Raw genomic sequence first — 55,007 nt, forward strand, 5'->3', positions numbered from 1 at the left:
CCCCGGGGCCCGCCGCCCGCCCCGCCGCGCCCCCGGGCGGGTATTTGACCCCCCCCCGGGGGCCGGGCGGGGGGGGGGGGGGCCCCCCCCCCCCCCCGGGGGGCGGGGCCGATCCACACCCGGATGGCGGCACGAGCGGTTACTTGCGGGTGAACTCCTCGTACGCCTTCATCACTTCCTCGGTCGGGCCGTCCATGCGCAGCTCGCCGCTCTCCAGCCACAGCACCCGGTCGCAGGTGTCCCGGATGGACTTGTTGTTGTGGCTGACCAGGAAGACCGTCCCGGCCTCCTTGCGCAGCTCGCGGATGCGGGCCTCCGAGCGCTTCTGGAACTTCTTGTCGCCCGTCGCCAGCGCCTCGTCGATCATCAGCACGTCGTGGTCCTTGGCGGCGGCGATGGAGAACCGCAGCCGGGCCGCCATGCCGGAGGAGTAGGTCCGCATCGGCAGGCTGATGAAGTCGCCCTTGTCGTTGATTCCGGAGAAGTCGACGATGTCCTGGTAGCGCTCCTGGATCTGGGCCTTGGACATACCCATCGCCAGTCCGCCCAGTATGACGTTGCGCTCACCGGTCAGGTCGTTCATCAGAGCGGCGTTGACGCCCAGCAGGGAGGGCTGGCCGTCGGTGTAGACCCTGCCGCGCTCGGCCGGCAGCAGGCCCGCGATGGCGCGCAGCAGCGTGGACTTGCCCGAGCCGTTGGAGCCGATCAGGCCGATGGCCTCGCCGCGGTAGGCGGTGAAGCTGACGCCCTTGACCGCGTGCACCTCGCGCACGTTCCCACCCGGCCTGCGGCGGATGATCCGGTTGAGGGCCGCCGTGGCACTGCCCCTTCCCCGGGCGCCACCGTTGACGCGGTAGACGATGTGCAGGCCGTCGGCGATGACGGTCGGCCGGCGTTCGGCGGCGGCCTCCGCGCCCTCCGTCTCCTTGTCCGCCGACGCGGCGGTCGCGCTCTTCTCAGCCACGGCCATAACGCTCCTCCGCCTTCCAGAAGTACACGAATCCGCCGAGGCCGATCACCACGGCCCACCCCGCGGCCAGTGCCCAGGCGTACGGCGGGAGGTCGGCGGGGGTGTAGCCGTCGATGAGCGCGAAGCGCATGAGGTCCATGTAGACGGCCGCGGGGTTGGCCTGGATGGCGAAGACCAGCCACTCCGGAGCGCTGGTGCGCTCCCTGAGCATGTACTCCAGGGAGTACATCACGCCCGACGCGTACATCCAGGTGCGCATCACGAAGGGCATCAGCTGGGCGAGGTCCGGGGTCTTGCTCCCCAGCCGGGCCATGATCATCGCCAGGCCGGTGTTGAAGACCAGCTGAAGGGCCAGGATCGGCACCACCAGCAGCCAGGTCCACCGCGGGTAGTGGCCGAAGCCGAGGAGGATGGCCCCCAGGACGATCATCGAGTAGAGCAGTTGCTGGAGCTGCTGCAGGGAGAAGGAGATGGGCAGCGAGGCCCTCGGGAAGTGCAGGGCCCGCACCAGGCCCAGGTTGCCGGAGATGGAGCGGACGCCCGACATCACCGAGGTCTGTGTGAAGGTGAAGACGAAGACGCCCGTGACCAGGAAGGGGACGTAGTTCCCGTTGCCGCCCGGCACTCCCTCGCGTCCGCCCAGCAGGATGCCGAAGACGAAGAAGTACACCGCGGCGTTCAGCAGCGGGGTCGCCACCTGCCACAGCTGGCCCAGCTTGGCCTGGCTGTACTGGGCCATGAGTTTCGCCCGGGAGAAGGCGAGGATGAAGTGCCGCCGCGCCCACAACTGCCGGACGTACTCCGTCAGGGAGGGCCGGGCACCGCTCACCGTCAACCCGTACTTGGCGGCGAGTTCGGCCGGGGACAGGCCGTCGTCTGGTGAACGCGGGGGCTCGCCCGTCGCGATCGCACCACCGTGCGTTGTCTCGCTCACGTTGAAACTTTCGTCCTCACAGTGCGCAGCCGGGATGGAATGAGCGCAGCGGGCCCCGGCTCCTGTCACCGGACCCGATGCTCTCAGACAGAGCTTGTCAGATGACGGGAGGGCGGCCCAGCCGGGTCAGACGCCACACCGTACGCCACTTCATGGGACGGCGAGGACCGCACGGGGTCGTCCAGCCCTCCCGGAAACCGCCCAGCCAGGCGCGCAGCGCGGGGCGCGAGGGGCGCCGGGCGAGGGTCAGCAGCAGCCATACGCCCAGGTAGAGGGGGATCAGCGGCAGCGGCAGGTTGCGCCGGGCCAGCCACACGCGGTTGCGGGCGACCATGCGGTGGTAGACCGCGTGGCGGCTGGGGAGGGTGGTGGGGTGGTGGAGCACCATGTCCGCGCGGTAGTCGATCATCCACCCCGCGTCCAGCGCCCGCCAGGCCAGGTCGGTCTCCTCGTGCGCGTAGAAGAACTCGTCCGGCAGCCCGCCGACCTCCTGGAAGACCGCCGTGCGCACGGCGTTGGCGCCGCCGAGGAAGGTCGTCACGCGCGAGGAGCGCATCGGGTCCGAGGCGCGCAGCCGCGGCACGTGGCGGCGCTGGGTGGCCCCGGTGTCCGGGTCGGCGATACGGAAGCTGATGATGCCCAGCTCCGGATCGGCGGTGAACGCCTGCCGGACCAGCTCGGCGGTGTCGGTGTTCGGCAGCAGCCCGTCGTCGTCGAGGAAGAGCAGGGCGTCCACCCCGCTCCCACCGGGCCCGAACGCCTCGATGCCGACGTTGCGGCCGCCGGGGATGCCCAGGTTCTCCGGCAGCTCCACCGTCCGCACCCCCTGCGGGAGCTCCGGCAGCGGGGCGCCGTTGCCGACGACCACCACCTGGACCGGGTCGCCGTCCTGCTTGGCGACCGAGTCCAGCAGGGCGCGCAGCTCCTCGGGGCGGTTGCCCATGGTGAGGACGACCGCGCCCAGTGTCAGGGGCCTGCCGGAGGAGGGCCGCGCGCCCTCGGTCATGTCGTTCACCGCCTTCACCGCAGCCGGCTCGAAGCCAGGATGGACACCAGGTGCAGCAGCGTCTGCAGGACCGCGATGGCCGCCAGGACGGCGACGCCCAGCCGGGTGAAGAACAGACCGCCGTGCACCGCGTCGGCGACCGCCACCGCCAGGATCACCAGGGATGCCTCGACGCCGCCGACCAGCCGGTGGAACTTCAGCGCCGCGGCCGCCCGGCGGGCCAGCGCCAGCCCCGAGGAGCGGGGCACGGCCGCCTCGTCCTTCACCGCGGGCAGACCGCTGCGGGAGCGGGCGACGTCCACCAGATCGGTCTCGGCCTTGATCAGGATCGCGCCCAGCGCGGCCACGGTGCCCAGGAAGGCCCACAGCCAGTTCGCGGAGGCTCCCTCGGTGCGGAAGACGTCCGCGGCCCGCACCCCGAAGCCGACCAGCAGCGCCGCCTCGGCCAGGTAGTGGCCCACCCGGTCGAGGTAGACGCCGGTGATGGAGGTCTGCTTGCGCCAGCGGGCGACCTCGCCGTCCACGCAGTCCAGCAGCAGGTAGAACTGGATCAGCAGGGCGGCCAGGACGGCCCCGGCCGGGCCGGGCACCAGCAGTACGGCGCCGGCCGCCACACCGGCGACCACCATCAGATAGGTGAGCTGGTTGGGCGTTATCCGGGTGTTCACCAGATGCCGGGTCCAGCGCAGCGAGATCTCCCGCATGTACAGGCGCCCGGCCCAGTGCTCACCGCTGCGCCGGTCCTTCACCCCGGCGGGGTGGACGACCGGGCGGAGTTCAGCTACTGACGGCTTTGACATAGTCGGCGTACGCGTCCCTGATCTGGTCGGTGGACAGGTCCAGGTGCTCGATGATCGTGTAGCGCCCGGGCCGGGTCTGCGGCGCGTACTCCACCGCGCGCACGAACTCGTCCTCGTCGAAGCCGATCTCGCCGGGCAGTACGGGCAGGCCGTGGCGGCGCAGCACGTCGACGATCAGCGCCGTCTGCTCCTCGGCCCCGCGCAGGTGCATCGCGAAGGCGGCGCCGAGCCCGCACTGCTCGCCGTGGGCGGCGGCGCGCTTGGGGTAGAGCAGGTCGAAGGCGTGGTTGATCTCGTGGCAGGCACCGGAGGCGGGGCGGCTGTCGCCGGCGACCGACATGGAGATGCCGGTGAGCACCAGCCCCTCGGCCAGCACCGTGAGGAACTCGTCGTCGCCGCAGCCGCCCGGGTGGCGCAGCACCGCCTCGCCGGCCTGGCGGGCCATGGCGGCGGCCAGGCCGTCGATCGACTCGCCGGTGACCTTGTGGGAGAGCTCCCAGTCGGCGACGGCGGAGATGTTGGAGATCACGTCGCCCACACCCGAGCGCACGAAGCGGATCGGGGCCTCGCGGATGACGTCGAGGTCGATCACGATCGCGATCGGGTTCGGCACGCCGTACGAGCCGCGGCCGGCGTCGTTGTCGAGCGTGGCCACCGGCGAGCACAGGCCGTCGTGGCTGAGGTTGGTGGCGACGGCGACCAGCGGCAGGCCGATGCGCGCGGCGGCGAACTTGGCGCAGTCGATGATCTTGCCGCCGCCCATGCCGACGACCGCGTCGTAGTGGCCGGACTTCATCGCGTCGGCCAGCTTGATCGCGTTGTCCAGTGTCCCGCCGCCGACCTCGTACCAGTCGGCGCCCGGCAGGGCGGGCGCGAACCGCTCGCGCAGGGCCGCGCCCGAGCCGCCGCTGATGGCGATGGCGAGCTTGCCGGAGGCCGAGATGCGCTGGTCGACCAGGAGGGTCGCCAGGTCGTCCAGCGCACCGGGCCTGATGTCGACGACGACCGGCGAGGGGATGAGCCGGGTCAGTACTGGCACGCGATCTCCCGCGCCTTGTTCAGGTCGTCGTGGTTGTCGATCTCGACCCACTTCACGTCGCCGATGGCGGCGGTGTCGATGGTCAGGCCGCGGTCGACCATCTCCTGGTAGCCGTCCTCGTAGTACAGCTGCGGGTCGCGCTCGAAGGTGGCCTTCAGCGCGTCGGCCAGGTCGGCGGCGGCGTCGCCCTCGATGAGGGTCACGCCGATGTACTCGCCGGTGGCGTCGGCCGGGTCCATCAGCTTGGTGATGCGGCGCACGCCCCTGCCGGGCTCGGTGACGACCTTCATCTCCTCGTCGGCCAGCTTCTTGACCGTGTCGAGGGCGAGGATGATCCGCTGCCCCTTGCCGCGGGCCTGGAGCAGCGTCTGCTCGACGGAGACGGGGTGGACGGTGTCGCCGTTGGCCAGGATCACGCCCTCCTTGATGACGTCCCGGGCGCACCACAGGGAGTAGGCGTTGTTCCACTCCTCGGCCTTGTCGTTGTCCACCAGGTGGAGCTTGACGCCGTACTTCTTCTCCAGGGCCGCCCTGCGCTCGTAGACGGCCTCCTTGCGGTAGCCCACGACCACGGCGGCGTCGGTGAGGCCGACCTCGCGGAAGTTGCCGAGGGTGAGGTCCAGCACGGTGGTGGTGCCCTCGCCCGCCGGGTCCACCGGCACCAGGGCCTTGGGAAGGGTGTCGGTGTAGGGGCGCAGACGCCGTCCGGCGCCGGCGGCCAGCACGAGGCCGATCATGCGGGTTCTCCTGTTTCGTCGTGTACGGCGGGTGCGTGTGAGGACACCCAGAAACGGACGCTCTCGGTGAGCACCGTGAGCGCCAGGGCCCCGGCCAGGGCCGTGAGCGCGATCGTGAAACCCTGCCCGGCGGCCCAGAGGGCGGCGGCGGCCGTGACCGCCACAGCGCGTCCCTCGTGCCCGCCGATCGCCCGCACCAGCCGGTGCGGCGGGGCGCCGGTGCCGCCGCGAATGCGGTACACCGTGTCGTAGTGATGGTAGGCGACCGCCGCGACCAGCCCGAACGCGGCGGGCAGGGCCCCCTCCGCGTCCGACCGGGCGGCGAGTACCAGGACCGTGGTGTACTCCGCCGCGCGGAAGAGGGGCGGCACCAGCCAGTCCAGCGGGCCCGTCAGCGGGCGGGCGACGGCCAGCCCGGACAGGACCGCGTAGCCGAGCGCGGCGGCCGGCAGCCAGGGGCCGACCGGGGCCCACAGCGCGGCGGCCACCAGGGCCGCCGCGCCGAGCAGGGCCAGGGCCGGGGCGGCGAAAGCGGACGGCCGCGCCCCGCGCGTCCGGGACACGGCGGCCCGGGCCACGCCCTCGGCCAGCGGTCCGGAGTCGGCCAGCTCGGCCAGGGCCCGCGCGGCGCGGTCGGTGCGCACGCCCTTTCGGGCCAGGGAGCGCAGCACCCGCCCGGCGGTGGTGTAGCAGGCGGCGAACGCGCAGCCGACCAGCAGCACGGTGAAGGTGGTGCGGGGGGTGGTGAAGGCGGTGAGGACGGCGATCAGCGCCCAGCGTTCGCCGATCGGCAGCACGATCATGCGGCGGGCCCACACCGTCCAGCCGACCCGGTCGAGCTTCCCCGACAGGGCGGCGGCGGGATCGGCGCTCCCGGTGGCGGGCTCCCCCTCGCGCTCCCGGGCGCCGTCCCTCCTGTAGTGGTCGGCCTCGTTGAAGGAGAAGTCCACCACGTGCCGGCAGGTCTGGAGCACCATCGCGCCCAGCGCCAGGGCCCACACGTCGTCGCCGCCGCGGGCCGCGCCGAGGGCCAGGCCCGCGTAGTAGGCGTACTCCTTGGCCCGGTCGAAGGTGGCGTCCAGCCAGGCTCCGAGCGTGGAGTACTTCAGCGCGTAACGGGCGAGCTGGCCGTCGGTGCAGTCCAGCACGAACGAGGCGATCAGCAGCACCCCGGCCGCGGCGAAGCCGCCGCGGGTGCCGGTGGCCGCGCAGGCGGCGGCGACCAGCGCGGTGAGCAGCGAGGCGGTGGTCACCTGGTTGGGGGTGAGTCCGCGCCGGGCGCACCAGCGGGCGAGGTAGCGGGAGTAGGGGCTGACGAGGAAGGTGGTGAAGAAGCCGTCGCGGGACTTCACCGCCGAGCGCAGCCGCACCCGCTCCTCGTCGACGGCCGCCACGGCCCGCTCGGCATCGGCCCGCTGCGCGCCGTCGGCGGGCACGGCGGCGACGAGGACGCCCAGCTCGGGGCGGTGCACGGCCGGAGCACGGTCGTCCGCCTCCAGGGCGGCGGCCGCCCGGTCGGGCAGTCCGGCCGGCTCGGGGGCGGCGGTGCGTGCCGCGCCTCCCGCCGCGGAGGACGCGGACGGCGCCGCGGCCGTGGAAGCGGCGGACACGGCGCGGGCCAGGGCGGCGCGCGCCCCGGGCCGGACGGCCAGCGCGCCGGGGATCGCGGCGGCGGGGAAGCGCGGGTCGGTCAGGGCCAGCCGCAGGCTGTGCGTGTGCCCGACGAAGCGGGGGTCGACGAGGGCGACGCGCTCACCGGCCGGGACGGCCGCCAGCGCCGTCTCCACCCCGGCGGCGTCCTGCGCCACCCGCACGTCGAAACCCAGCGACCGCAGACCGCCCTCCAGGGGCGCCCCCGCGACCGGCGGACCGGTGAGAATGGCGGTCGACAAGAACGAACTCACTCCTTGGAAGCCGTACCGTCCGCGGCGCGGTCCGTAAGCGAGCGGCATCCGGGCAGCGGTCACAGTGCGCCATCGCCCGTTCGGGGCAGGCAGCACGTGGCCAGAGGTTATCGGATAGGTGGAAGCGCCCGTTCACCCCGCATTCACCGGGCGGAAGCGCCCCCGCGTCACGAAAGGTGACAGAACACCACGGACCGCGTTCCAGGATCCTCGATCCCGCCGACTCGCACAAGGAGCGCGTCCGCGACGGCCCGCGACCGGTGGTTAGGCTGCGGGACATGACGTGGCTGGTGACCGGAGGGATCGGATACGTCGGCGCCCATGTGGCGCGGGCGATGGCGGAGGCCGGGGAGAGGGTCGTCGTGCTCGACGACGTCTCCAGCGGCCTGCCCGAGCGGCTGCCGCCCGGCGTGCCCCTGGTACGCGGCTCGGTCGCCGACCGCGCCCTGCTCGACCGCACGATCGCCGGGCACGAGGTCGCCGGCGTGGTGCATCTGGCGGCGAAGAAGCAGGTGGGCGAGTCGGTGGAGCATCCGCTGACGTACTACCGGGAGAACCTGTACGGGCTCACGGTGCTGCTGGAGGCCGTGGCCGCCGCCGGGGTGCGGCGCTTCGTGTTCTCCTCCTCCGCCGCCGTCTACGGCATGCCGGACGTGGACCCGGTCACCGAGGACACACCTTGCGTCCCGATGAGCCCCTACGGCGAGACGAAGCTGGCGGGCGAGTGGCTGGTGCGAGCCGCGGGGCGGGCGCACGGGCTGTCCACCGCCTGCCTGCGCTACTTCAACGTGGCGGGGGCCGCGCGGCCGGAACTGTCCGACGTCGGCGTGTCCAATGTCATCCCGATGTTCTTCGACGCCCTCACGCGCGGCGAGGCCCCGCGGATCTTCGGCGACGACTACCCCACCCCCGACGGCACCTGCGTGCGCGACTACATCCACGTCGCCGATCTGGCCGAGGCCCATCTGTCCGCCGCCCGCCGTCTGGCCGGGCTCCCGGCCGGCGGGGACCTGACGGTGAACGTGGGCACCGGCGAGGGCGTGTCGGTGCGGGAGCTGGCCGACCTCGTCGCCGAGGTCACCGGTATCCGCGAGCCCGCCCCGGTGGTCGTCCCGCGCCGCCCCGGGGATCCCGCGCGGGTGGTGGCCTCGGCCGAGCGGATCGGCGTGGAGCTGGGCTGGACGCCCCGGTACGGGGTGCGCGAGATGGTGGCCTCGGCCTGGGAGGGCCGGCGCCTGCGCGGCGCCGGCGGTCTCCAGCGGGGGGCGGCCGCGCTCCCCGAGTGATCCGGGCCGGTCCCCCGAACGAGCGGACCCCGTCCGCCAGGTGACTGGAAAGCGCAGGTCAGAGGGGATGACAACGGTGTTCAGTGCCGCGTTGCCCCATACCCCCCGCCCGTAGTTCACTGGGATCGTCCGCACCGGTTCGCAAGCGGCACCGGCCGCCGTACGGGAGGCATCGTTCATGGGCGCAGGGCACAACCACGGCGGGCCGCGGCCGGCCGGGCCGGGTACGGCGGGAGCCGCGTACCGGGGTCGGCTGCGCGCGGCACTGGCCATCGCGGTCGTCCTGCTGCTCGCCGAGCTCGCGGGCGCCGCGCTGACCGGTTCACTGGCGCTGCTGGCGGACGCCGGGCATGTGGCCACCGACGCGGTCGGCATCGGGATGGCGCTGCTGGCGATCCACGTCGCCAACCGGCCCGGCAGCGAGCGGCGCACCTTCGGCCTCGCCCGGGCCGAGATCCTCGCCGCGCTGCTCAACGCCCTGCTGCTGCTGGGGGTGGGCGGCTACATCCTGGTGGAGGCCGTCGAGCGGCTGCGCCATCCCGAGGAGGTGCCCGGCGGGCTGACGGTCCTGTTCGGCGTCGTCGGCCTGGCCCTCAACGGCCTGTCCCTGGCCCTGCTGATGCGCGGGCAGCGGGAGAGCCTGAACGTGCGGGGCGCCTTCCTGGAGGTGGCGGCGGACGCCCTGGGCTCGGTGGCGGTGATCGCCGCCGCGCTGGTGATCATGTTCACCGGCTGGCGGCAGGCCGACCCCGTCGCCTCGCTGCTGATCGCGGTGCTGATCGTGCCGCGGACGGTGCGGCTGGCGCGCGAGGCGATCGATGTCCTGCTGGAGGCCGCGCCCCGGAACGTGGACATGGCCGGGGTGCGGGCGCACATCCTGGGCGTGCCCGGCGTGGAGGACCTGCACGACCTGCACGTGTGGACCATCACCTCCGGCATGCCGGTGCTCTCCGCGCACGTGGTGGTCGGCCGGGAGGCGCTGGAGGCCGAGGGGGGCCACGACAGGATCCTGCGGGACCTCCACGGCTGCCTGGGCCGGCACTTCGACGTCGAGCACTGCACCTTCCAGCTGGAACCGCACGGGCACGCGGCGCGCGAAGGGCGGCTGTGCCACTGACGCCGCGCGCGGCGCCCCCGGCCGGCGCCGGCGGGGTTCCGTACCGACCGCCCGGCGAGCGGCCCCCGTCCGTGTACGGCACACTGGAGCGGACAGTCGGAACATAGGAGAAATGCCGTTCCGGCACATGCGCGGTGAAGGGCGGACATGACCAACGGCACGGCGGACCCGATCATGCTCGAGCTGGTCGACGAGGACGGCAGGACGATCGGGACCGCGGAGAAGCTCTCCGCCCACCAGGCCCCGGGCCGGCTGCACCGGGCCTTCTCCGTCTTCCTCTTCGACGAGATGGGCCGGCTGCTGCTCCAGCGCAGGGCGCTGGGCAAGTACCACTCCCCCGGCGTGTGGTCCAACACCTGCTGCGGCCACCCCTATCCCGGCGAGCGGCCCTTCGCCGCCGCCGCGCGGCGGGTCGGCGAGGAGCTGGGCGTGGCGCCCCAGCTGATGCGGGAGGCGGGGACGGTGCGCTACAACCACCCGGACCCGGCGTCCGGCCTGGTCGAGCAGGAGTACAACCACCTCTTCGCGGGGCTGGTGCGGGACATGCCCCGGCCGGACCCGGAGGAGATCGCCGAGACCGCGTTCGTGACGCCCGAGGAGCTGCTCAAGCGGCACGAGGCGGAGCCGTTCTCGGCCTGGTTCATGACGGTGCTGGACGCGGCGCGCGGCGGCATCCGCGAGGTGACCGGGGCCTCGGCCGGCTGGTGAAGCACCCGGGGCGGCGGGCCGGCGGCCGTGCCCGCGCCGGTGGCCGTGCTCACGGCGACGACGGCTCTCACGGCGCCGGCGGCAGGGGGGTCAGCGGCAGCGTGACCCGGACCACCTTGCCGCCGGACGCGGTCCGCTCGGTCTCGCGGAAGCCGCCGGCCTCGGCGACGACGGCCTCGACCAGGAGCAGCCCCCGCCCTCCGGTGTGCTCCCGCTCCGGGACGGCGGCCGGCGCCGCGGGGCGGTAGGGGTGGCCGTCCTCGACGCCCAGGCGCACCCGGCCGGCGTCGAGGCGGACCTCGACGCCGATCTCCGTGGAGAGCAGGGCCGCGTGCCGCACGGCGTTGGTGACCAGCTCGGAGAGGATCAGCAGCAGGCCGTCCATCAGCTCGTCGGCGAGTGGGGCCCCTCTGCGGCCGAGGAGGTCCCGCACGGCATGGCGCGCCCGGGGCACGGAGGACTCGTGCACCGGGACGGCGAAGCGCCATGCGCCCTCGTACGGCCGGGGGCGATTGCGGGGCGGGGGCTCGGGCCGGGCGTACGGCTGCGGCTGCGGCTGCTCCCGTGGCCGTTCCCGCGGCTGCTCCTGCGGGTGGGGGCGGAGTCGTGGTCGCGGCGGCGCGGCGGGACGGCCGGGCGCCGCCACCGGCGCCCGGCCGTCCCGGTCAGGGATGAAGTCCCCGCGGATGTCCATCTGCCGCACCCCGATCTCGGCTCCCGCCGGCCGCTTCTGTCCGGCTCCGTTCCGGGCCGGTCCCGGACCGGTTCTCCGAAGAGTGTCGGCCCGCGGTGCGTACGGCCCGCTCCCGTGACTGCAAGTCGGCACTTATCGATGGCAATTGACAGAAAGACTTACGCGCCGTTCGCGGCCGTGACCGGCCTTGCGCGATCGTTTCTGCCGCCCCCGTCGCGGCCCCCGCGCCTCCTGCCGTTACGATCCGGCCCATGTCCGCGCACACCCCGCCGGCCGGCGGCCCGGCCCTGCCGGTCTCCGTCCAGGACGGCGTCGCCACCCTCACCATCGACAATCCGGCCAAGCGCAACGCGATGACGCCGGACATGTGGCGGCGGATGCCCGCCGTGCTGGAGCGGCTCGCCGCCGACCCCGCCGTACGGGCCCTGGTCCTCACCGGCGAGGGCGGCACCTTCTGCGCGGGCGCCGACATCTCCGCCCTGCGCGAGGGCGACGAGGAGTCCCGCCGTCTGGCGGTGGCCGCCGAGGAGGCGCTGGCGGCCTTCCCCCGGCCCACGCTCGCGGCTGTGCGCGGGCACTGCGTGGGCGGTGGCTGCCAGCTCGCCGTCGCCTGCGACCTGCGCTTCGCCGCCGAGGGAGCCCTGTTCGGCATCACCCCGGCCAGGCTCGGCATCGTCTACGGCGCCTCCTCCACCCGGCGCCTGGTCTCCCTGGTCGGCCCGGCCACCGCCAAGTACCTGCTGTTCTCGGGTGAGTTGATCGGCACCGAGCGGGCCCTGCGCACCGGGCTGGTCGACGAGGTGCACCCGGAGGGCGAACTGGAGGAGCGGGTCGCGGCGTTCGCGCGGCTGCTCGTCTCGCGCTCGCAGCTCACCCAGGCCGCCGCCAAGGAGTTCGCCTGCGGCGCCGGGGCCGGCCCCGTGCCGCCGGAGCGGATCGCGTACTGGGAGGAGCGCGCCCGGGAGAGCGGTGAGCGCGCCGAGGGCGTGGCCGCCTTCCTGGAACGGCGCTCTCCGGTCTTCACCTGGCCACTTACCGACGGGTAGCGTGCGGGTATGACGTCCCTCCCCGCCAAAGCCGGACGGCGCTGCCACAACGTCGTCAACCCGCTGCACTCGGCTCTCTACTTCGCCCCCGACCTGGCCCGCGAGCTGGCCCCCTACGGCATCGAGGACCCCTCCGCGGTCTACTTCGCCGGCCGTGCCGCGGCGCTGGGCCGGGTCGGTCCCGGGGTCGTCACCGCGACCTTCCACAACTTCCACCACGCCCTCGTCGCCCGCCATGTGCCGGCCGTGTGGGAGCAGGCCGCCCCCGAGACCGTGCTCGCCGCCCGGCTGCGCGCCGCCGACTCCATGCTGCGGCGCCTGCTGGGCGAGGAGGCGGTGGCGTCCAAGGAGATGGCCGAGGCCGCCGAACTGGCGCTGCGCGCCGCCGAGGGGTGCGTCCGCCCGGGCCGCCCGCTGTACGCGGCGCTCGCCGACCTTCCCGTGCCCGAGGCGCCGCACCTGGCGCTGTGGCACGGCGCCTCGCTGCTGCGCGAGCACCGCGGCGACGCTCACGTAGCCGTCCTCCAGCACGCCGGGCTGGACCCGGTGGAGGCGCTGGTCAGCCACACCGCCAGCGGCCGCGGCATGAGCCCCAGGTGGGCACTGGCCACCCGCGGCTGGGACCGCCGGGACTGGGAGGAGGCCCAGGAGCGGCTGCGCGGGCGCGGACTGCTGGACGGCGAGGACGGGTTGACCGAGGCCGGCACCGCCCTGCGCAAGGAGCTGGAGGCGGAGACCGACCGGCTGGACGCCGCGCCGTACGAGCACCTGGGCGCGGCGGGCACCGAGCGGCTGACCGAGCTGTGCGGTGCCTTCACCGGCGCGGCCCTCGCCTCGGGCGCCTTCCCCGCCGACCTGTTCGGCAAGGGCTGAGCCCGGCTCGGGGGCTCTCCCGGAAGGGCCCGGCAGGGGTTCCGGGGAGAGCCCCCGGGCGGGGAACCGGGGAGGCGGAAACCGGCCGGAGCGGACAGAAGGTTGTTTGTCCGGCGTGTGAGCGGTCACGTGTACGGCATGTTCAAAGCCATTGCAGACGCACTCCGTACCGTGGGCGGCGCCATCGCGACCGTGGTGACCCTGCCCTTCCGTCTACTGGCCCGCCTCTTCGGCGGGGCTTCGCACGCCGGACGCCGCGTCTGACCGTCCGCCTGTCGGTGCGGCCTGTAACAATGCGGGCTACCGGGGGAGCACCCAGCACCGAGTAAGGCGGAACGGATCGTGACACAGTCCATCGGAGAGACGCCCGTCGAGGGCGCGGCACCGGCCGGCACGTCCGGCGCGGCGTCCGTCGAGGGCAGGATCGCCGAGGAACTCGGCGTACGGGAACGGCAGGTCAGGGCCGCCGTCGAACTGCTCGACGGCGGCTCGACCGTGCCGTTCGTCGCGCGCTACCGCAAGGAGGCCACCGGCGGCCTGGACGACGCGCAGCTGCGCGACCTGGAGGAGCGGCTGCGCTACCTGCGGGAGCTGGAGGAGCGGCGGGCGGCGATCCTGGAGTCCGTGCGCTCCCAGGGCAAGCTCGACGCCGAGCTGGAGGCCCGTATCCGAGCCGCCGACTCCAAGGCCCGCCTGGAGGACGTCTACCTGCCCTACAAGCCCAAGCGGCGCACCAAGGCGCAGATCGCCCGTGAGGCGGGCCTGGAGCCGCTGGCCGACGGCCTGCTGGCCGACCCTTCCGTGGAACCGGCCGCCGCCGCGGCGGCGTTCGTCGACCCGGACAAGGGGGTGGCCGACGCCTCCGCCGCGCTGGAGGGCGCCCGCGCGATCCTGACCGAGCGCTTCGGCGAGGACGCCGACCTGATCGGCGAGCTGCGCGAGACGATGTGGCGGCGCGGCCGGCTGGTGGCGAAGGTGCGCGAGGGCAGGCAGGAGCAGGGCGCCAAGTTCGCCGACTACTTCGACTTCTCCGAGCCCTTCACCGAACTGCCCTCGCACCGGGTGCTGGCGATGCTGCGCGGCGAGAAGGAGGAGGTCCTCGACCTCACCCTGGAACCGGAGCCGGAGCCCGCCGGGGAGGCCGCCGAGGGCGGAGCCCTGCGCGAGACCACCGGCCCCTCCGACTACGAACGCGCGATCGCCCGCCGGTTCGGCGTCGAGGACCACGGCCGCCCGGCCGACCGCTGGCTGGCCGACACCGTGCGCTGGGCCTGGCGCACCCGCATCCTGGTGCACCTGGGCATCGACCTGCGGCTGCGGCTGCGCACCGCCGCCGAGGACGAGGCGGTCGCGGTGTTCGCGGCCAACCTGCGCGACCTGCTGCTGGCCGCCCCCGCCGGCACCCGCGCCACCATGGGGCTGGACCCGGGCTTCCGCACGGGTGTGAAGGTCGCCGTCGTCGACGCCACCGGCAAGGTCGCCGCCACCGAGACGATCTACCCGCACGTCCCGCAGAACCGCTGGAAGGAGTCGCTGGCCACGCTGGCGCGGCTGGCGCGGGAGCACCGGGTGGAGCTGATCGCCGTCGGCAACGGCACCGCCTCCCGGGAGACGGACCGGCTGGCCGCCGAACTGTGCGCGGCGCGGCCGGAGCTGGAGCTGACGAAGGTGATGGTCTCGGAGGCGGGCGCGTCGGTGTACTCCGCCTCCGCCTTCGCCTCCCGCGAACTGCCGGACCTGGACGTCTCGCTGCGCGGCGCGGTCTCCATCGCCCGGCGCCTGCAGGACCCGCTGGCCGAGCTGGTCAAGATCGACCCCAAGTCGATCGGGGTGGGCCAGTACCAGCACGACGTCTCCGAGGTGAAGCTGTCGCGCTCGCTGGACGCGGTGGTGGAGGACTGCGTCAACGGCGTCGGCGTGGACGTCAACACCGCCTCGGCGCCACTGCTGTCGCGGGTGTCGGGCATCGGCGCGGGCCTGGCGGAGAACATCGTCGCCCACCGCGACGCCAACGGCCCCTTCCGCAGCCGCAAGAGCCTCAAGGACGTCCCCCGGCTCGGCCCCAAGGCGTACGAGCAGTGCGCGGGCTTCCTGCGCATCCGCGGCGGGGACGATCCGCTGGACGCCTCCGCCGTCCACCCCGAGGCGTACCCGGTGGTGCGCCGGATGGTGAAGGCGACGGGCAGCGACGTCGCGGCGCTGATCGGCAACACCGAGGTGCTGCGCGGTCTGCGGCCGCAGGAGTTCGTGGACGACACCTTCGGCCTGCCGACGGTGACCGACATCATCAAGGAGCTGGAGAAGCCCGGCCGCGACCCGCGTCCGGCGTTCCGGACGGCCACCTTCAGGGAGGGCGTGGAGAAGATCGGCGACCTGGAGCCGGGCATGGTCCTGGAGGGCGTGGTCACCAACGTCGCCGCGTTCGGCGCCTTCGTGGACGTCGGCGTCCACCAGGACGGCCTGGTCCACGTCTCGGCCATGTCGAAGGCGTTCGTGAAGGACCCGCGCGAGGTGGTGAAGTCCGGCGACGTGGTGAAGGTCAAGGTGCTGGACGTGGACGTGCCGCGCAAGCGGATCTCGCTGACGCTGCGGCTGGACGACGAGACCGGCCCCGGCGCGGGCGACGGCGGCCGCCCGGCACGCGGGCAGCGCGGAGGCGGACAGCGTGAGGGCGGCCGGCGCTCCTCCGCTCCGCGCCCGCGCCAGGGCGACCGTCAGGGCGACCGGCGGGGCGGGGGCGGGCGGGGCCGTGACGCGGCTCCGGCCAACAGCGAGATGGCCGAGGCCCTGCGCCGCGCGGGCCTGCTCTGACACCTGGACGACCCGGCCGGAGGCGGGGCGGCGCACAGCGCCGCCCCGCCTTCCGTTGTTCTTCGCCCCGTCCCCCGGCTCCCGGGGTCCCGCGGCGTGCCCGCCCCCGGGCACGCACGGTCCGTGCCTGCTCACAGAACCGATATTGCCTTTTGCGGACCCATCAACCTACGGTTTCGTAACCTACGGTGTCGTAGGTGCAGTCTCCCCCGTTCCCGCCCCCGTGGAGCTTCTATGACCCTCACCACCCCGCACGCCCCCGGCTCGGAGCAGTGGACGGACGCCCGTCTGCTCTACGCCCTGGAAGAGGTGGTGGAGAAGGAACTCAACCGTCATCTGAAGGTCGCCAAGGACTGGATGCCGCACGAGTACGTCCCCTGGAGCGACGGCCGCAACTTCGACGGCCCGCTCGGCGGCGACCCCTGGGAACCTGAGCAGTCCAAGGTCACCGACATCGGCCGCACCGCCCTGGTGGTCAACCTGCTCACCGAGGACAACCTCCCCAGCTACCACCACGAGATCGCCACCCTCTTCGGCCGCGACGGCGCCTGGGGCACCTGGGTGCACCGCTGGACCGCCGAGGAGGGGCGGCACGGCATCGTGATGCGCGACTACCTGCTGACCTCCCGCGCCGTGGACCCGGTGAAGCTGGAGGAGTTCCGGATGGCGCACATGTCGGAGGGCTTCGAGTCCGACAACCGGCACTCGATGCTCCACTCCGTGGCCTACGTCGCCTTCCAGGAGCTGGCCACCCGCATCTCCCACCGCAACACCGGTCACCAGTCCGGCGATCCGGTCTGCGACCGGATGCTCGCCCGTATCGCCACCGACGAGAACCTGCACATGGTCTTCTACCGCAACCTGCTGCGGGCGTCCTTCGAACTGGCCCCGGACCAGACGATGTCGGCGGTGCGCGACGTGGTGGTGAACTTCCGGATGCCCGGCCACGGCATGCCCGGGTTCGAGCGGGCCGCCGCGCAGATGGCGATCGGCGGGATCTACAACCTGCGGATCCACCACGACGACGTGCTCCAGCCGGTGCTGCGCCATCTGAAGGTCATGGAGATCGGCGGGCTCGGCCCGGAGGGCCTGAAGGCCCAGGAGGAGCTGGGCCTTTACCTGGACGGCCTGGACGACGAGGCCCGCAGACTCGACGAGCGCCTGGCCGCCCGCCGCGCCCGCATCGAGGCCCGCAAGGCGGCCGCCGCCTCCTGAGCGGTTCCCTCCCCGTGACGAGCGAATGGCCTGGACGCGTCCCCGCGCGGGTGCGTCCGGGCCGTTCCCGGTCCGGCCGGATCAGAACTCGACGGCGCCGACCTGCCGCAGCAGTCCGAGGTCGTCCCAGTTCCACCAGCTCTCCGCGATCTTCCCGTCCTCGAAGCGGAAGGTGGCGTGGCCGGTCCCGTTGATCTTCTTGCCGGTGGGCTCCAGTCCCTGGTACGGCCCCGAGTGGCGGCCGGTGTAGGACAGCCGCGCGCAGACCCTGTCGCCCTCGGCGAACAGGTCCTCGATGACCATCACCGGCTGGAACGCCTCCAGGATCTCCTGGTTCTCCTCCTTGGCCTGCGCGAGCCTGACCTCGTAGGAGGAGAGCGAGGGGTCGTGCTCGCGGTAGTCGTCGGTGCACAGCCCGTCGGCCACGTCCAGGTTCCGCCCGTTGATCACCTCCTCGACGAAGGTGCGGGCCACACCGGTGTTGAGCTGCTCGTCCCGGGAGACCTCCAGGTCGGTGAAGGTCGGCTCCTGGTCGCAGGCCTCCACCAGCCGGTGGAAGATCCGGTCGGTCTCGGGCAGGCGGGAGTTGCGCATCGCCTCCTCGTAGGAGGGGAACTCCACGATCTCCACCACGTGGTCGGGGTCGGAGCGGTCGCGCGCGACGACCGAGTGGGTGGCCGTCCGCTTGCCCTGGGTCGCCCGGACCCAGTCGTCCATCAGCCGGTCCACCTCTTCGGCCTGATGGGTCCTGCAGTCGATGACCTGGATGAACGTCATGGTGCCGCCTTCCGCCGTCGGAGGGATCGGGACACTTCCAGGCTATAGCCGTTATACGGCTTATGTCCCGCCTGACGGACCCGCCCTCTCCGAGCCGGAGCCGGCCCGGACGGTCCTCCCCGGGCACCGCCGGTCGCGGTGCCGTCCGGCGACCGGGCTCGGGGAACGCCCGGCATCAGCCGCGGGTCCTGCGGTGCTCCGTGCCGCCCGCGTACGCCTTCCGCGCGGCCTGGCCGGGACCGGCCCCGCCGGGCCGCCCGCCCGTGTGCGTCGGCGCGCCCGCCGGGGGCAGACGGGGCGGTATGAGGACATCGACGAGAACATCCGCACCGGCGCAGGCGTCGATACGCGGGGGCGCCAGACGGGCGGCGCACAGCTCCGCCATGACCACGGCCGCCCGCTGGGGTCTGGCCGCCTACGGCGTGGTCTATCTGCTGATCGGTCTGCTGGCCCTGCGGATCGCCTTCGGCGACCGGGAGGGCCAGGCCGACAGCGGTGGCGCGCTGCGGGAACTGGCCCAGCAGCCGTTCGGGCGGGCGCTGGTGTGGGCGGTCGGCATCGGGCTGGCCGGGCTGGCCCTGTGGCGGCTGTCGGAGGCCCTGCTGGGCGCGGCGCGCCCGGACGGGCACACACCGAAGGAGCGGCTGCGCTCGGCCGCGCGGTGCGCGGTGCTCGCCGTGCTGTCGGCCTCGGCGATCGCCTTCGCCGCGGGGAGCGCGAACGGCGGATCGAGCGACCGGCAGTCCCAGGACCTCACCTCCCGGGTGCTCGATCTGCCCGCCGGCCGCTGGCTGGTGGGCGCGCTCGGTCTGGCGGTCGTCGCGGTCGGCGTGTGGAGCGCGGTGCGGGCGCTGCGGCGCGAGTTCCGCGAGGAACTGGGCCCGGTGCCGGCACGACTGCGCCGCACCGTGGACGTGCTGGGCGCGGCGGGCGGCCTCGCGCGCGGGCTGGTCTTCGCGGTGGCGGGCGGCTTCGCCGTCCTGGCCGCCGTGCGGTACGACCCGGACAGCGCGAAGGGCCTGGACGACTCCCTGCGCGCCCTCGCCGCCGCCCCGGCCGGCCCGTGGCTGCTGGCGGCGGTCGCCACGGGGCTGGTGCTCTACGGGCTGTTCCTCTTCGCGATGGCTCGCTGGCACAAGGGCTGACACACGGCCCGCCCGCCGGGCGCCGATCGGCGGGAGGGCCCACGGCCGCGTGTGGACTCCCGTACGGCCGTGCCCCGTCCGGAGGACGGCCGTACGGCCGTCGCGGTGGCTTTGGTGATGATCCGACCGGTGTGTCTCGGAACGGGCGCCCCTTTGTCCCGATCATGGTCCGGCCACCGAACCGGACACCTGGGAGCCCCATGACCGCCGCATCCCGTGCCGCCCGTCTGCGCCCGGCCGGCTCGTTCACCGCGGGCGCGGTGGCGGTGCTGCTCACCGCCGCGGTGGCCGCGGTCCCGTACTTCCCCTCCTGGGGGCCCGGGGAGGGCTTCCACGTCAGGGACGTCGACCGGGCCGCGGCCGGGCTCACCGTCGTCGACTACGCCTTCGGGCAGGTGTCGGACAAGGGCGTGTGCGTGGAGTCCGACGACAACCCCCGCAAGGACGCCTGGAGGGACTACCGGCGCCCGGTGCCCGCGTCCGAGTCCGTCGACGGTGCGGCCGACCGTCCCGGGCAGCGGCTCAAGGGCAACTTCAACCAGCTGCGCAAGCTCAAGAAACGCCATCCGCATCTGCGGACCGTGATCTCGCTGAAGTCCGCGCACTTCTCCGACGCCGCGCTGACGGCGGAGTCCCGCGCGAAGCTCGTCTCCTCGTGCGTGGACCTGTTCGTCAGGGGAGACCTGCCCGAGACGCCGGGCGAGGGCGGGCCCGTGGGCGGGCCGGGCGCGGCGGCCGGGGTCTTCGACGGCATCGACGTCGACTGGGAGTACCCGGCCCACCCCGGCTCCGGCGGGCACCGCCACCGCCCCGCCGACACCCGCAACCTCACGCTGCTGATGGCGGAGTTCCGCCGCCGGCTCGACGCCGCGCAGCGGCACTCCGGGCGCGATCTGCTGCTGACCGCGGCGGTCCCGCCGGACTGGCCCAAGCGCAGCCGGATCGAGGCCGCCGAGGTCGCCCGGCACGCCGACTTCCTCAGCGTCATGGCGTACGACTTCGCCGGCCCCTGGTCCCCGAAAGGCCCGACCGACCACCACGCCAACCTCTGCCCCGGGCGGAACCGGAACGTCACCAGTGGACGGCTGAGCGCCGGGCAGGCGGCCCGCGCCTACGTGGCACAGGGCGTGCCCGCGCGGAAGGTGGTGCTGGGCGTGCCGTTCTACGGCTACGGCTGGAAGGACGTGCCGCCGGACGGCCACGGACTGCACCGGCCGGCCGGTGCGGCGCTGGAGAGCCGGCCCTACCGGTTCGTCGCCCGGCAACCGGGCCGGGTCTTCCGCGACCGGGCCGCCGGGGCGGTGTGGAAGTACGACGCGGACAGCCGGACGTTCTGGACGTTCGACGACGCCTCGGTGGTACGGGCCAAGGCCACCTTCGTCCGCGAACACGGCCTCGGTGGCGTGATGATGTGGTCGCTGGACGGCGATGACGCACGCGGAACACTGCTGTCCGCCGTCGACGCGGGCCTGCGGCAAGGGAGTTGACCGGCGCGTCGCCACGCCGCGCCGCCGCCCGGCAGCCGTTGCCTCACGGCCCGAGGACCGTCTTCCGCCGGCCCGCCCCGCAGGAGAGGAGGAACCAGCTCGCACCGAGGGCGACCGCGCTCATGACGGCGGCGCAGAAGGCCACCATGACCTCGGTCCCGATGCCGGGCGGCCCCTGCTCGGCGTAGTCCTTCGAGTAGGGGCGTCCGGGGTCCTCGGCGCGGTAGACAACCTCCACCAGATCCCCGACGCGCGGTGCTCGCCCTGTGAAGCCGCCTCTCAGCCTGGCCGAGTGGCGCTCCCCTTCGGCCTCGTACGACACCCTCACCATCTTTCCCCTCATGCCCGGCGAACCTCCCGTGAAGGTGACATCGGACACCACGGCATCGGCCCGGCCGTCGAAATCCCGGTCCTCCTCTCTGCCGACATCCATGACGAGCAACACCGTGGCCAGGACGAGCGCCCCTTCCAGGGCCAGAAGGACCGCCACGGCCAGAGTCGCCACCAGACGCTTCAGCGCCGACAAGAGCATGCTCCCTCCCCTGTTCCGTCATCCCCGCTCCGGGAACGGCCAACCACAGGGCACGGGCACGGCGCCGTCAGGCGGGCGGGGGCCGAACGAGAGCCCCGCCCGTACGGCCGGGTGCCGGGTCAGCCGGTCCAGGCCGGGCGGCGGGGGTCGTCGGCACGGACGACGGCGTCGGCGGCCTGCCCCGGCCGCGCCTCCTCCTCGTAGCGGGCGAAGGCCGGCAGCGTCCAGTGCTCCTCGGCCGGGGTGCGGCGGGCCAGGGCGGCCGGGGTGAGCAGCAGGTGGACCGTCAGGTCGAAGGGGAAGCCGCGGCCGAGCAGCATCGGGCCGTCCATCACCAGCACGCCGCCGGGCGGCAGTTCGGTGTACGGGCTGCGGGTGGCGCGGTCGGTGGCCGGGTCCCACAGGTCGGGCAGCACCCGGCCGGTGCCGCCGGGGCTCAGCGGGCCGAACACCTCACGCCACAGGGCTCCGTCGTCCAGCCAGAGGTCGTAGTACGCGTCCGGGTCCCGGTGGCCGTACTCCAGGCGCAGGGAGGCCGGTCGCAGGAAGCCGGCCGCGCTCACCCGGTGCACCGGGCGGCCGCGCAGCCGCAGCGCCTCGGCCAGGTCGTCCGCCCACTCCCGCGGCCGGGCGGCCGGGGCGCCGTCCACGGCGGCGCGCAGCCAGGGCGAGCCGTCGGCGGCCTCGGCGGCGGCGAGGCGGTCGGCGAGAGTGCCGACCGCCCGCTCCCGGGTGACGGGTGTGAACGCGCCGCGGGCCGGAGGCGTCAAAGCCGCACCATGACCTGTTCCAGGTCCTTGCGGCGGATGTCGGGAACCCGTGCGCCGTCGGCCGGGTAGCCGACCGGGATGACGTACGCGGCGCGCTCCTCGGGCGGGCGGTCGCAGACCTCGTTGAGGAAGCGCATCGGGCTGGGGGTGTGGGTGAGGGTGGCCAGACCCGCCTGGTGGAGGCAGGCCAGCAGCAGGCCGACGGCGATGCCGACCGACTCCTTGGTGTAGTAGGGGCGCGGGGTGTGGGGCCCCTTGTGGACCTCGAAGACCACGATCACCGCGGGTGCGGTCTCCAGGAACGGTTTGCGCCAGTCGGTGCCCAGCGGTGCGAGGGCCTGGAGCCACTCGTCGGAGGCGCGACGGCCGTAGAACTCCCGCTCCTCGGCCTCGGCGGCCTCGCGCAGCCTCGCCCTGCGTTCGGGGTCGGTGAGGACGACGAAGCGCCAGGGCTGGACGTTCGCCCCGCTGGGCGCGGTGGCGGCGGTGCGGACGGCCCACTCCAGGACGCCGTCGGGCAGGGGACGGGCGGAGAAGTCGCGCACGGTCCGGCGGCGGGCCATCAGGTCGTGGAAGGCGCGGGCGCGGCTCCCGGCCTCCTCGGCGGGGACGTGCGGCGGCCGGTGCGGGACGGTGGGGTACGCGGCGGGCGGCTCGTCGGTGAGCCCGTTGGTACGGTCCATACGCCGCAGCACAGCACACCCGCGGGCGGCGGTAAACACCGCGGCGCGTCCGGTCGCCCGCCCGTTCGCGCGTCCGGCGGCACAGCGGCGGCGCACGGGCGGCACGGGGCTTGGGACCCAGAGCTTGGGGCAGGGCGTGAGGCACGACGGCGGAAAACCGTTTGCGGCCCCACCGTGCCCGCCCTAACGTCTTTCCCGGCCCTGTCGTCGTCGATCGGAGAAGGCCGTTGCTCGCCTGAGGTCATGAGGCACCGGACCGCCGGACGCTTGTACGTCCGCGCGGCATCCGCATGTGCGACGACCTCGGGCTGTGAGCCGCCCTCCGGAGCGACCGGGCCGTAACGGCCGACCGGACCGTCCCCGTCCAGGGGCTCCGGTCCCGCGCCTCCCGCGCGCTCCCCCTCGTCGTACGGCGTCCCCTCCCGGTGCCTCCCGCATGTCGCTCCCTTTCCGCACCGAGAGCAGCAGGAGGCCCGTATGGCGCTTTCCCCCTCCCACTCCCCCGCGCCGTCCCATCCGTCCGTCGTCTGTACCGGGGTGCGCTTCGCCTGGCCGGACGGCACCCCCGTGCTGGAGGACTTCCAGTTCTCCGCGGGCCCCGGCCGCACCGGGCTGGTCGGCCTCAACGGCGCCGGCAAGTCCACCCTGCTGAAGCTGATCGCGGGCGAGCTGACCCCGGCCGGGGGTTCGGTGCGCACCACCGGCGAGGTGGGTCACCTCCCCCAGACCGTCCACCTGGACACCGCGCTGCGTGTGGACCGGGCCCTGGGCATCGCGGAGGTCCGCGCCGCGCTGCACGCCATCGAGGCCGGGGACGCGAGCGAGGAGAACTTCACGGCCGTCGGCGACGACTGGGACGTGGAGGAGCGCGCCCGCGCGGCCCTGGAGCAGCTCGGTCTGGGGCACATCGGCCTGGACCGCACCATCGGCGAGCTCTCCGGCGGGGAGGCGGTCCTGCTGCGGCTGGCCGCGCTGCTGCTGGCCCGGCCGCGGATCCTGCTGCTGGACGAGCCGACGAACAACCTCGACATCTCCGCGCGCGGGCGGCTGTACGAGGCCGTCCGCTCCTGGAACGGGGTGCTGCTGGTGGTCAGCCACGACCGCGAGCTGCTGCGGCACATGGACCGGATCGCCGATCTGCGCGACGGCGGGGTCCGGTGGTACGGCGGGAACTTCGACGTCTACCAGGAGGCTCTGGCCACCGAGCAGGAGGCGGCCGAGCGGGCGGTGCGCGCGGCGAGGGCGGACGTCAGGCGGCAGAAGCGCGATCTGGTCGAGGCGCACGACAAGCTCGCCGGACGGATGCGTCAGGGCCGCAGGGCCGCCGCCACCGCGGGGCTGCCGAAGATCGTGGCGGGGGCGCGCAAGCGCGCGGCGCAGGTCTCGGCGGGCAAGCACCGCATCCTGCACGAGGAGCGGCTGGAGGATGCGCGGGAGCGGCTGGACGAGGCCGCCGAGGCGGTGCGGGACGACGCCGAGATCCGCGTCGACCTGCCGTCCACCGCCGTGCCGCGCGGCCGTACCGTCCTGACGCTGCGCGCCGTGGAACTGCGCTGCGGAGCCCGTGCGGAGCTGGAGTTGCGCGGTCCGGAGCGTGTGGCGCTGGTCGGGCGCAACGGCGCGGGCAAGACCACGCTTCTGCGTACGGTCGCCGGGGAGCTGGAGCCTGCGGCGGGCGAGGCGGTGGCGCACGTCCCGGTGCGGTACCTGCCGCAGCGTCTGGACGTGCTGGACGACGGGCTGTCGGTCGCGGCGAACGTGGCGCGCTTCGCACCGGGGGCGACCGAGAACCGCGTCCGGGCGCGGCTGGCGCGCTTCCTGTTCCGGGGCGCGCGGGCGGACCGCCCGGCCGGGACGCTGTCGGGCGGTGAGCGGTTCAGGGCGGCGCTGGCGGCGCTGATGCTGGCCGAGCCGGCGCCGCAGCTGCTGATGCTGGACGAGCCGACGAACAACCTCGACATGGCCAGCGTGCGGCAGCTCACCACCGCTCTGGAGGGCTACGCGGGCGCGCTGGTCGTGGCCGGCCACGATGTGGCGTTCCTGCGGGAGATCGGCATCACCCGCTGGCTGCTGCTGGACGGTGAGCTGTCCGAGACCGATCCGCTGTAGTCCGTCCCGTGGCCGGACGGCCGGGGACGGGGTGCGTCCGCGCTCAGTTCCCGGCCGTCCGGGGTTCGGCCGGCCGGGGCCCGGCGTCCCCGGTGAGCATGCGGCGGGTCAGCCGCGCGAGCCCGCTCTCCAGTTCCGTCCGGGACTCCTCGGGCAGGGCGGTGCCGCGGAAGCGGTGCGAGGCGACGAACGACAGCAGCCACCACGCGCCGGCGGCCGGGTCGAGCCCCGGTGCGATCTCGCCCGCCCGCTGCCCCTGGGCCAGCAGCGCGGTCAGCTCCTCGGCGAGGCGGCGGGTGCAGCGGCCGTAGGCCTCGGTGATCGAGGGCTCCTCGGCGAGGGCGGCGGCGTCGGCCAGCAGGGCTCCCAGGTTGCCGCGCGCGTGCATCCGGTCGATGTGGCCGGGGGCGAGGACGTGGTCGAGCAGGGTGGCCACCGAGCCGTCGCAGCAGGTGTCCAGTTCCTCGCGCAGTCCCGTGCCGACCCGGTCGGCCACCCGGTCGAGCACGGCGGCGTACAGCGCGGCCTTGGAGCCGAAGTTCTGGAAGACCACCGGTTCGCTGACGCCGACGCGGGCGGCGATCTCGGCCGTCCGGCCGCGCCGGTAGCCGAGGTCGGCGAAGACGGTGGTGGCGGCTTCCAGGATCGACGCCTTGCGGTCGGCCGCGCTCAGCCGGGTGCGGCGGGGGGTGGTGGTCGGTTCCTGCTGGGGCACGGCCCCATCGTATCCGTCCGCTTGCCCAGCGACTTAGTGACGACTAAGGTCAAAGTTGTTAGTCACCACTAAGTTCTTGGGGGAACCACCATGCCCGAAACCGCTGCCGACAGGCCCGGCCTCCTCATCAACCACCCCCGGCGCTACGAGCTGTTCAGCTCGCTCGCCCTGCCCCTGGTGCGCCGCCGGCTGTTCGAGCGGCTCGCCGAGCGGTCCGGGGTCCGTCCCGGCGACCGGGTGCTCGACGTCGGCTGCGGCACCGGGGCGCTGACCCTCGCGGTCGCCGCGGCCGTCTCACCGGACGGCACCGTGCTGGGTGTCGATCCGTCGGAGCCGATGGTGGAGCACGCTCGCCGCCTGGCCGCCCGGCGGGGCGTGAACGCGTCGTTCGCCCTGGGCGCGGCCCAGCAGCTCGACGCCGGAGACGGCTCGTTCGACGCCGTCGTCACCAGCTTCGCCGTCCACCACGTCCGCGCCGACCGGCGCGGGCACGCCTTCGCCGAGATGTTCCGCGTACTGCGGCCGGGGGGCCGTCTGCTGGTGGCGGACTTCCGCGGGCCCGCCGGCCGGCACCGGGAGATGATCGCCGCGGCCGGCTTCACCGGACTGACCCGGGGCCGGGAGCTTCCCTTCGCCCACTGGATCACGGCCACCCGCCCCTGAGGCGCCGGGACGGGGGCAGGGGCGGAGCCGGAAGAGGTTTCGCAACTGTGGTGAGACAGCAATACTGTCCGGCATGGATCCGGCTGCCTCCCTGACCGTAGACGAGCTGGCCGCGCGCGCCGGCGTCACCGTCCGCACGATCCGCTTCTACTCCACCCGGGGGCTGCTGCCGCCGCCGGAGATCGGGCCGCGGCGGGTGGGGCGGTACGGGCCCGGCCATCTGTCGCGGCTCGCGCTGATCGAGGAGCTGCAGCACCAGGGGATGACGCTGGCGGCCATCGAGCGCTACCTGCGGCAGCTGCCCCCCGACCTCAGCCCCGAGGACCTGGCCCTGCACCGGGCCCTGGTGGCCTCCTGGGCTCCGGACGCCGAGGCCGAGGCCACCCGGGAGAAGCTGGAGCGGCGGGCCGGGCGGCCTCTGACCGAGGAGGACCTCGACCGGCTCGCGGCGATGAACGTCCTGGCCCGGACCGACGACCCGGACGTCTTCCGCATAGACCCGGTGATCCTGCATCTGGGAGTGCGGCTGCTGGAGGTGCCCGTCTCGCTGAAGACGCTGCTGGCGGCGCGCGAGGTCGTCCTGGAGCACAGCCGCGAGGCGGCCCGCGAGCTGAGCAGGATGTTCAAGGAGGAGGTCTGGGAGCCCTACCGGCGGCAGGAGTCCGACCCCGAGCAGGTGGAGACGATGCGGACGCTGTCGGCCCATATGCAGCCCATGATCGTGCAGGCGCTGGTGACCGCGTTCCAGCGCTCCATGCGCGAGGAGCTGAAGGCGTCCTTCCCCGACGAGGGGTGACCCGCGCGCGGCGCGGGACGCGCCCTCCTGCGGATCGGCCCCGCCGGGGCGTGCGGGGGACGGGCACGGGAGCGGACGCCCCGCGCGCACCGGGCGGGGGCCGCGAAGGCGCCCCCGCCCGGCCGCGGCCTACGCGGCGGGCGTGTCGGTGAAGACCTCGCCCTTCTCCGCCTTCTCCACCAGCAGCGCGGGCGGCGCGAACCGGTCGCCGTAGAGCGCCTGGAGCTCGCGGGCGCGCGCGACGAAGCCGGGCAGGCCGCCCTCGTAGCCGTTGATGTACTGGAGGACGCCGCCGGTCCAGCCGGGGAAGCCGATGCCCAGGATGGAGCCGATGTTGGCGTCGGCGACCGAGGTCAGCACACCCTCCTCCAAGCAGCGCACGCTGTCGAGCGCCTCGGAGAAGAGCATCCGCTCCTTCATGTCCTCGAAGGGCACGGCCGCGCCCGCGCGGGTGAAGTGCTCACGCAGCCCCGGCCACAGGCCCGCGCGCCGGCCGTCCGCGTCGTACTCGTAGAAGCCGGCGCCGCCGCTGCGGCCGGTGCGGCCGAACTCGTCGACCATGCGGTCGATGACCTCGTCGGCCGGGTGCGGCTCCCAGGTGCCGCCCGCGGCCTCCACCGCGCGCCGCGCCTCGTTCCGGATCTTCCTCGGCAGGGTCAGCGTCAGCTCGTCCATCAGGGAGAGCACCTTGGCGGGGTAGCCGGCCTGGGCGGCGGCCTGCTCCACGGAGGCCGGGTCCACGCCCTCGGCGACGAGCGCCACGCCCTCGTTGATGAACCGGCCGATCACACGGGAGGTGAAGAAGCCGCGCGAGTCGCCCACCACGATCGGGGTCTTGTTGATCTGCCGCACCAGGTCGAAGGCGCGGGCGGTGGCCTCGTCGCCGGTGTGCTCGCCGCGGATGATCTCCACCAGCGGCATCTTGTCGACGGGCGAGAAGAAGTGCAGCCCGATGAAGTCCCGCTGCCGCTTGACGCCCTCGGCCAGCGAGGTGATCGGGATGGTGGAGGTGTTGGAGCACAGCAGCGCGTCGGGGGCGACGATGTCCTGGATCTCTGCGTACACCTTGTGCTTGAGGGCGGTGTCCTCGAAGACGGCCTCGATCACCGCGTCGCATCCGGCGAGATCGGCGGCCTCGGCGGTGGGCGTGATGCGGGCCAGCAGCGCGTCGCGCTTCTCGGGGGTGGTGCGGCCCTTGGCCAGCGCTTTGTCCAGCAGGCCGGCGGAGTAGGCCCTGCCCTTCTCGGCGGCCTCGGCGCTCACGTCCTTGAGCACGACCTCGATGCCGGCCTTCGCGCAGGCGTAGGCGATGCCCGCGCCCATCATCCCGGCGCCGAGCACGGCGACCTTGCGCACCTTGCGGGGCTCGACGCCCCGGGGGCGGCTGCGGCCGGAGTTGACGGCCTGGAGGTCGAAGAAGAACGCCTGGATCATGTTCTTGGCGGTCTGCCCGGTCGCCAGCTCGGTGAAGTAGCGCGACTCGATCGCCTGGGCGGTCTCGAAGTCGACCTGGGCGCCCTCGACGGCCGCGGCCAGGATGTTGCGCTGGGCCGGGTAGGGGGCGCCGCCGAGCTGCTTGGCGAGGTTGGCGGGGAAGGCCGGGAGGTTGGCGGCGAACTTCGGGTGGGCGGGCGTGCCGCCGGGGATCCTGTACCCCTTGACGTCCCAGGGCTGGACGGAGGAGGGGTTGGCGTCGATGAACACCCGCGCCCGCGCGAGCATCTCCTCGGAGGTGTCGACGACCTCGTGGACCAGGCCCTTGTCCATGGCCTGGCGGGGGCGGTACTGCCGGCCCTGGAGCAGGACGTTCAGCAGGGCGTCGGTGATGCCCAGCAGCCGCACGGTGCGCACCACTCCCCCGCCGCCGGGCAGCAGGCCGAGGGTGGCCTCGGGCAGGCCGATCTTCGAGCCCGGGGCGTCGAGTGCGACGCGGTGGTGGCAGGCCAGCGCGATCTCCAGGCCGCCGCCGAGGGCCGCGCCGTTGATCGCGGCGACGACGGGGACGCCGAGGGTCTCCACCCGGCGCAGGTCGCGCTTCATGGCCATGCCGCGCTCGTAGAGTTCGCGGGCCTGCTCGGGCCGTACCGCCAGCAGGTCGTTGAGGTCTCCGCCGGCGAAGAAGGTCTTCTTGGCGGAGGTGACGATGACGCCGCGGACGCTCTCGCGCTCGGCCTCCAGGCGGTCGGCGACCTCGGCGAGCGAGGCGGCGAACGCGGCGTTCATCGTGTTGGCGGACTGGGCGGGGTCGTCCAGGGTGAGGGTGACGACACCGGTGTCGTCCTGTTCCCAGCGGATGGTGGAGGGGGCTGCGGGGGCTGCCATGGTGGGTTTCGGTCTCCGTTGAGGTCTGGCTGCGTCAGTGGGTTCGGGGGGCGCGGGGCCGGTCGGGGGCCGGTCAGAGCCGCTCGACGACGGTGGCGATGCCCATGCCGCCGCCGACGCAGAGGGTGGCCAGGCCGTAGCGCAGGTCGCGGCGCTCCAGCTCGTCGACGAGGGTGCCCAGGATCATCGCGCCGGTGGCGCCCAGCGGGTGGCCCATGGCGATGGCGCCGCCATTGACGTTGACCTTCTCCATGGGCAGGCCCATGTCGCGCACGAAGCGCAGGACGACGGCCGCGAACGCCTCGTTGATCTCCACCAGGTCCAGGTCGTCGACGGTCAGCCCCGCCTTGGCCAGCGCCTTGCGGGAGGCGGGCGCCGGGCCGGTGAGCATGATGGTCGGCTCGGAGCCGGAGACGGCGGCCGAGACGATCCGGGCGCGGGGGGTGAGGCCGTACCGCTCTCCGACCTCGCGGCTGCCGATGGCCACCAGCGCGGAGCCGTCCACGATGCCGGAGGAGTTGCCCGCGTGGTGGACGTGGTCGATCTCCTCCACCCAGTGGTACTTCTGCAGCGCCACCGCGTCGAAGCCCCCCGCCTCGCCGATGGTGGCGAAGGAGGGCTTGAGGGAGGCGAGGGAGTCGGCCGTGGTGCCCGGGCGCATGTGCTCGTCGCGGTCGAGGACGACCAGGCCGTTGCGGTCGGTGACGGGGACGACCGAGCGGTCGAAGCGCCCCTCCTTCCAGGCGGTGGCCGCGCGCTCCTGCGACATCGCGGCGTACTCGTCCACGTCGCGGCGGGAGAAGCCCTCGATGGTGGCGATGAGGTCGGCGCCGATGCCCTGGGGGACGAAGGAGGTGGAGAAGCTGGTCATCGGGTCCATGGCCCAGGCGCCGCCGTCGGAGCCCATCGGCACCCGCGACATCGACTCCACGCCGCCGGCCAGGATCAGGTCCTCCCAGCCGGAGCGGACCTTGGCGGCGGCCAGGTTGACGGCCTCCAGGCCCGAGGCGCAGAAGCGGTTCTCCTGGACGCCGGCGACGGTGTCGGGCAGCCCGGCCGCGATGGCGGCGGTGCGGGCGATGTCGCCGCCCTGGTCGCCCAGGGGGGTGACGACGCCGAGCACGATGTCGTCGATGGCGGCCGGGTCCAGGCCGGGGAAGCGGCGGCGCAGCTCGTGGATCAGGCCGACGACCAGGTCGATCGGCTTGGTGCCGTGCAGGGCGCCACCGGCCTTGCCGCGCCCGCGCGGGGTGCGGATGGCGTCGTAGATGTACGCGTCGTTGCTCGCGTGGGTCGTCACGGTCGAAGTCGCCTTCCGAAAGGGGTGGGTCAGGGGATCAGGAGAGCAGGGAACGGCCGATGATCTCCTTCATGATCTCGGTCGTGCCGCCGTAGATGGTCTGGATGCGCCCGTCGGTGAACGCCCTGGCCACGGGGTACTCGCTCATGTAGCCGTAGCCGCCGTGGAGCTGGAGGCAGCGGTCGGCGGTGCGTTTTTGCAGTTCGGTAGCCCACCACTTGGCCATCGAGGCGTGGACGGCGTCCAGCCCGCCGCTGACGTGCTCCTCGATGCAGCGGTCGACGAAGGCGCGGGTGACGGCGCACTCGGTGGCCATCTCCGCCACTTCGAAGCGTACGTGCTGGAGCCGGGCGAGCGGCCGGCCGAACGCCTCGCGCCCCGTGACGTACTCGCGGGTGATCTCCAGGAGGTGCTCGGCGCCGGCGATGCCGGCCACCGCGATGGCCAGCCGCTCCTGGGCGAGCTGCGTCATCAGGTGGACGAACGCGCCGTTGAGTTCACCCAGCAGGTTCTCCTTGGGCACGCGCACGTCGTGGAAGAACAACTCGGCGGTGTCCTGGGACTTCTGGCCGATCTTGTCGAGGTTGCGGCCGCGTTCGAAGCCGGGCATGCCTCGCTCGACGACCAGCAGGCTCAGCCCCCTGGCACCGCCCTCGGGGGTCGTCCTGGCGACGACGATCACCAGATCGGCCAGGATGCCGTTGGAGATGAAGGTCTTGGAGCCGTTGAGCACCCAGTGGTCGCCGCGGTCCTCGGCCGATGTGCGGATGCCCTGGAGGTCGGAGCCCGCGCCCGGCTCGGTCATGGCGATGGCGGTGATCGTCTCGCCGGAGCAGAAGCCGGGCAGCCAGCGCTTCTTCTGCTCCTCGGTGGCCAGGGAGGTCAGATACGGGCCGATGACGTCGTTGTGCAGGCCGATCGCCAGGCCGGGCGTGCCGGCCCTGGTGAACTCCTCGGCCAGTACGGCGCCGTAGCGGAAGTCGTCCTGCCCGCCGCCGCCGTACTCCTCGGGGACGGCCACCCCCAGCAGGCCCTGGCGCCCGGCGGCGCGCCACACCTCGCGGTCGACGGCGCCCTCGCGCTCCCAGCGCTCGTAGTGCGGCAGCACCTCCCGCTCCAGGAACGCCCGGACCGTGTGCCGGAAGGCCTCGTGGTCCTCGGTGAAGATCTTCCGCTTCATCGTGAGCCTTCCTGTCGTGTGCCGGGTGTGAGTGCGGGCAGGTCCCAGTCGCGGGCCACCTCGGCGGCGTCCGCGCCGGGGACGGCCGGCGGGCGGCGCAGCGCGCCGGGGGTGGCGGAGAAGCGGGGGGCGGGGGCGGGCTGGACGGCTCCCGCGTACTCGGTGTAGGTGCCGCGGGCGGCCAGGTGGGGGTGGGCGGGGGCCTCGCGCAGGGAGAGCACGGGGGCGACGCAGGCGTCGGTGCCGTCGAAGACCTCCGTCCACTCCTGGCGGGTGCGGGTGCGGAAGCGGGCGGCGACGGCCTCGCGCAGCCCGTCCCAGCGGGCGGGGTCGTCGCGGCCGGCGGCGGTCCGCTCGTCCAGGCCGAGCAGGCGGGCGAACTCCTCGTAGAACGGCCGCTCCAGCGCGCCGACCGCCATCCAGCCGCCGTCGGCGGTCTCGTAGACGCCGTAGAAGGGGCAGCCGCCGTCCAGCAGGTTGGCGCCCCGGCGGTCCTGCCAGGCCCCGGCCGCCAGCATGCCGTGGATCATCGCCGTGAGGTGGCTGGTGCCGTCCACGATGGCGGCGTCCACGACCTGACCGTTCCCGCCCTCCGCGCGGGCGTGGTGGAGGGCTGCGAGGACGCCGACGACGAGGTAGAGGGAGCCGCCGGCGTAGTCGCCCAGCAGATTGGCGGGGATCGCGGGCGGGCCGCCGGCCGGGCCGATCATGCCCAGCGCGCCGGTGACGGCGGTGTAGCCGATGTCGTGTCCGGCGCTCGCGGCCAGGGGGCCGTCCTGGCCCCAGCCGGTCATCCGCCCGTAGACCAGTTTCGGGTTGCGGGCCAGGCACGGCCCTGGGCCGACGCCCAGGCGCTCGGCGACCCCGGGACGCCAGCCCTCGATCAGCACATCGGCGCGTTCGGCCAGGCCGAGTACGGCGTCGGGGCCCTCCGGTGCCTTGAGGTCGACCACCACCGAGCGCTTGTTGCGGCCGGTGACGTCGCGGGCGGGGTCGATGCCCAGGGGCTGCCCACCGGGCCGGTCGACGCGGACGACGTCGGCGCCGAGGTCGGCCAGGAGCATCCCGGCGAACGGGCCGGGGCCGATGCCCGCCAGCTCCACCACCCGCACCCCGGCCAGTGGGCCGGGGCCTGTGCCTGCCGCTGCCATCCGGTCTCCAACCGTCCGGGCCGCCGCGCCGCGACCGTATGACACCAATGATGTAACACCGGCGATGCTAAGAACACGTTCCACTTTCCACAACCCCTCACGGGGACGCACGCGGAACGCTGTGCCCGTGCCCTGCGCCCCCCGTGCCCTGTGCCGGGCCGTCGCCCGGTCCGGCCCGCTCATGGCACCCGAACAGCACCCGCGACCACTACCGCCGGCACCAACGCACGAGAGCCCTGGGCCGCTCCGAGCGGGACTCCAAGGACAAGGACGGCCCACAGTTCGCCGTCACCCCGGAGGCGTGGAGCGGCTTCCTCGCCTACGCGGCCCGGAGCTGACCGCTCACACGGACGAGACGCCTCGCACCGGAACGCGTCCGGTACGAGGCGTTTCGCTCGGGACGGCGGCGGGCCCTCAGCCGGCTGCTCGCGCGTCGAGCTCCGCCACCAGCCGCTTCGGCGCGATGGTGCGGTAGCTCTCCTCGACCCAGTCGCGCAATAGCTCCGCGTCCGGTGCGCCCGGCTCGCCCAGTGGGATGGTCACCCAGCCCGCCCGGCCGAGCCCGTAGCCGGTCAGGAGAGCGCCGGGTACGGACATCGCGTGGGCGTGGGCCTCGGGGTCGGTGAGTTTGACGGTGACGGTGGGCGGGGGGTCGCCCTGCCCCGCCACGAGGTGCCCGAGGAAGAGGAAGACGAAGATCTTCCGGTTGACCTTGACCACGGACTCTCCCCAGGGGAAATCCTCGTACGCGCCGGGCAGTTCGAGGGCAAACTCGCGCACCCGCTCACGTACCGCCTGCGCGTCGCCGCGCCCCTCCGCACGCTCGTCCATGCCCCCACCGTAGGGTCGGGCACCGACAGACGTCTCCGTCCGCTTCCCTTCTCACCCCCAGGAGGTCAGGAGTGCCCCGCAACGACCGCGAGTACGACGTGGTGCTGTTCGGCGCGACCGGTTTCACCGGCGGGCTGACGGCCGAGTACCTGGCCGCCCACGCCCCCGGCGACTGCCGCTGGGCGCTGGCCGGGCGCAACCGCGACAAGTTGCTGCGGCTGCGCGAGCGGCTGGCGGAGCTCAATCCGGCCTGCGCCGAACTGCCGCTGCTGCACGCCGACGTCACCGATTCCGGCTCGCTGCGCGCGGTGGCGGAGAGCACCGCGGTGGTGGCCACCACCGTCGGGCCGTACGTCGAGTACGGGGAACCGCTGGTGGCCGCGTGCGCCGAGGCGGGGACGGACTACGCGGACCTGACCGGCGAGCCGGAGTTCGTCGACATGATGTACCTGCGCCACCACGACCGGGCCCGTCGCACCGGGGCGCGGCTGGTGCACGCCTGCGGTTTCGACTCGGTGCCGCACGACCTGGGTGTGCTGTACACCGTCGAGCGCCTCCCCGAGGGGGTGCCGCTGCGGATCGACGGCTATGTGCGGGCGTCGGCTGCCTTCTCCGGGGGTACGTTCGCCTCCGCGCTGACGGCGTTCTCCCGGGGTCGGCAGATGCGGGCCGCGGCGCGGGAGCGGCGGCGGGTGGAGTCCCGTCCGGCCGGGCGCCGGGTCAGCGCGCCGCTGGACCGGCCGCGCCGCAGCGGGAAGGCGGGGGTGTGGGCGGTGCCGCTGCCGACGGTGGACCCGCAGGTCGTGGCCCGGTCGGCGGCCGCCCTGGAGCGTTACGGCCCGGACTTCCGCTACCGCCACTACGCCGCCGTCCGCATGCTGCCCGTGGCCGTGGGCGGCGTGGTCGGGGCGGGGGCACTCTTCGCCGCCGCTCAGCTCCCGGCCGCGCGCCGTGCGCTGTCGGCCCGGCTGGCGCCGGGGGACGGGCCGAGCCCGCGCAAGCGGGCGGAGAGCTGGTTCAAGGTCCGCTTCTTCGGGGAGGGCGGCGGTCGCCGGGTGGTGACGGAGGTGTCCGGCGGCGACCCGGGCTACGACGAGACGGCGAAGATGCTGGCCGAGTCGGCGCTGTGTCTGGCGCTGGACGACCTGCCGCAGACCTCGGGCCAGGTCACCACGGCCGTGGCGATGGGGGACGCGCTGACCGGTCGGCTGGTGCGGGCCGGGGTGGGTTTCCGGGTGGTCTCCTCGTCGGAGGACCGCTGAGCGTTCCGCAGGGGCCGGGGAGCCGGCGGGTGGCGGGTGGTCAGCCCGTCACCCAGGAGGCTATGACGTAGAGCATGGCTATCACCCAGCCCACGGCGAGCGTGCCCGCCAGGGTAAGCGCCAGGGCGGGGCCGCGCCCGAGGTCCGAGGCCAGGGAAGGGGCCATTTCGGTGGTTCCGTGCACGTTCTCCATGATCCGCTCCATGCCTTTCAGGGTGCCGTCCAACCACGGCTCCCAAACATCCGTACGCGTACTCATCCGCGTTGGGGATCAAGCTAGTTGCGGGTACTGACAACGCGGTCTCCGTTCGGACGGACGGGACTGCGGGCACAATGCGCGCATGGATCAACGGTCTTGGGCCCGGCTGTGGGCCGCACTCGGCGGTGACCCCGTTCTGTGCGAGCGTGTCCGGTTCGTCCCCCGCACCTCCCCCGACGGGTCCGGCGGTGTGCTGCCGGCCCGGCTGCCGGTACGGGAGCTGGCGCGTTCGACCGTGGCGGTGTGCGCGCTGGCGGCGGCCGAGTTCGGGGCCCGCTCCGTCACGGGGGGTGCGGGGACGGCCGTGCCCGGGGTCGGGGTGGACGACGGGGCGGTGGCCACCGCGTTCGTCAGCGAGCGGCATCTGCGGATCGACGGGCGCGCGCCGTCCACGTTCGCGCCGCTGTCGCGTTTCTGGCGCACCGACGGCGGCTGGCTGCGCACCCACGCCAACTACCCGCACCACCGCGCCCGGTTGCTGTCCGCGCTCGGTGTGCCGGACACGGGTGACGACGGGGCGCTCGTCGCCGCCGTCGCCGACGCACTGGCTGAGCGCCGCGCCGAGGAGGTCGAGGAGGCGGTGTACGCGGCGGGCGGTCTGGCCGTCGCCGTACGCACCCCCGGGCAGTGGTCGGCGCATCCGCAGGGCGCGGCCGTGGCCCGGCTCCCGCTGGTGGGGCTGGAGCGGCTGGACGACGCGCCGGCGCCGCCGTTGCCCTCCCCCGGTTCGAGGCCGGGCGCCGGCGCCGGGTTGCGGGTGCTGGACCTCACCCGGGTCATCGCCGGTCCCGTGGCCACCCGCACTCTCGCCCTGCTGGGCGCCGACGTGCTGCGGATCGACTCGCCGCGTCTGCCCGAGAGCGCGGACGCGCACGCCGACACCGGGTTCGGCAAGCGGTCGGCGCTGCTGGACCTGGCGTCCCGCTCCGGCCGGGCCTCCTTCGAGGAGTTGCTGGGGAAGGCCCATGTGGTGGTCACCGGCTACCGTCCCGGCGCGCTGGACCGCTTCGGGCTGTCGGCCGGGGAGCTGGCCGGGCGGCGGCCGGGTGTGGTGGTGGCGGAGCTGAGTGCCTGGGGCGGTCCGGGTGTCAGGCCGTGGGGCGACAGGCGGGGGTTCGACAGTCTGGTGCAGGCGGCGAGCGGTATCGCCGTGACCGAGGGCGGTCCGGACGGCGGGCCCGGGGTGCTGCCCGCGCAGGCCCTGGACCACGGCACGGGCTATCTGCTGGCCGCCGCCGTGCTGCGTTCGCTCACCGAGCAGCGCGGCGGCGGGGGTTCGCGGCGTGTGCGGCTCGCGCTGGCGCGGACGGCGCACTGGCTGCAGCACGAGCTGGAAGGGGCGAAGGAGCCTCAGGAACCGGAGGAGGTGCGGGAGCCGTACGACCCGGCCGACTGGCTCGACGAGACGGTCGGCCCGCTGGGCCGGCTGCGCCACGCCGTCTCCCCCGTGGCCTACGACGGCGGGCCGGAGGGCTGGTCCCGGCCGCCGGGGCGGCCGGGTGCGGACGCGCCCGTGTGGGAGTGAGGAGGCCGCGGGTCAGTCGTCCCGTTCGTCACGCCTGCGGTCATGGCCGTGGCCGTACGTGTGGCCGTGACCGTGCCCGTGGCCGCCCTCCAGCCGCTTGCGCTCCCGGCGCTCCGCGCGCCTGCGCTTGCGCTCGACCCCGACACCGCCCCAGAAGGCGAAGCCGCTGACCACCACGCGCGGCGCGCCCGGCTCGCCCCGGCCCGCGGCGCTGTGGTCGAAGCCGCCCATGACGCCGATGCCGCGTACGTCGACCTCGGCCTCGTCCGGGACGATGACGTTGATGCCGCCCATGATCGCGAAGCAGCGGATCTCCACCTCGCGGTCCTCGAAGTACGCCTCGCGCAGGTCGATCTCCCCGCCGCCCCAGAAGGCGAAGCCGGTGAAGCGGCGGGGCGCGGTCCACGGGCCCTTGCGTACGAAGCCGCCCATGACCGCCACCCCGCTGCGGGAGGTGGCGCTGCCGCCGAAGCGGCCGGCCCAGCCGCGGCCGGCCGGGGCGGGCTCGGCCGTCGCGGCCGGTGCGGTGGTCTGGGGCAGGTCCCTGACCAGGGGTGCCAGCTCACCCTGGGTGCGCGCGGCGTAGGCGGAGTCCAGCCGCTCCTGGAACTCCTCCATGTCGAGGCGCCCCTCGGCCACCGCCTCGCGCAGCACCTCGGCCACGCGTTCCCGGTCGGCGTCGGAGGCCCTCATCTCGGGCAGATCGTCGGTCATGGCGGCAGGCTACCGGCCGGGCCCGCCGCCGGTCAGTCCGGAGCGGGCCCGTTCCGGGCGGGGCCGTCAGGCCAGGTCGATGCCGGGGTAGAGCGGGTGTCCGGCCAGCAGGTCGGCGGCACGTCCGGCGACGGCCTCGGCGACCTTGGGCTCCAGCCGGTACCGGGCCCTGGAGGGGGCCCCGGCCGCGGTGGTGCCCGGCTCGGCGGCGGTGAGGGTGGTGTGGATCAGGTCGGCGACCTCGTCCATCTCGGCCGTTCCCAGGCCGCGCGTGGTCAGGGCCGGGGTGCCGATGCGGATGCCGGAGGTGTACCAGGCGCCGTTGGGGTCGCGCGGCACCGCGTTGCGGTTGGTGACGATGCCGGCGTCCAGCAGCGCGTCCTCGGCCTGGCGGCCGGTGAGGCCGTAGCCGGTGACGTCCACCAGGGCCAGGTGGTTGTCGGTGCCGCCGGTGACGAGGGTGGCGCCGCGGCGCATCAGGCCCTCGGCGAGGGCGGCGGCGTTGTCCACCACCTGCTGGGCGTAGTCGCGGAAGGACGGCTGCCTGGCCTCGGCCAGCGCCACGGCCTTGGCGGCCATGACGTGGGGCAGCGGGCCGCCCAGCACCATGGGGCAGCCGCGGTCCACGTGCTCGGCCAGCGCCTCGTCGCACAGCACCATGCCGCCGCGCGGGCCGCGCAGGGACTTGTGGGTGGTGGTGGTGACGATGTTGGCGTGCGGTACGGGGTCGAAGTCGCCGGTGAAGACCTTGCCCGCGACCAGTCCGGCGAAGTGGGCCATGTCGACCATCAGGGTGGCGCCGACCTCGTCGGCGATCTCCCGCATGATCCGGAAGTTCACCTTCCGCGGGTAGGCGGAGTAGCCGGCGATCAGGATGAGGGGGCGGAACTCGCGGGCGGCGGCGCGCACCGCCTCGTAGTCCAGCAGGCCGGTGGCCGGGTCGGTGCCGTAGCTGCGCTGGGCGAACATCTTGCCGGAGATGTTGGGCCGGAAGCCGTGGGTGAGGTGGCCGCCGGCGTCCAGGGACATGCCCAGCATCCGCTGGTCGCCCAGCGCGCGCCGCAGCTCCTCCCAGTCCTGCTCGGTCAGGTCGTTGACGTGCCTGGCCCCGGCGCGCTCCAGGGCGGGGCTCTCCACGCGCTGGGCCAGGACGGACCAGAAGGCGACGAGGTTGGCGTCGATGCCCGAGTGCGGCTGGACGTAGGCGTGGTCGGCTCCGAACAGCTCGCGGGCGTGCTCGGCGGCCAGCGACTCGACGGTGTCGACGTTGCGGCATCCGGCGTAGAAGCGGCGGCCGACGGTGCCCTCGGCGTACTTGTCGCTGAGCCAGTTGCCCATGGTCAGCAGCACGGCCGGGGAGGCGTAGTTCTCGCTGGCGATCAGCTTGAGGGAGGCGCGCTGGTCGGTGATCTCGGCGCCGATGGCGTCGGCGACGCGCGGCTCGACGGCGCGGATCACGTCCAGGGCGCTGTTGAAGGCGGTCGACGCGGTCGGCGCGCCGGCGGCGGTGCTCGCCGTGTTCCGGGGTGTGCGCGGGTCGGGTGCGGTGGCCATGGGCCCCTCCTTGACGTCCTCGAAGACGGTGCGGGCGGCCCAGGCGCGCGGCTCTTCGGCGCGGCGGGCTCGTCACCCGGTGCGCGGGCCGCTCCCCGATGGTCGATCCCATCCCTACGCGCCAGTCACGGCCCGCCCGGAGCCTAGCACTCGCGGACGGCCCCGCCCTGGGGCACGGTGGAGACGAGAACCGATCGCCCCACCCTTCGCAGGAGGCACCATGTCCAGCCACACCTACCGGGTGACCGAGATCGTCGGCACCTCGCACGAGGGCGTCGACCAGGCGATCCGCAACGGGATCGCCCGCGCCTCGGAGACGCTGCGGCACCTGGACTGGTTCGAGGTGACGCAGGTGCGCGGCAACATCTCCGACGGCCGGGTCGAGCACTACCAGGTGGGGCTGAAGGTCGGGTTCCGTCTGGAGGGCGAGGAGTAGGCCGGGAGCGGTGCCGCCGCGGTACGCGCCCGCCGGAGTGCCCTCCCGCCCGGTTCGCCCGTCCTGCCGGGGCGGGAGGGATAGGAACGCCGTCGTGTGGCACTCGGACGCCCGGAAGGACACCCTTTTCGCCACTTTCCGGGCTATCCGGTCATTCCGGGAGGAACGCAGTATGCCCACGGCAGCCACCAACAGCCGGGTCACGATCACCGACGCCCCGGCCCACGGCCGGTTCGAGGCCAGGATCGGCGCGACCCTCACCGGCTTCGCCGACTACGTACGCGACGACGATCTGGTGATCTATCCGCGGGTGGTGGTGTCCCGGCCCTTCCTGGGCCGGGGCATCGGCGACCGGCTGGTGCGCACCGCACTGGACGACGCGCGGCGGCGCGGCCTGCGGGTCCGGCCGGCCTGCGCCTTCGTCGAGCAGTGGCTCGCCCTGCATCCCGAGCACCGGGACCTCGTCGTGGAGGAGACCGGGGAGGGCGGCCCCGGCTCGGGCTCCGGCGGTGCGGAACGGGGCGGCGGATAGCCCGTCCGGGCGCGCCGCGCCGGTCCGGGGCCCACGCTCCTACCGCCTGCGGGCCCTCTTCCTCTGCAGCGCCAGTCGCCGCCTGCGCAGTTCGGCCTGGCGCCGCCGGCTCTCGGCGCGCGCCCTGGCCCGCTCCCGCGCCTCGGGATCCCGGCGGGGCCCGGTGTGGCGCGTCTTCAGCAGGCCCCAGAACAGGAGCGCCATGAGGAGCAGCCCGAACACGCCGAAGGCGCCGGCCACCGCCGGCGGGAGGTCCTGGAAGTCGATGTCCCAGTACCTGATGTAGTCCCTGCTGTGGTACATGCCCCCTCCGCCCGCACAGGAGGCCCACACCCTACGCCCCGGCCCTGCCCGGACCGGCCCCGAAGGGGACGGCCCGGGGCGGAGGGTGTGGCCGGGTCAGGGCGTGTTCCACTTCTGGTTGGCGTTGCCCGAGCAGGTCCAGATCTGCGTCTTCGTGCCGTTGGCGGAGTTGTTGTCCTTCACGTCCAGGCACTTGTCGGCGTTCGGGTTGACGATGTCGCGGGCCCCGGTGACGACCCACTGCTGGGCGGCCGTACCGTTGCAGTCCCAGATCTGGACGGGGGTGCCGTCGGCCGTGCCCGCCCCGGAGACGTCCAGGCACTTGCCGAGCGCGCGTATGGTGCCGTCCGTGCCGACGGTCCACCGCTGGGCGGCGTTGCCGTTGCAGTCGTGGATCTGCACCGGGGTGCCGTTGGCGGTGTCCGCCCAGGCCACGTCCAGGCACTTGCCCGCCAGGCCGGTGATGGTGCCGGTGCGCTCTCCCCCGCTGCCGCTGTCGCCGCCGCTGGTGACGCGGACGTAGTCGACGACGAGTTTCTGCGGGAAGACGGTGCTCGAGTCCGGCAGGCCCGGCCAGTCGCCGCCCACCGCGAGGTTGAGGATCAGGAAGAACGGCTTGTCGAACACCCAGCGGTCGCCGCCCAGGTCGGCAGGGGTGCGGCGCTGGTAGACCTGGCCGTCGACCGACCAGGTGATGGAGTTCGGGGACCAGTCGACGGCGAAGGTGTGGAAGTCGTCGGCGAACGCCCGGCCGCCGGGAAGTGTGTAGCCGGCGCCGATGCCCTCGCCGCCGGAGTAGCCGGGGCCGTGCAGGGTGCCGTGCACGGTGCCGGGCTCGTATCCGACGTTCTCCATGATGTCGATCTCGCCGCTGTTGGGCCATCCGACGCTGCCGATGTCGTGGCCGAGCATCCAGAACGCCGGCCACATGCCCTGGCCGCGCGGGAGCTTCATCCGGGCCTCGACGTGACCGTAGGTGGTGGTGAACTTCCCGGCGGTGTTCATCCGGGCCGAGGTGTACTCGCAACGGCCGTACCAGCACTGGTAGTTGCCCGGGTTCTCCTTGCGGGCGGTGATGACCAGGTTGCCGTTGCCGTCGAGCGCGGCGTTGGCGTTGCCCGGGGTGTAGTACTGCCGCTCGTGGTTGTTGCCGCTGTTGTCGCCGGTCTCCAACTGCCATCTGCGGCTGTCGACCGCCGATCCGGCGGGCCCGTCGAAGTTCTCCTCGAACAGCACGGCCGCCGGGGCCGCCGCGGCCTTCCGGGTGGCCTCCTGAACGGTCTTCCGTCCGGTCTCGCCCGCCGGGCCGGCGGCCGCGGTGCCGGTGATCGCCAGGGTCGCGGCCAGCGTCAGCAGCATCGCCGCCGAAGCCCGGCGGCGGGAGCGGCGGCGCCGGGGCTTCTCACCACGGGAAGGGCCGTGGGGAGGGTCGTGGGGGGTGTTCAAGATTGTCGGGTGCATGACCATCACATCCGTCTGTCGTCCGGAGGTTCCGGCGGTGGGGGGCTCTCTCCCCGTGTACGGGCGACGGGCGCACGGCCGCGAGGCGGCCGCAGGGCGTGGAATCGCCTCGCACACGGTGAGGTCGCGGTGCGGACGGGAAGGAGCGGACAGCGCTCGGCGCGCCGACCGCCCGCGTTCCGGGCTTGGTTCGGGCAGTGAGTCAACTCCCGGGGAAACCCGGCCGTCAAGGGCTTGGACGAGACCAATCAACTTCAAGAAGTGAACATGAGAGCGCTCTTGAGAGCGTTCTCAAAGAGTGACATCCAATTTTGACGTGAAGTCTTGACGCCCCTGCTCGCTGCCGTTTGACTCCGTGCCCATGCCCGGCACCGGTCCCGGAACCGGTGCCGCCGAACCGATCCCCGCCAAGCCCAGCCGCACCGAGCCGCCGGAGGAGGAGTGCCCGTGCGCGTCACCATCGCCGATGTCGCCCGTACGGCCGGCGTCAGCAAGTCGACCGTCTCCCGGGTGCTCAACGCCAAGGGCGAGGTGGACGGCCGGACCGCCGCGCGGGTGCGCGACGTCATCGGCAGGCTGGGCTATGTGCCCAGTTCGCGCGCCGTCGGGCTGGCCCGCGGCCGCAGCCGCACCGTCGGGATGCTCGCGCCCTCCCTGGCCTGGCCCTGGGTGGCCGAACTCGTCCAGGGGGCGGTGGACACCGTCGAGGCGGCCGGATACGGGCTGCTGCTGTTCACCTGCAGCCGGGGCCGGGAGTCGATGACGCGGCTCACCGCGCAGGTGTCGGCGAACGCGTTCGACGGACTGCTGGTGGTGGAGCCGGAGAGCGAGACCGGCGCCGTCGCCGCGATGCACCGCTCGGGCCTGCCGGTCGTGCTGATCGACGACCGCGCCCGCCACCCGGGCCTCCCCTCCGTCGCCACCACCAACGCCCTCGGGGGCGAGCAGGCGGCGCACCGTCTGCTGGACCTGGGGCGCCGCAGGCCGCTGGTGGTCGCCGGCCCCCGCCGGTTCGACTGCGTGCGCGAGCGGCTGGAGGGGTTCGTCGGCGTCCTGGAGGGCCACGGCGTCGGGCACGAGCCGCGCCGCACGGTGGAGGGCGGCTTCGGCGAGCGCTCGGGCGAGGAGGCCGTGACGCGGCTCCTGGCCGAGGGCGCGGACTTCGACGCCGTCTTCGCCCACAACGACCTGAGTGCCATGGGCGCGTTGCGCGCCCTGCGCGCCGCCGGGCGGCGGGTGCCCGACGACGTCGCGGTGATCGGCTTCGACGACATCCCGCTGGCCGCCTACACCGATCCGCCCCTGACCACCGTCCGCCAGCCGCTGCGGGCCATGGGCGGGGCGGCAGCCGCCCTGCTGCTGGCCCGGACCGGCGGCGGCCCCCCGGACAACCTTCCGGACGACCTTCCGGACGACCTTCCGGGCGGTCTCCCGGACGGCGATCGGGTCGTCCTGCCCACCGAACTGGTGGACCGCGCGTCGGCCCCCGGTCCGGTCCTCACCCCCTAGAACCCCGTCCCGCCCCGCTCGCATCCGCCGCAGAACCTGATTGAGAGCGCTCTCAGGGGCAGAGTTCCAGCCACTCTGAGAGCGCTCTCAAAGACCAGTCGAGATCGCTCCCTCACCCACCGCGATCGAAAACGGAAAAGACCAGGAGGAGACAGAATGAGAGTCCGGACCCGGACCAGAACCGCCATCGCGGTGGCCCTGGCCGCCACCGCCCTGCTCGCCGGCTGCACCGCGGGTGCCCCCGGCGCGGGCGGCGGGCAGACCGAGGGCGGCGAGGGCGTGCTGACCGTCGGCATGCCCAACGGCCCGCAGACCGACAACAGCAACCCGTTCCTGGGCACCTCCGCGGGCGCCTCCCTGGGCTACCGCCACATGATCTACGAGCCGCTGGTGATGGTGAACGGCGTCCGCCCCGCCGAGGAGGGCACGCCCTGGCTGGCCAGCGAGTGGAAGTGGGCGGACAACTACCGGAAGCTCACCCTGACCGTGCAGGACGGGCCCACCTGGTCCGACGGGAAGGAGTTCGGCGCGAAGGACGTGGAGTTCACCTTCCGGCTGCTGAAGGAGAACGAGGCGCTCAACACCAACGCCATCCCCTACGACGGCATCAGCCGCGAGGGCGACACCGTCGAACTGACCTTTCCCGAGTCGCAGTTCGTCAACCAGAGCAAGATCCTGACCACCTTCGTCGTGCCCGAGCACATCTGGTCGAAGGTGAAGAACCCCGAGACCTGGCCCAACAAGAAGCCCGTGGGCACCGGCCCGTACACGCTCAAGTCCTTCACGCCGCAGACCATCACCCTCACCGCCCGCAACACCTACTGGCAGGAGGAGCCCAAGGTCAGGGAGCTGCGCTACACCTCCTACAACGACAACAACGCGCAGACCACGGCCCTGGCCAACGGCACCTGCGAGTGGTCCTTCGTCTTCACCCCCGACTACGAGAAGATCTACGTCGCCAAGGACCCCGAGCACCACAAGCTCTGGTTCCCCTCCGGACTGGGCGTCCACGGCCTGTGGTTCAACACCGCCAAGAAGCCCTTTGACGACCCGGCACTGCGCCGCGCGATCAACCACGTCGTCGACCGCGAGGCCATCCACGTCCGGGCGCAGGCCACGCTCTACCCGGAGATCGAGAGCGTGACGGGCATCCCGCTGCCCGCCGGCGAGCCCTTCATCGCGCCCGAGTACAAGGGCGAGAAGCTGAAGGTGGACGTCGAGGCCGCCAGGAAGGAGCTGAAGAAGGCCGGTTACACGCTGAACGGGGGCGTCCTGAAGGATCCCTCGGGCAAGCCGGTGACGATGACGCTCACCGACCCGGCCGGCTGGTCGGACTACCTCACCGGTCTGTCGATCATCAAGGACAACGTCAAGAAGATCGGCATCGAGGCCAAGGTGAAGACCCAGACCGTCGACGCCTGGACCACCGCGATGAACGAGGGCGACTTCGACGCCAGCCTGCACTGGACCAACAGCGGCGCCACCCCGTACGACATGTACCAGCACGTGATGGACGGCGAGCTGTACCAGCCGGTCGGCAAGGCCTCCCCCGGCGGCAACTTCGGCCGCTTCCGCGACGAGGCGGCCACCAGGGCGCTCAAGGAGTACGCGGGCGCGGGCGACGAGGGCACCCGCACCGAGGCGCTGAACGAACTCCAGCGGATCATGGTCGAGGAGGTGCCGCTCATCGCGACCGCCGCCGCTCCCATCGGCGCCGAGTACAGCACCCGCAACTGGGTCGGCTGGCCCTCGGAGTCCGACCCGTACGCGCCGCCGCAGCCCACCCAGCCCAACTCCCTGGACGTCGTCCTGCATCTGCGCCCCGCCTCCTGACGGCGCGCGGGCTCCGAAGCCGGGCGACCCCCGCCCCGTCGCACACCGCATCCCATCCCCGCACCGCGGCGGGGCGGGCCCCGTCCGGCGCCTCCGGCGCCCGCGCGCCCGGCACAGGCGGCACGACAGCCACGACCACAGGGACGACAGGAAGAGTCATGTCCGAAGAACGCTCCGAAGAACACGCCGCACCACCGCCCGGCCCCGCTTCCGGGCCCGGCACCGCCTCAGACGGGCGCGTGGTGCTGGAGGCCGAGGGGGTGAGCAAGCACTTCCCCGTGCGACGCGGCGCCCGCGCGCTGCTGGGCGGGGAGCGCCGGGCCGTGCACGCGGTGGACGACGTGTCGCTGCGGCTGCGCCGCGGTTCGGTGACCGCGCTGGTGGGCGAGTCCGGGTCGGGCAAGTCCACCGTCGCCCGGCTGCTCGCCCAGCTCTACCCGGCGACCGCCGGGGAGATCCGGCTGGACGGCAGGCCGGTGCGGGCCGGACGGGGGCAGGCGTTCCGCGCGTACTGCCGGCACGTCCAGCTGATCTTCCAGGACCCGTTCGCCTCGCTCAACCCGGTGCACACCGTGCGCTACCACCTCACCCGCGCGCTGCGCATCCACGGCCGGGCCGGCAGCGGCGCGGCGGAGCTGGAGAAGGCGCTGGCCGCGCTGCTGGAGCGGGTGCAGCTCACCCCGGCCTCCCGCTATCTGGACGCCTTCCCGCACGAGCTGTCCGGCGGGCAGCGCCAGCGGGTGGCCATCGCCCGCGCCATGGCCGCCGATCCGCGGGTGCTGCTGGCCGACGAGCCGGTCTCCATGCTGGACGTCTCCATCCGCCTGGGCGTGCTCAACCTGCTGCGCGACCTGAGGGAGCGGCTGGACCTGGCGATCCTCTACATCACCCACGACATCGCCTCCGCACGCTACTTCGCGGACGAGACGCTGGTGATGTACGCGGGGAGGATGGTCGAGGGCGGTGACAGCGAGACCGTCACCCAGCGCCCCGCCCACCCCTACACCCGGCTGCTGCTGGCCTCCGCCCCCGACCCGGACCGGGTCACCGGTGGCAGCGGGAGCAGCGGGGACGGTGCGATCGGCGAGGACGGCGGGGAGGGCGCGGACCCCTCGGCGAGCGAGCCGCCCAGCCTGATCTCGCCGCCTGCCGGGTGCCGTTTCCACCCGCGCTGCCCGCTGGCGATGGAGCGCTGCCGCGACCGGACCCCGCCGCGCTTCGAGCTCGACGGCGGCCAGTGGGCGGCCTGCTGGCTGTACGACACCTCCGAGGGCGCCCCGGCCGCCGGTGACGCGTCGGCCGCCGGGACGGGACGGGGGGCCGCGTCGTGAAGTTCGTCCTCCAGCGCCTGGCCTTCTACCTGCTGACCGCCTGGGCGGCCATCACCATCAACTTCCTCATCCCCCGGCTGATGCCCGGCGATCCGGTGCAGTCGCTGCTCGCCCGCTACCAGGGCCAGCTCTCCAGCAAGTCCATCGCCTCCCTGGAGGCCCTCTTCGGGCTCGACCGGGACCGCTCGCTGTGGCAGCAGTACACCGACTACTGGGCCAGTCTGGCCCGCGGGGACCTGGGGACGTCGTTCACCTACTTCCCCACCCCCGTCTCGGAGGTCATCTCCCAGAGCCTGCCGTGGACGCTGGCCCTGGTCGGCACCACGACCCTGATCAGCTTCCTGCTCGGCACCGGCATCGGCATCTTCGCCGGCTGGAAGCGCGGCTCCTGGCTGGACGGGCTGCTGCCGGTGACCACCTTCATCTCGGCCATCCCGTACTTCTGGCTGGGGCTGATCGCCATCGCGGTGTTCGCCGTGCAGTGGCCGCTCTTCCCCGCCTCCGGCGGCTACGACGCCTCCCTGGTGCCCTCCCTGAGCGGGGCGTTCGTCTCCAGCGCGCTGTACCACGCGGTGCTGCCGGGCGTGACGGTCGTGCTCAGCGCGATGGCCGGCTGGGTGCTGGGGATGCGGAACATGATGGTGACCGTCTCCTCCGAGGACTACGTGATGGTCGCCCAGGCCAAGGGGCTGCCCGAGCGCCGGGTGATGTTCTCCTACGCCGCCCGCAACGCGATCCTGCCCAACGTCTCCGGTTTCGCGCTCTCGCTGGGCTTCATCGTCGGCGGCACGCTGCTGGTGGAGATGGTCTTCTCCTATCCCGGCATCGGCTACGTCCTCTTCCAGGGCGTCGGCGCCAAGGACTACCCGCTGATGCAGGGCGTCTTCCTGATCATCACCCTCGCGGTGCTGGCCGCCAACCTCCTGGCCGACCTGCTCTACGTGATCCTCGACCCGCGCACCCGGAAGGAGGGCTGACCCATGGCCGTACAGGCGTCCGAAAGCGCTGCCCCCGTCGGCACTGTCCCCGCCGCCGCGCCGCCCGCGGCCCGCCGCGACCGGCTGCGCTTCCTGCGCAACGGCAAGACCGCCACCGGGCTGGCGATCCTGGGCCTGTTCGTCCTGCTCGCCGTCGCAGGCGAGTGGCTGGCCCCCCACGACCCGTCCGCGATGAGCGACGACGTGCTCCAGCCGCCTTCCCTCGAGCACCCGTTCGGCACCACGCAGACCGGGCAGGACATCTTCTCCCAGGTGCTGGTGGGCACCCGCGGGGTGCTCGTGGTGGGCTTCGTCGCGGGCTTCTTCGCGACGCTGCTGTCGGTGCTCGTCGGGGTGAGTTCCGGCTTCCTGTCCGGCATCGGCGACGAGGTGCTCTCCGCGCTCACCAACATCTTCCTCGTCCTGCCCGGGCTGCCGCTGATCATCATCATCGCCAGTTTCCTGCCGGACTCCGGCGACGTGATCATCGCGGTGGTCATCAGCCTCACCGCGTGGGCCTGGGGGGCCCGGGTGCTGCGCGCGCAGACCATGTCGCTGCGCGCCCGGGACTACGTACAGGCCGCGCGGGCCACGGGCGAGTCGACCTGGCGGATCATCGTCTTCGAGATCCTGCCGAACCTGACCGCCGTCATCGCCTCCGGATTCGTCGGGACGGTGATCTTCGCGGTGCTGTCGGAGATCACCCTGGCCTTCATCGGCGTGGCCGACATCTCCCACTGGAACTGGGGGACCATCCTGTTCTGGGCGCAGAGCAACCAGGCCCTCGGCCAGGGCGCGTGGTGGTGGTTCGTGCCCGCCGGGCTGTGCATCGCGCTGCTGGGCACGGCGCTGACACTGATCAACTTCGGCATCGACGAGTTCGTCAACCCCAGGCTGCGCACCGCCGTCCGCGTCCGCGGCGGGGCGAGGATGCGGGTCGGCTTCACCCCCGTCGCCCGCGCCCCGCGCGGCGGGGCGGAGTCCGCGAGGGAAGCGGGCGGGGCGCGCGAGACCGAGGAGAGCACCGTATGAGCACATCGGCCACCTCCCCCGTGAGCGCCCCGCCACACGCCGCGACGCGGCCGCCGGTGCTGGAGATCGGCGGGTTGTCCGTCGACTACGGCGTCGGGGACGGCGCGGTGCGGGCCCTGCACGACGTGGACCTGACCCTGCGCCGCGGCGAGGTGCTGGGCCTGGCCGGCGAGTCCGGCTCGGGCAAGTCCACCCTGGCCTACGCCGTCACCCGACTGCTCTCCCCACCCGGGGTGATCACCGGCGGGGACGTGCGCTACCACCCGCGCGAGGGGGAGCCGGTGGACGTGCTGGCCATGACCCCGCGGGAGCTGCGGGCGTTCCGCTGGCAGGAGGTCTCCATCGTCTTCCAGGGGGCGATGAACTCCCTCAACCCCGTCCACACCGTGCGCACCCAGCTCACCGACGTGCTGAAGGCCCACCGGCCGCAGATGTCCCGGGCCGAGCGCGTCGGGCGGGCGCGGGAACTGCTGTCGCTGGTGGGCATCTCCCCCGACCGGCTGGGGGCCTATCCGCACCAGCTCTCGGGCGGGATGCGGCAGCGGGTGATGATCGCCATGGCGCTGGCCCTGGAGCCGGAGATCGTCGTCATGGACGAACCGACCACCGCGCTGGACGTGGTGATGCAGCGCCAGATCCTGCGGCAGTTGGTGCGGCTGCGCGAGGAGCTGGACTTCTCGGTCGTCTTCATCACCCACGACATCTCGCTGCTGATCGAGTTCTCCGACCGGATCGCCATCATGTACGGCGGCCGGGTCGTGGAGCAGGCCGGGGCCGCCGACATCTACCGCGACCCCCGCCACCCGTACAGCCACGGGCTGCTGCACTCCTTCCCCGCGCTGCACGGCCCGCGCCGCGAGCTGACCGGCATACCCGGCTCACCGCCGGACCTGCGGGCCATGCCGTCCGGCTGCGCCTTCCACCCCCGCTGCCCGAAGGCCTTCGAGCCCTGCGGCCTGCGCACCCCCCACCTCGCGCCCGTGACCGACCCCGGTACCGGCTCGGACACAGATACAGACACCGGCAACGACACAGAAACCGGCCGCAGCGTCGCCTGCTGGCTGAACGACGACCGCCGAGACGGAGAAGCATGACCGCCACCACTCCCGCATCCCCCCTGACCGCCCCCGCGCCCGAGCCGGTCGCCGGACTGCCGGCGGACTTCCGCTGGGGGGTGGCCACCTCCTCGTACCAGATCGAGGGCGCGGTCGACGAGGACGGCCGCACCCCCTCCATCTGGGACACCTTCTGCCGCGTACCCGGAGCCGTGGCCGGCGGCGAGAACGGCGACACCGCCTGCGACCACTACCACCGGATGCCGCAGGACGTGGAGCTGATCGCCTCCCTGGGCGTGGACACCTACCGCTTCTCGCTGGCGTGGCCGCGCATCCAGCCGGGCGGCCGCGGGAAGGGCAACCCGCGCGGCATCGCCTTCTACGACCGGCTGGTCGACGAGCTGCTGGAGCGCGGCGTCACCCCGTGGGTGACCCTCTACCACTGGGACCTGCCCCAGGAGCTGGAGGACGCGGGCGGCTGGCCGGAGCGCGACACCGCGTACCGGTTCGCCGACTACGCCGAGATCGCCCACGACGCCCTCGGCGACCGCGTCCGGCACTGGACGACGCTGAACGAGCCGTGGTGCTCGGCGGTGCTCGGCTACGACCAGGGGGTGCACGCGCCCGGCCGCCGCGACTTCGGCGACTCCATGCGGGCCGTCCACCACCTGCTGCTCGGCCACGGACTGGCCGCGCGGCGGCTGCGCGCCGCCGGGAGTCCGCCCGAGGAGCTGGGCATCACCCTCAACCTGGGCACCGCCACCCCGGCGAGCGACGGCGAGGCCGACCGGGCCGCCGCGCGCCGCGCCGACGGCATGGGTACCCGGCTCTACCTGGACCCGCTGGTGCACGGACGCTACCCGCGGGACGTGGTGGAGGACCTGGCCGCCCGAGGGGTGACCCTGCCCGTGGAGGACGGTGATCTGGAGGTGATCTCCACACCGCTGGACGTGCTCGGCGTCAACTTCTACTCCGGCCACGTCTTCTCCGGCACCGCCGAGGACGGCTCCACGACCGGCCGGGACGGGCTGCCGGTGACCCGGGTCGTCCCGCAGGGCCGGCCGCGCACGGCGATGGACTGGGAGATCGTCCCCGAGCGACTGACCGAGCTGCTGGTGCGGCTGCACGAGGACTACGGGCTGCCTACGGTGATCACCGAGAACGGCGCGGCCTTCGACGACGAGCCGGAGGCCGACGGCACGGTGAACGACGCCGACCGCACCGCCTATCTCGCCGACCACATCCGCGCGGTGGCGGCGGCCCGGAGCGCCGGTGCGGACGTGCGCGGCTACTTCGCCTGGTCGTTGATGGACAACTTCGAGTGGGCCTACGGGTACGCCAAGCGGTTCGGTCTGGTCCACGTGGACTACGCCACCCAGCGCCGGACCGTCAAGGACAGCGGGCTGTGGTACCGGGACACGGTCCGGCTGACCCGTGGGGCCGCGGGAGACCGGGCCGACGGGGGTCGGGCCGCCGCGGGCTGACGTCCGTGCGGTGGTGGCGGGCGGCGGTCCGCGCCCGCCACCACCGCACGCGCGCCCGTCTCCAGGGCCGTCTCGACCGCCTCCCGCGCGGCGGCGGCCAGCGCGCGGCGGTCGGGGTGGGCGCCGTGCGGCAGCGGCGGCAGTACGGTCACCTCGGCGATCAGGCCCCGGGCGGCGGCCACCCGGCGCAGCGAGGCGGTCAGTGTGTCGTCGCCGACGAAGGCGGGCCGCGTGTCCACCGCCTCCGCCGTGTCCGTGGCGCCCGTACCCCGCGCCGGACCGCGCGCCCGGTAGCGGATCGCCACCGGCTGCACGGGCACCCCGGCATCCAGCGCGGCCTGGAACAGCGCCCCGCGGAACGGCCCGCGACCCCTGCCGCACCGGGTGCTCCCCTCGGGGAAGGCCACCACCGTCGAGCCGGCGCGCAGGGCGGAGACGACCTCCGCGACCGTGCCCGGCAGGGAGCGCAGCCGCTCGCGGTCGACGAACAGGGTGCCGCCGCGGGCGGCCAGCCGCCCCAGCAGCGGGTACCGTCCGACCTCCCGTTTGGCCACCATCCGGCCGGGCGCGACGGCGGCCAGCAGCGGTACGTCCAGCCAGGAGACGTGGTTGGCCACCACCAGCGCCGGTCCGGCGGCGGGCCGGCCCGTGACGCGGACCCGTACCCCCAGCGCGGCGGCGATCGCCCCGCACCACCACCGCACCAGCCTCCCGCGGCGGGCCGGGGCGAGGCGGCGCACCACCGGCGACAGCGCCACCCCCGCCGGCAGGACGGCGGCCAGGGCCGCCCAGCGCGCCGCCCGCCGCACCGCCCCGGCGGCCGCCGGGCGGCCGGGCAGGCAGCCGGCCACGGTGCACGGCGAGAACGGGAACCACGGGTTCATCCCGGGGTCCGCCCGGTCCGGTGCTCCCATCGCTCCTCCCTCCTCCTTCTCTTCCCCTGTCCTGTCCCGCTCGCCGCCGGTTCCGTCAGGCCGGGAGGAGGGAGAGGAAGTGGCGCAGATAGCGCGGGTTGGTGTCGCGCAGCGACAGCAGCACGTAAAGGTCGGCGACGCCGAAGTCCGGGTCGTGGGCGGGCTCCCCGCAGACCTTGGCGCCCAGACGCAGATAGCCGCGCAGCAGCGGCGGCAGCGCGTTGCGGGAGGCGGCGCGCGGGGTGGTCCCGGCGGTGGCGCCCGGTGCCGGCTGCGCGCCCCCGGCGCGCCACGGCAGCCGGGGGCGCACCCGGTGCTCGGCGGGGGCCATGTGCCGCTCGGCGACCGCGGCCCACACGGCGGCCGCCGTCGCCCCACCGTCGGCCAGCGGCAGGGAGCAGCAGCCGCCGAGCCAGTTGTGGCCGGTGCGCTCCAGATAGCGGGCTATGCCCGCCCACATCAGGGCGATGACGGCGCCGTCGCGGTGGCCGGGGTGGACACAGGAGCGGCCCGCCTCCACCAGATCGCCGCGCAGGCCGGCGCCGTCCAGCAGCCCGTCCAGCTCGAACTCGGCCTCGGCGTACAGCCGTCCGGCCACGCGTGCCCGCCCGGGCGGCAGCAGCCGGTAGGTGCCCACCACCTCCCCGGTCGCCCGCTCCCGCACCAGGAGGTGGTCGCAGTGGGCGTCGAAGGGGTCGGTGTCCAGGCCCGGTTCGGGGCCTGCCAGGCGGGCGCCGAGCTCGCCGGCGAAGACCTCGTACCGCAGGCGCTGCGCGGCCCGTACGTCCGCCTCGTCGCGGGCGAGGGAGACGGTGTAGCCGTCGCCCGCGGGTACGGAGGGCCGGGCGGGGGCCGGCGCGGACGCGGCGGGCTGGGCGGGGACACCGGTGAGGGCGGGAGGCGTGGCGGGCACGGGTACGGCTGGCACGGCGGAAACGGACACGGCGGGTCCTCCTGGTCCGGGCGGCGGCGGATCGCCGGGCCCGCCGTGCGGCGGGCCCGGCTCTCCTCCTTTCTTCGCCGGGCCGGCTGGACTGCGCGTGACCGCTCCGGGGAGCAAGGATGTGCGCCGGTTGAACACACGCCCCCGGCGCGTCCGGAGCGCGGGCGGCGCCACCGTCACCCGCGCGGGGCACAGGGACATGAAACCGGCCGTCCCGGTCAAGGGATGGGGTGAGAGGTCATCAGGCGGCGCGGCGGCGCCCGGCCGGAGGGACGGCGAGCGATGCGGACGGCTGGAAGCGGGCGGGGCACGGGGCGGCGGGCCGTGCGGGCACGGGTGCGGGCGCTGGCGGCGGCGGTGGCGTGCGCCGCGCTGCTGACGGGCTGCCCGGGGGCGGGCAACGGCGACGGGGAGCAGGAGGGCCGCTCCCCGTTCACCGGGGAGAGCGTGCCGGACGCCTCGGCGCCGGTGCTCGCCGTGAAGATCGACAACGTGGCGGCCGCGCGTCCCCAGACGGGGCTGGAGCGGGCCGACATCGTCTATGTGGAGCAGGTCGAGTCGGGGCTGACCAGGCTGCTGGCCGTGTACTCCTCCGATCTGCCGCCCTCGGTGGGCCCGGTGCGCAGCGCCCGGGAGTCCGACATCGAACTGCTGCGGCAGTTCGGCGAGCCGGCCTTCGCCTTCTCCGGGGCGCAGTCCAGGCTCAGGCCGGTGCTGGAGGACTCCCCGCTGCATCTGATGCAGCCCGGCGACGCGCCCGGCGCCTACTCCCGCAGCCCGGACCGCTCCGCCCCGCACAACCTCTATCTGGACCCGGAGGGCGTGCTGAGCGAGGCGCCCGACGCGGTGAGCGGCGCCTCCGACATCGGTTTCCGCTTCGGCCCGGCGCCGCGGGGCGGCCGGGCCGGCACCGAGGAGACCGTCCGCTATCCCGCCACCCGGTACGTCTTCACCTGGTCGGCCGAGGACGGCCGCTGGCTGGTCTCCATCGACGGCCGGGAGGCGGCCGCCGCCGGCGGCGGCCGGCTCGGGGCCCCCACGGTCGTCGTCCAGCGCGTGGAGATCCGCGACTCCCGCTTCAAGGACCGCGGCGGCAGCGTCAGCCCGTACTCGCAGACCGTCGGCTCCGGCGAGGCGACGGTGCTGCGCGGCGGCCGGGCGTACGAGGCGCGCTGGTCGCGGCCGTCGGCGGAGAGCGGCACGGAGTTCACCACGCCGGACGGCGATCCGCTGAACTTCGCCGAGGGGCAGGTGTGGGTGGTGCTCGCCCCGCGCTGAGCCGTGGCCGAGCCGCGGTCGGGGCACGCCGGGGTGCCCGCATGCGCGGGCGCCCGGCGCCGGACGACGCCCTCCCGGCCCGGCGCGGTCAGTCCGGTGCCGTGTGGCGCCGCAGGACGGCGCGCAGGTCGGCCTCGAAGGCGTCGTAGCGGGCGCGCAGCGCCGCGCCCGGCCAGTCGCCGGGCAGCAGCGCGGCCGGAAGCAGGGAGTCGGCGAGCAGATGGCGCAGGACGGCGGCCGAGACGGTGAAGCGCCGGGCCGGGTCTCCGGCCTCCGCCGCGGCGTCTGCTGCGGCGGCCAGGGCGCGGGCCCGTGCCGCCCAGCCGTCCAGGTCCCACAGTGCGGCGGCCAGTTCGGCCGGGTCGCCGTCGGGGGCGCCGGTCAGCAGGGTGCACTGCCCGGCGACGACGGGCGGCCGGGGCCGCAGCAGGTTGGCGGGGCGCAGCCAGGTGCCCTCGCGCAGTTCGGCCAGGCGCAGGGCGGCCATGGCCTGGCGCAGGGCGCTCCGGTCGGCCGCGTCCCGGCGCTCGGCGGTGACGACGGCGATCTCCCACTCGCCGCGCCACTTACGGGTGCGGGGCGCGCGGCTGTCGTCCTGTCGGGCCTGACGCTCCAGCAGGCGCGCGGTGAGGCCGTACGCGCCGTCGGCGGTCTGGGCCAGGTCCCCGGCCGCGACCATCCGCGACAGCGCCACCCGTACCGTGCCCTCCGCGATCCCGAAGAGTTCGCCGACCCGCACCAGGGCTCTGACGGGCAGGGCGGGCGGGTGGTGGCCGAGCAGGGTGCTGAGCACGACCGAGCGGGCCGTCAGGGGGCGCAGGGCGAGTCCCCGGGCGGCGTCGGTTCCGCCGGTTCCGTCCGTCCGGGCCGCCCCGGCTGTCGCGTCTGTGCTGTTCATGGGCAGTGCGATCCTAGCCTCCCCCGCCATTACAGTCTTCCATCACACACATGGAATCTGTAATGTCGGAAGGACGGGCACCGCCGCCCGCCGCCGTCCCCGCCGG

Annotated in this window: 53 protein-coding genes; 26 read left to right on the forward strand and 27 right to left on the reverse strand. The window is 73.8% G+C overall.

The window, feature by feature from the left end; all coding sequences use genetic code 11:
* Positions 1 to 139: 139 nt before the first annotated feature.
* The 7 genes from ACW69E_RS10000 to ACW69E_RS10030 all read right to left on the reverse strand — a co-directional run bounded on the left by ACW69E_RS10000 (position 140) and on the right by ACW69E_RS10030 (position 7,378).
* Positions 140 to 970: an ABC transporter ATP-binding protein gene (locus ACW69E_RS10000; RefSeq protein WP_457497805.1), complete on the reverse strand. Its 831-nt coding sequence runs from the start codon at positions 968 to 970 to the stop codon at positions 140 to 142.
* Positions 957 to 1,904, reverse strand: a complete 948-nt coding sequence (locus tag ACW69E_RS10005; protein ID WP_457497806.1) for an ABC transporter permease — start codon at positions 1,902 to 1,904, stop codon at positions 957 to 959. Before ACW69E_RS10005 ends, ACW69E_RS10000 begins: the two co-directional genes overlap by 14 nt.
* A 97-nt stretch (positions 1,905 to 2,001) precedes the next feature.
* Positions 2,002 to 2,874: a glycosyltransferase family 2 protein gene (locus ACW69E_RS10010; protein WP_457497976.1), complete on the reverse strand. Its 873-nt coding sequence runs from the start codon at positions 2,872 to 2,874 to the stop codon at positions 2,002 to 2,004.
* A 50-nt stretch (positions 2,875 to 2,924) separates the two neighbouring features.
* On the reverse strand, positions 2,925 to 3,710 hold the full coding sequence (locus ACW69E_RS10015; protein WP_457497807.1) for a CDP-alcohol phosphatidyltransferase family protein: 786 nt from the start codon (positions 3,708 to 3,710) through the stop codon (positions 2,925 to 2,927).
* On the reverse strand, positions 3,688 to 4,749 hold the full coding sequence (locus ACW69E_RS10020; protein WP_206347845.1) for an iron-containing alcohol dehydrogenase family protein: 1,062 nt from the start codon (positions 4,747 to 4,749) through the stop codon (positions 3,688 to 3,690). The genes ACW69E_RS10015 and ACW69E_RS10020 overlap by 23 nt, the downstream gene beginning before the upstream one ends.
* Entirely contained in the window at positions 4,737 to 5,486 is a 750-nt protein-coding gene (locus ACW69E_RS10025; RefSeq protein WP_457497808.1) for a phosphocholine cytidylyltransferase family protein, read from the reverse strand. Before ACW69E_RS10025 ends, ACW69E_RS10020 begins: the two co-directional genes overlap by 13 nt.
* Positions 5,483 to 7,378: a DUF5941 domain-containing protein gene (locus tag ACW69E_RS10030; RefSeq protein WP_457497809.1), complete on the reverse strand. Its 1,896-nt coding sequence runs from the start codon at positions 7,376 to 7,378 to the stop codon at positions 5,483 to 5,485. The genes ACW69E_RS10025 and ACW69E_RS10030 overlap by 4 nt, the downstream gene beginning before the upstream one ends.
* Positions 7,379 to 7,668: 290 nt before the next feature.
* On the opposite strand from ACW69E_RS10030, the gene galE reads away from it, so the two are divergent.
* From galE to idi, 3 genes are all read left to right on the forward strand, one after another.
* Positions 7,669 to 8,676, forward strand: a complete 1,008-nt coding sequence (gene galE / locus ACW69E_RS10035) for a UDP-glucose 4-epimerase GalE (protein ID WP_457497810.1) — start codon at positions 7,669 to 7,671, stop codon at positions 8,674 to 8,676.
* 178 nt (positions 8,677 to 8,854) lie between these two features.
* Positions 8,855 to 9,793: a cation diffusion facilitator family transporter gene (locus ACW69E_RS10040; protein ID WP_237875928.1), complete on the forward strand. Its 939-nt coding sequence runs from the start codon at positions 8,855 to 8,857 to the stop codon at positions 9,791 to 9,793.
* Positions 9,794 to 9,940: 147 nt separating this feature from the next.
* Positions 9,941 to 10,501: an isopentenyl-diphosphate Delta-isomerase gene (gene idi / locus ACW69E_RS10045; protein WP_457497811.1), complete on the forward strand. Its 561-nt coding sequence runs from the start codon at positions 9,941 to 9,943 to the stop codon at positions 10,499 to 10,501.
* A 67-nt stretch (positions 10,502 to 10,568) separates the two neighbouring features.
* Here idi and ACW69E_RS10050 read toward each other — a convergent pair whose 3' ends face one another.
* Positions 10,569 to 11,195, reverse strand: coding sequence for an ATP-binding protein (locus ACW69E_RS10050; protein ID WP_457497812.1), 627 nt, complete (start codon positions 11,193 to 11,195; stop codon positions 10,569 to 10,571).
* Between the two features lie 251 nt (positions 11,196 to 11,446).
* Here ACW69E_RS10050 and ACW69E_RS10055 point away from each other — a divergent pair, with 251 nt between their 5' ends.
* The 5 genes from ACW69E_RS10055 (at position 11,447) to ACW69E_RS10075 (ending at position 17,140) form a co-directional block, all read left to right on the forward strand.
* Positions 11,447 to 12,241: an enoyl-CoA hydratase/isomerase family protein gene (locus ACW69E_RS10055; protein WP_457497813.1), complete on the forward strand. Its 795-nt coding sequence runs from the start codon at positions 11,447 to 11,449 to the stop codon at positions 12,239 to 12,241.
* Between the two features lie 9 nt (positions 12,242 to 12,250).
* Entirely contained in the window at positions 12,251 to 13,114 is an 864-nt protein-coding gene (locus ACW69E_RS10060) for an SCO6745 family protein (protein WP_457497814.1), read from the forward strand.
* Between the two features lie 138 nt (positions 13,115 to 13,252).
* Positions 13,253 to 13,378: an LPFR motif small protein gene (locus ACW69E_RS10065; protein WP_256462270.1), complete on the forward strand. Its 126-nt coding sequence runs from the start codon at positions 13,253 to 13,255 to the stop codon at positions 13,376 to 13,378.
* A gap of 90 nt (positions 13,379 to 13,468) precedes the next feature.
* Positions 13,469 to 15,925 (forward strand): Tex family protein, encoded by a 2,457-nt coding sequence (locus ACW69E_RS10070; RefSeq protein ID WP_457497977.1) that lies wholly within the window; start codon positions 13,469 to 13,471, stop codon positions 15,923 to 15,925.
* A 234-nt stretch (positions 15,926 to 16,159) separates the two neighbouring features.
* Positions 16,160 to 17,140: an acyl-ACP desaturase gene (locus tag ACW69E_RS10075; protein ID WP_457497815.1), complete on the forward strand. Its 981-nt coding sequence runs from the start codon at positions 16,160 to 16,162 to the stop codon at positions 17,138 to 17,140.
* A gap of 81 nt (positions 17,141 to 17,221) precedes the next feature.
* Here ACW69E_RS10075 and ACW69E_RS10080 read toward each other — a convergent pair whose 3' ends face one another.
* Both ACW69E_RS10080 and ACW69E_RS10085 read right to left on the reverse strand, forming a co-directional pair.
* A complete protein-coding gene (locus ACW69E_RS10080) occupies positions 17,222 to 17,917 on the reverse strand; it encodes an ester cyclase (protein WP_457497816.1) in 696 nt (231 codons plus the stop codon).
* A 175-nt stretch (positions 17,918 to 18,092) separates the two neighbouring features.
* Complete coding sequence (locus ACW69E_RS10085; protein ID WP_457497817.1) at positions 18,093 to 18,302, reverse strand: hypothetical protein; 210 nt, start codon at positions 18,300 to 18,302, stop codon at positions 18,093 to 18,095.
* On the opposite strand from ACW69E_RS10085, the gene ACW69E_RS10090 reads away from it, so the two are divergent.
* Both ACW69E_RS10090 and ACW69E_RS10095 read left to right on the forward strand, forming a co-directional pair.
* A complete protein-coding gene (locus ACW69E_RS10090) occupies positions 18,301 to 19,062 on the forward strand; it encodes a DUF1206 domain-containing protein (RefSeq protein WP_457497818.1) in 762 nt (253 codons plus the stop codon). The two genes, ACW69E_RS10085 and ACW69E_RS10090, sit on opposite strands and share 2 nt — an antisense overlap.
* Positions 19,063 to 19,262: 200 nt before the next feature.
* On the forward strand, positions 19,263 to 20,549 hold the full coding sequence (locus tag ACW69E_RS10095) for a glycoside hydrolase family 18 protein (RefSeq protein WP_457497819.1): 1,287 nt from the start codon (positions 19,263 to 19,265) through the stop codon (positions 20,547 to 20,549).
* A 43-nt stretch (positions 20,550 to 20,592) separates the two neighbouring features.
* Here ACW69E_RS10095 and ACW69E_RS10100 read toward each other — a convergent pair whose 3' ends face one another.
* The 3 genes from ACW69E_RS10100 to ACW69E_RS10110 form a co-directional block, all read right to left on the reverse strand.
* On the reverse strand, positions 20,593 to 21,081 hold the full coding sequence (locus ACW69E_RS10100) for a hypothetical protein (protein WP_457497820.1): 489 nt from the start codon (positions 21,079 to 21,081) through the stop codon (positions 20,593 to 20,595).
* 119 nt (positions 21,082 to 21,200) lie between these two features.
* Positions 21,201 to 21,851, reverse strand: a complete 651-nt coding sequence (locus ACW69E_RS10105) for a uridine kinase (RefSeq protein WP_457497821.1) — start codon at positions 21,849 to 21,851, stop codon at positions 21,201 to 21,203.
* Positions 21,848 to 22,534, reverse strand: a complete 687-nt coding sequence (locus ACW69E_RS10110; protein WP_457497822.1) for a nitroreductase family protein — start codon at positions 22,532 to 22,534, stop codon at positions 21,848 to 21,850. Before ACW69E_RS10110 ends, ACW69E_RS10105 begins: the two co-directional genes overlap by 4 nt.
* Positions 22,535 to 23,011: 477 nt before the next feature.
* Here ACW69E_RS10110 and ACW69E_RS10115 point away from each other — a divergent pair, with 477 nt between their 5' ends.
* Positions 23,012 to 24,643: an ABC-F family ATP-binding cassette domain-containing protein gene (locus tag ACW69E_RS10115; protein ID WP_457497823.1), complete on the forward strand. Its 1,632-nt coding sequence runs from the start codon at positions 23,012 to 23,014 to the stop codon at positions 24,641 to 24,643.
* Between the two features lie 43 nt (positions 24,644 to 24,686).
* Here the strand turns inward: ACW69E_RS10115 and ACW69E_RS10120 are convergent, their stop codons facing one another.
* A complete protein-coding gene (locus tag ACW69E_RS10120) occupies positions 24,687 to 25,358 on the reverse strand; it encodes a TetR/AcrR family transcriptional regulator (RefSeq protein ID WP_457497824.1) in 672 nt (223 codons plus the stop codon).
* A gap of 90 nt (positions 25,359 to 25,448) precedes the next feature.
* Between ACW69E_RS10120 and ACW69E_RS10125 the strand changes: the two genes are divergently transcribed.
* Both ACW69E_RS10125 and ACW69E_RS10130 read left to right on the forward strand, forming a co-directional pair.
* Positions 25,449 to 26,021: a class I SAM-dependent methyltransferase gene (locus tag ACW69E_RS10125; RefSeq protein ID WP_457497825.1), complete on the forward strand. Its 573-nt coding sequence runs from the start codon at positions 25,449 to 25,451 to the stop codon at positions 26,019 to 26,021.
* 73 nt (positions 26,022 to 26,094) lie between these two features.
* Entirely contained in the window at positions 26,095 to 26,817 is a 723-nt protein-coding gene (locus ACW69E_RS10130) for a MerR family transcriptional regulator (RefSeq protein WP_457497826.1), read from the forward strand.
* Between the two features lie 129 nt (positions 26,818 to 26,946).
* Here the strand turns inward: ACW69E_RS10130 and ACW69E_RS10135 are convergent, their stop codons facing one another.
* The 4 genes from ACW69E_RS10135 to ACW69E_RS10150 form a co-directional block, all read right to left on the reverse strand.
* Positions 26,947 to 29,139, reverse strand: a complete 2,193-nt coding sequence (locus ACW69E_RS10135; RefSeq protein ID WP_457497827.1) for a 3-hydroxyacyl-CoA dehydrogenase NAD-binding domain-containing protein — start codon at positions 29,137 to 29,139, stop codon at positions 26,947 to 26,949.
* 73 nt (positions 29,140 to 29,212) lie between these two features.
* Positions 29,213 to 30,439, reverse strand: coding sequence for an acetyl-CoA C-acetyltransferase (locus ACW69E_RS10140; protein WP_457497828.1), 1,227 nt, complete (start codon positions 30,437 to 30,439; stop codon positions 29,213 to 29,215).
* Between the two features lie 37 nt (positions 30,440 to 30,476).
* Positions 30,477 to 31,619 (reverse strand): acyl-CoA dehydrogenase family protein, encoded by a 1,143-nt coding sequence (locus ACW69E_RS10145; RefSeq protein ID WP_457497829.1) that lies wholly within the window; start codon positions 31,617 to 31,619, stop codon positions 30,477 to 30,479.
* Positions 31,616 to 32,770: a CaiB/BaiF CoA transferase family protein gene (locus tag ACW69E_RS10150; RefSeq protein ID WP_457497830.1), complete on the reverse strand. Its 1,155-nt coding sequence runs from the start codon at positions 32,768 to 32,770 to the stop codon at positions 31,616 to 31,618. Before ACW69E_RS10150 ends, ACW69E_RS10145 begins: the two co-directional genes overlap by 4 nt.
* 143 nt (positions 32,771 to 32,913) lie before the next feature.
* On the opposite strand from ACW69E_RS10150, the gene ACW69E_RS10155 reads away from it, so the two are divergent.
* A complete protein-coding gene (locus tag ACW69E_RS10155; RefSeq protein ID WP_457497831.1) occupies positions 32,914 to 33,108 on the forward strand; it encodes a DUF397 domain-containing protein in 195 nt (64 codons plus the stop codon).
* A gap of 76 nt (positions 33,109 to 33,184) precedes the next feature.
* Here the strand turns inward: ACW69E_RS10155 and ACW69E_RS10160 are convergent, their stop codons facing one another.
* Positions 33,185 to 33,601, reverse strand: a complete 417-nt coding sequence (locus ACW69E_RS10160; RefSeq protein WP_457497832.1) for an MmcQ/YjbR family DNA-binding protein — start codon at positions 33,599 to 33,601, stop codon at positions 33,185 to 33,187.
* 71 nt (positions 33,602 to 33,672) lie between these two features.
* Here ACW69E_RS10160 and ACW69E_RS10165 point away from each other — a divergent pair, with 71 nt between their 5' ends.
* Positions 33,673 to 34,863, forward strand: a complete 1,191-nt coding sequence (locus ACW69E_RS10165; protein WP_457497833.1) for a saccharopine dehydrogenase family protein — start codon at positions 33,673 to 33,675, stop codon at positions 34,861 to 34,863.
* 40 nt (positions 34,864 to 34,903) lie between these two features.
* Here the strand turns inward: ACW69E_RS10165 and mmpA are convergent, their stop codons facing one another.
* On the reverse strand, positions 34,904 to 35,068 hold the full coding sequence (gene mmpA, locus ACW69E_RS10170; RefSeq protein WP_158239044.1) for a morphogenic membrane protein MmpA: 165 nt from the start codon (positions 35,066 to 35,068) through the stop codon (positions 34,904 to 34,906).
* A 136-nt stretch (positions 35,069 to 35,204) separates the two neighbouring features.
* Between mmpA and ACW69E_RS10175 the strand changes: the two genes are divergently transcribed.
* Positions 35,205 to 36,647 (forward strand): CoA transferase, encoded by a 1,443-nt coding sequence (locus ACW69E_RS10175; protein WP_457497834.1) that lies wholly within the window; start codon positions 35,205 to 35,207, stop codon positions 36,645 to 36,647.
* 12 nt (positions 36,648 to 36,659) lie between these two features.
* On the opposite strand, the gene ACW69E_RS10180 is transcribed toward ACW69E_RS10175, so the two are convergent.
* Positions 36,660 to 37,361: a DUF1707 SHOCT-like domain-containing protein gene (locus ACW69E_RS10180; RefSeq protein WP_457497835.1), complete on the reverse strand. Its 702-nt coding sequence runs from the start codon at positions 37,359 to 37,361 to the stop codon at positions 36,660 to 36,662.
* A gap of 66 nt (positions 37,362 to 37,427) precedes the next feature.
* Complete coding sequence (locus tag ACW69E_RS10185; protein WP_457497836.1) at positions 37,428 to 38,915, reverse strand: glycine hydroxymethyltransferase; 1,488 nt, start codon at positions 38,913 to 38,915, stop codon at positions 37,428 to 37,430.
* A gap of 220 nt (positions 38,916 to 39,135) precedes the next feature.
* Between ACW69E_RS10185 and ACW69E_RS10190 the strand changes: the two genes are divergently transcribed.
* Both ACW69E_RS10190 and ACW69E_RS10195 read left to right on the forward strand, forming a co-directional pair.
* Positions 39,136 to 39,351: a dodecin gene (locus tag ACW69E_RS10190; RefSeq protein WP_457497837.1), complete on the forward strand. Its 216-nt coding sequence runs from the start codon at positions 39,136 to 39,138 to the stop codon at positions 39,349 to 39,351.
* Between the two features lie 172 nt (positions 39,352 to 39,523).
* Entirely contained in the window at positions 39,524 to 39,883 is a 360-nt protein-coding gene (locus ACW69E_RS10195) for a GNAT family N-acetyltransferase (protein ID WP_457497838.1), read from the forward strand.
* A 39-nt stretch (positions 39,884 to 39,922) separates the two neighbouring features.
* On the opposite strand, the gene ACW69E_RS10200 is transcribed toward ACW69E_RS10195, so the two are convergent.
* Both ACW69E_RS10200 and ACW69E_RS10205 read right to left on the reverse strand, forming a co-directional pair.
* A complete protein-coding gene (locus ACW69E_RS10200; RefSeq protein ID WP_457497839.1) occupies positions 39,923 to 40,186 on the reverse strand; it encodes a hypothetical protein in 264 nt (87 codons plus the stop codon).
* 96 nt (positions 40,187 to 40,282) lie between these two features.
* A complete protein-coding gene (locus ACW69E_RS10205) occupies positions 40,283 to 41,545 on the reverse strand; it encodes an RICIN domain-containing protein (protein WP_457497978.1) in 1,263 nt (420 codons plus the stop codon).
* 549 nt (positions 41,546 to 42,094) lie between these two features.
* Between ACW69E_RS10205 and ACW69E_RS10210 the strand changes: the two genes are divergently transcribed.
* The 7 genes from ACW69E_RS10210 to ACW69E_RS10240 all read left to right on the forward strand — a co-directional run bounded on the left by ACW69E_RS10210 (position 42,095) and on the right by ACW69E_RS10240 (position 50,868).
* Positions 42,095 to 43,156 (forward strand): LacI family DNA-binding transcriptional regulator, encoded by a 1,062-nt coding sequence (locus ACW69E_RS10210; protein WP_457497840.1) that lies wholly within the window; start codon positions 42,095 to 42,097, stop codon positions 43,154 to 43,156.
* Between the two features lie 156 nt (positions 43,157 to 43,312).
* Positions 43,313 to 44,989 carry an ABC transporter substrate-binding protein gene (locus tag ACW69E_RS10215; protein WP_457497841.1) on the forward strand — a complete coding sequence of 559 codons (1,677 nt, stop codon included), beginning with the start codon at positions 43,313 to 43,315 and terminating at the stop codon, positions 44,987 to 44,989.
* 158 nt (positions 44,990 to 45,147) lie between these two features.
* Entirely contained in the window at positions 45,148 to 46,320 is a 1,173-nt protein-coding gene (locus tag ACW69E_RS10220; protein ID WP_457497842.1) for an ABC transporter ATP-binding protein, read from the forward strand.
* The gene (locus tag ACW69E_RS10225) at positions 46,317 to 47,297 is read left to right on the forward strand and encodes an ABC transporter permease (protein ID WP_457497843.1); all 981 of its coding nucleotides are present in this window, start codon (positions 46,317 to 46,319) and stop codon (positions 47,295 to 47,297) included. The genes ACW69E_RS10220 and ACW69E_RS10225 overlap by 4 nt, the downstream gene beginning before the upstream one ends.
* 3 nt (positions 47,298 to 47,300) lie before the next feature.
* Positions 47,301 to 48,329 carry an ABC transporter permease gene (locus ACW69E_RS10230; RefSeq protein WP_457497844.1) on the forward strand — a complete coding sequence of 343 codons (1,029 nt, stop codon included), beginning with the start codon at positions 47,301 to 47,303 and terminating at the stop codon, positions 48,327 to 48,329.
* A complete protein-coding gene (locus ACW69E_RS10235) occupies positions 48,326 to 49,423 on the forward strand; it encodes an ABC transporter ATP-binding protein (protein WP_457497845.1) in 1,098 nt (365 codons plus the stop codon). Before ACW69E_RS10230 ends, ACW69E_RS10235 begins: the two co-directional genes overlap by 4 nt.
* Entirely contained in the window at positions 49,420 to 50,868 is a 1,449-nt protein-coding gene (locus tag ACW69E_RS10240) for a GH1 family beta-glucosidase (protein WP_457497846.1), read from the forward strand. Before ACW69E_RS10235 ends, ACW69E_RS10240 begins: the two co-directional genes overlap by 4 nt.
* On the opposite strand, the gene ACW69E_RS10245 is transcribed toward ACW69E_RS10240, so the two are convergent.
* Both ACW69E_RS10245 and ACW69E_RS10250 read right to left on the reverse strand, forming a co-directional pair.
* The gene (locus tag ACW69E_RS10245) at positions 50,751 to 51,782 is read right to left on the reverse strand and encodes a lysophospholipid acyltransferase family protein (RefSeq protein WP_457497847.1); all 1,032 of its coding nucleotides are present in this window, start codon (positions 51,780 to 51,782) and stop codon (positions 50,751 to 50,753) included. The two genes, ACW69E_RS10240 and ACW69E_RS10245, sit on opposite strands and share 118 nt — an antisense overlap.
* 55 nt (positions 51,783 to 51,837) lie before the next feature.
* On the reverse strand, positions 51,838 to 52,710 hold the full coding sequence (locus tag ACW69E_RS10250; protein ID WP_457497848.1) for a GNAT family N-acetyltransferase: 873 nt from the start codon (positions 52,708 to 52,710) through the stop codon (positions 51,838 to 51,840).
* A gap of 297 nt (positions 52,711 to 53,007) precedes the next feature.
* Here ACW69E_RS10250 and ACW69E_RS10255 point away from each other — a divergent pair, with 297 nt between their 5' ends.
* Complete coding sequence (locus ACW69E_RS10255; RefSeq protein ID WP_457497849.1) at positions 53,008 to 54,003, forward strand: DUF3048 domain-containing protein; 996 nt, start codon at positions 53,008 to 53,010, stop codon at positions 54,001 to 54,003.
* A gap of 88 nt (positions 54,004 to 54,091) precedes the next feature.
* Here ACW69E_RS10255 and ACW69E_RS10260 read toward each other — a convergent pair whose 3' ends face one another.
* On the reverse strand, positions 54,092 to 54,901 hold the full coding sequence (locus ACW69E_RS10260) for a PaaX family transcriptional regulator C-terminal domain-containing protein (RefSeq protein ID WP_457497850.1): 810 nt from the start codon (positions 54,899 to 54,901) through the stop codon (positions 54,092 to 54,094).
* Positions 54,902 to 55,007 lie beyond the last annotated feature (106 nt).

It is taken from the genome of Streptomyces sp. SS8 (assembly GCF_054072955.1).

Coding starts and splice junctions, on each gene's coding strand:
- ACW69E_RS10000 (WP_457497805.1), bottom strand. CDS start 970: ATGGCCGTGGCTGAGAAGAGCGCGACCGCCGCGTCGGCGGACAAGGAG.
- ACW69E_RS10015 (WP_457497807.1), bottom strand. CDS start 3,710: ATGTCAAAGCCGTCAGTAGCTGAACTCCGCCCGGTCGTCCACCCCGCC.
- ACW69E_RS10025 (WP_457497808.1), bottom strand. CDS start 5,486: ATGATCGGCCTCGTGCTGGCCGCCGGCGCCGGACGGCGTCTGCGCCCC.
- galE (WP_457497810.1), top strand. CDS start 7,669: ATGACGTGGCTGGTGACCGGAGGGATCGGATACGTCGGCGCCCATGTG.
- ACW69E_RS10040 (WP_237875928.1), top strand. CDS start 8,855: ATGGGCGCAGGGCACAACCACGGCGGGCCGCGGCCGGCCGGGCCGGGT.
- idi (WP_457497811.1), top strand. CDS start 9,941: ATGACCAACGGCACGGCGGACCCGATCATGCTCGAGCTGGTCGACGAG.
- ACW69E_RS10050 (WP_457497812.1), bottom strand. CDS start 11,195: ATGGACATCCGCGGGGACTTCATCCCTGACCGGGACGGCCGGGCGCCG.
- ACW69E_RS10055 (WP_457497813.1), top strand. CDS start 11,447: ATGTCCGCGCACACCCCGCCGGCCGGCGGCCCGGCCCTGCCGGTCTCC.
- ACW69E_RS10060 (WP_457497814.1), top strand. CDS start 12,251: ATGACGTCCCTCCCCGCCAAAGCCGGACGGCGCTGCCACAACGTCGTC.
- ACW69E_RS10065 (WP_256462270.1), top strand. CDS start 13,253: ATGTTCAAAGCCATTGCAGACGCACTCCGTACCGTGGGCGGCGCCATC.
- ACW69E_RS10075 (WP_457497815.1), top strand. CDS start 16,160: ATGACCCTCACCACCCCGCACGCCCCCGGCTCGGAGCAGTGGACGGAC.
- ACW69E_RS10080 (WP_457497816.1), bottom strand. CDS start 17,917: ATGACGTTCATCCAGGTCATCGACTGCAGGACCCATCAGGCCGAAGAG.
- ACW69E_RS10090 (WP_457497818.1), top strand. CDS start 18,301: ATGACCACGGCCGCCCGCTGGGGTCTGGCCGCCTACGGCGTGGTCTAT.
- ACW69E_RS10085 (WP_457497817.1), bottom strand. CDS start 18,302: ATGGCGGAGCTGTGCGCCGCCCGTCTGGCGCCCCCGCGTATCGACGCC.
- ACW69E_RS10095 (WP_457497819.1), top strand. CDS start 19,263: ATGACCGCCGCATCCCGTGCCGCCCGTCTGCGCCCGGCCGGCTCGTTC.
- ACW69E_RS10100 (WP_457497820.1), bottom strand. CDS start 21,081: ATGCTCTTGTCGGCGCTGAAGCGTCTGGTGGCGACTCTGGCCGTGGCG.
- ACW69E_RS10110 (WP_457497822.1), bottom strand. CDS start 22,534: ATGGACCGTACCAACGGGCTCACCGACGAGCCGCCCGCCGCGTACCCC.
- ACW69E_RS10115 (WP_457497823.1), top strand. CDS start 23,012: ATGGCGCTTTCCCCCTCCCACTCCCCCGCGCCGTCCCATCCGTCCGTC.
- ACW69E_RS10125 (WP_457497825.1), top strand. CDS start 25,449: ATGCCCGAAACCGCTGCCGACAGGCCCGGCCTCCTCATCAACCACCCC.
- ACW69E_RS10130 (WP_457497826.1), top strand. CDS start 26,095: ATGGATCCGGCTGCCTCCCTGACCGTAGACGAGCTGGCCGCGCGCGCC.
- ACW69E_RS10135 (WP_457497827.1), bottom strand. CDS start 29,139: ATGGCAGCCCCCGCAGCCCCCTCCACCATCCGCTGGGAACAGGACGAC.
- ACW69E_RS10145 (WP_457497829.1), bottom strand. CDS start 31,619: ATGAAGCGGAAGATCTTCACCGAGGACCACGAGGCCTTCCGGCACACG.
- ACW69E_RS10150 (WP_457497830.1), bottom strand. CDS start 32,770: ATGGCAGCGGCAGGCACAGGCCCCGGCCCACTGGCCGGGGTGCGGGTG.
- ACW69E_RS10160 (WP_457497832.1), bottom strand. CDS start 33,601: ATGGACGAGCGTGCGGAGGGGCGCGGCGACGCGCAGGCGGTACGTGAG.
- mmpA (WP_158239044.1), bottom strand. CDS start 35,068: ATGGAGCGGATCATGGAGAACGTGCACGGAACCACCGAAATGGCCCCT.
- ACW69E_RS10175 (WP_457497834.1), top strand. CDS start 35,205: ATGGATCAACGGTCTTGGGCCCGGCTGTGGGCCGCACTCGGCGGTGAC.
- ACW69E_RS10180 (WP_457497835.1), bottom strand. CDS start 37,361: ATGACCGACGATCTGCCCGAGATGAGGGCCTCCGACGCCGACCGGGAA.
- ACW69E_RS10185 (WP_457497836.1), bottom strand. CDS start 38,915: ATGGCCACCGCACCCGACCCGCGCACACCCCGGAACACGGCGAGCACC.
- ACW69E_RS10190 (WP_457497837.1), top strand. CDS start 39,136: ATGTCCAGCCACACCTACCGGGTGACCGAGATCGTCGGCACCTCGCAC.
- ACW69E_RS10195 (WP_457497838.1), top strand. CDS start 39,524: ATGCCCACGGCAGCCACCAACAGCCGGGTCACGATCACCGACGCCCCG.
- ACW69E_RS10200 (WP_457497839.1), bottom strand. CDS start 40,186: ATGTACCACAGCAGGGACTACATCAGGTACTGGGACATCGACTTCCAG.
- ACW69E_RS10205 (WP_457497978.1), bottom strand. CDS start 41,545: ATGCTGCTGACGCTGGCCGCGACCCTGGCGATCACCGGCACCGCGGCC.
- ACW69E_RS10215 (WP_457497841.1), top strand. CDS start 43,313: ATGAGAGTCCGGACCCGGACCAGAACCGCCATCGCGGTGGCCCTGGCC.
- ACW69E_RS10220 (WP_457497842.1), top strand. CDS start 45,148: ATGTCCGAAGAACGCTCCGAAGAACACGCCGCACCACCGCCCGGCCCC.
- ACW69E_RS10230 (WP_457497844.1), top strand. CDS start 47,301: ATGGCCGTACAGGCGTCCGAAAGCGCTGCCCCCGTCGGCACTGTCCCC.
- ACW69E_RS10235 (WP_457497845.1), top strand. CDS start 48,326: ATGAGCACATCGGCCACCTCCCCCGTGAGCGCCCCGCCACACGCCGCG.
- ACW69E_RS10240 (WP_457497846.1), top strand. CDS start 49,420: ATGACCGCCACCACTCCCGCATCCCCCCTGACCGCCCCCGCGCCCGAG.
- ACW69E_RS10245 (WP_457497847.1), bottom strand. CDS start 51,782: ATGGGAGCACCGGACCGGGCGGACCCCGGGATGAACCCGTGGTTCCCG.
- ACW69E_RS10255 (WP_457497849.1), top strand. CDS start 53,008: ATGCGGACGGCTGGAAGCGGGCGGGGCACGGGGCGGCGGGCCGTGCGG.
- ACW69E_RS10260 (WP_457497850.1), bottom strand. CDS start 54,901: ATGAACAGCACAGACGCGACAGCCGGGGCGGCCCGGACGGACGGAACC.